44 protein-coding genes are annotated in these 49,596 nt (G+C 46.0%); 27 read left to right on the forward strand and 17 right to left on the reverse strand.

What is annotated here, in order from left to right; translation table 11 throughout:
• The first annotated feature begins 72 nt into the window (after positions 1-72).
• From hemB to polA, 3 genes are all read left to right on the forward strand, one after another.
• Positions 73-1,134: a porphobilinogen synthase gene (gene hemB / locus R8269_RS13565; RefSeq protein WP_031777176.1), complete on the forward strand. Its 1,062-nt coding sequence runs from the start codon at positions 73-75 to the stop codon at positions 1,132-1,134.
• A gap of 127 nt (positions 1,135-1,261) precedes the next feature.
• Entirely contained in the window at positions 1,262-1,696 is a 435-nt protein-coding gene (locus tag R8269_RS13570; RefSeq protein ID WP_005379245.1) for a GNAT family N-acetyltransferase, read from the forward strand.
• 619 nt (positions 1,697-2,315) lie between these two features.
• Entirely contained in the window at positions 2,316-5,102 is a 2,787-nt protein-coding gene (gene polA / locus R8269_RS13575) for a DNA polymerase I (RefSeq protein WP_213880014.1), read from the forward strand.
• Positions 5,103-5,849: 747 nt separating this feature from the next.
• On the opposite strand, the gene yihA is transcribed toward polA, so the two are convergent.
• Positions 5,850-6,509, reverse strand: a complete 660-nt coding sequence (gene yihA / locus R8269_RS13580; RefSeq protein ID WP_017635019.1) for a ribosome biogenesis GTP-binding protein YihA/YsxC — start codon at positions 6,507-6,509, stop codon at positions 5,850-5,852.
• A gap of 159 nt (positions 6,510-6,668) precedes the next feature.
• Between yihA and R8269_RS13585 the strand changes: the two genes are divergently transcribed.
• The 5 genes from R8269_RS13585 to hemN all read left to right on the forward strand — a co-directional run bounded on the left by R8269_RS13585 (position 6,669) and on the right by hemN (position 11,377).
• A complete protein-coding gene (locus tag R8269_RS13585; RefSeq protein WP_005379248.1) occupies positions 6,669-7,286 on the forward strand; it encodes a c-type cytochrome in 618 nt (205 codons plus the stop codon).
• Positions 7,287-8,124: 838 nt separating this feature from the next.
• A complete protein-coding gene (locus tag R8269_RS13590) occupies positions 8,125-8,763 on the forward strand; it encodes a class I SAM-dependent methyltransferase (protein ID WP_005379250.1) in 639 nt (212 codons plus the stop codon).
• Positions 8,763-9,305 carry a Der GTPase-activating protein YihI gene (gene yihI, locus R8269_RS13595; RefSeq protein ID WP_005379252.1) on the forward strand — a complete coding sequence of 181 codons (543 nt, stop codon included), beginning with the start codon at positions 8,763-8,765 and terminating at the stop codon, positions 9,303-9,305. The genes R8269_RS13590 and yihI overlap by 1 nt, the downstream gene beginning before the upstream one ends.
• 7 nt (positions 9,306-9,312) lie before the next feature.
• Positions 9,313-9,801, forward strand: a complete 489-nt coding sequence (locus tag R8269_RS13600; RefSeq protein ID WP_005379254.1) for a DUF2489 domain-containing protein — start codon at positions 9,313-9,315, stop codon at positions 9,799-9,801.
• Between the two features lie 184 nt (positions 9,802-9,985).
• Positions 9,986-11,377 (forward strand): oxygen-independent coproporphyrinogen III oxidase, encoded by a 1,392-nt coding sequence (gene hemN, locus R8269_RS13605; RefSeq protein ID WP_025768296.1) that lies wholly within the window; start codon positions 9,986-9,988, stop codon positions 11,375-11,377.
• Between the two features lie 69 nt (positions 11,378-11,446).
• Here hemN and add read toward each other — a convergent pair whose 3' ends face one another.
• From add to glnA, 6 genes are all read right to left on the reverse strand, one after another.
• Positions 11,447-12,451 carry an adenosine deaminase gene (gene add / locus R8269_RS13610; protein WP_258476746.1) on the reverse strand — a complete coding sequence of 335 codons (1,005 nt, stop codon included), beginning with the start codon at positions 12,449-12,451 and terminating at the stop codon, positions 11,447-11,449.
• 147 nt (positions 12,452-12,598) lie between these two features.
• Positions 12,599-15,145, reverse strand: coding sequence for an EAL domain-containing protein (locus tag R8269_RS13615; protein WP_053303413.1), 2,547 nt, complete (start codon positions 15,143-15,145; stop codon positions 12,599-12,601).
• 102 nt (positions 15,146-15,247) lie between these two features.
• Entirely contained in the window at positions 15,248-16,651 is a 1,404-nt protein-coding gene (glnG, locus tag R8269_RS13620; protein ID WP_005379267.1) for a nitrogen regulation protein NR(I), read from the reverse strand.
• A gap of 57 nt (positions 16,652-16,708) precedes the next feature.
• The gene (gene glnL / locus R8269_RS13625; protein ID WP_017821940.1) at positions 16,709-17,755 is read right to left on the reverse strand and encodes a nitrogen regulation protein NR(II); all 1,047 of its coding nucleotides are present in this window, start codon (positions 17,753-17,755) and stop codon (positions 16,709-16,711) included.
• Between the two features lie 132 nt (positions 17,756-17,887).
• The gene (locus tag R8269_RS13630; protein WP_213869980.1) at positions 17,888-18,469 is read right to left on the reverse strand and encodes a DUF4124 domain-containing protein; all 582 of its coding nucleotides are present in this window, start codon (positions 18,467-18,469) and stop codon (positions 17,888-17,890) included.
• Positions 18,470-18,664: 195 nt separating this feature from the next.
• Complete coding sequence (gene glnA, locus R8269_RS13635; RefSeq protein ID WP_005379275.1) at positions 18,665-20,074, reverse strand: glutamate--ammonia ligase; 1,410 nt, start codon at positions 20,072-20,074, stop codon at positions 18,665-18,667.
• 530 nt (positions 20,075-20,604) lie between these two features.
• Between glnA and typA the strand changes: the two genes are divergently transcribed.
• Entirely contained in the window at positions 20,605-22,434 is a 1,830-nt protein-coding gene (gene typA, locus R8269_RS13640) for a translational GTPase TypA (protein ID WP_005379276.1), read from the forward strand.
• A 72-nt stretch (positions 22,435-22,506) separates the two neighbouring features.
• A complete protein-coding gene (locus R8269_RS13645; RefSeq protein WP_065275007.1) occupies positions 22,507-23,049 on the forward strand; it encodes an AAA family ATPase in 543 nt (180 codons plus the stop codon).
• Positions 23,050-23,080: 31 nt separating this feature from the next.
• Here R8269_RS13645 and R8269_RS13650 read toward each other — a convergent pair whose 3' ends face one another.
• Positions 23,081-23,722, reverse strand: a complete 642-nt coding sequence (locus tag R8269_RS13650) for a DUF2959 domain-containing protein (RefSeq protein ID WP_005382972.1) — start codon at positions 23,720-23,722, stop codon at positions 23,081-23,083.
• A gap of 34 nt (positions 23,723-23,756) precedes the next feature.
• Here R8269_RS13650 and R8269_RS13655 point away from each other — a divergent pair, with 34 nt between their 5' ends.
• The 3 genes from R8269_RS13655 to R8269_RS13665 all read left to right on the forward strand — a co-directional run bounded on the left by R8269_RS13655 (position 23,757) and on the right by R8269_RS13665 (position 26,131).
• Entirely contained in the window at positions 23,757-24,701 is a 945-nt protein-coding gene (locus tag R8269_RS13655; RefSeq protein ID WP_005379281.1) for a virulence factor BrkB family protein, read from the forward strand.
• On the forward strand, positions 24,673-25,107 hold the full coding sequence (gene dtd, locus R8269_RS13660) for a D-aminoacyl-tRNA deacylase (RefSeq protein ID WP_005379282.1): 435 nt from the start codon (positions 24,673-24,675) through the stop codon (positions 25,105-25,107). The genes R8269_RS13655 and dtd overlap by 29 nt, the downstream gene beginning before the upstream one ends.
• Before the next feature lie 106 nt (positions 25,108-25,213).
• Complete coding sequence (locus tag R8269_RS13665) at positions 25,214-26,131, forward strand: bifunctional GNAT family N-acetyltransferase/hotdog fold thioesterase (RefSeq protein ID WP_005379283.1); 918 nt, start codon at positions 25,214-25,216, stop codon at positions 26,129-26,131.
• On the opposite strand, the gene R8269_RS13670 is transcribed toward R8269_RS13665, so the two are convergent.
• The 4 genes from R8269_RS13670 to hslR form a co-directional block, all read right to left on the reverse strand.
• The gene (locus tag R8269_RS13670; protein WP_258476745.1) at positions 26,117-28,237 is read right to left on the reverse strand and encodes an AsmA family protein; all 2,121 of its coding nucleotides are present in this window, start codon (positions 28,235-28,237) and stop codon (positions 26,117-26,119) included. The genes R8269_RS13665 and R8269_RS13670 overlap by 15 nt on opposite strands.
• A gap of 190 nt (positions 28,238-28,427) precedes the next feature.
• Positions 28,428-30,056, reverse strand: a complete 1,629-nt coding sequence (gene pckA / locus R8269_RS13675) for a phosphoenolpyruvate carboxykinase (ATP) (RefSeq protein ID WP_005379288.1) — start codon at positions 30,054-30,056, stop codon at positions 28,428-28,430.
• Between the two features lie 336 nt (positions 30,057-30,392).
• Positions 30,393-31,268 (reverse strand): Hsp33 family molecular chaperone HslO, encoded by an 876-nt coding sequence (hslO, locus tag R8269_RS13680; RefSeq protein WP_005379290.1) that lies wholly within the window; start codon positions 31,266-31,268, stop codon positions 30,393-30,395.
• 31 nt (positions 31,269-31,299) lie between these two features.
• Positions 31,300-31,686 (reverse strand): ribosome-associated heat shock protein Hsp15, encoded by a 387-nt coding sequence (hslR, locus tag R8269_RS13685; RefSeq protein WP_005379292.1) that lies wholly within the window; start codon positions 31,684-31,686, stop codon positions 31,300-31,302.
• A 253-nt stretch (positions 31,687-31,939) separates the two neighbouring features.
• Here hslR and gspC point away from each other — a divergent pair, with 253 nt between their 5' ends.
• Genes gspC through R8269_RS13745 form a run of 12 tightly spaced genes read left to right on the forward strand, consistent with a single transcriptional unit; the run spans position 31,940 to position 43,248 of the window.
• Entirely contained in the window at positions 31,940-32,866 is a 927-nt protein-coding gene (gspC, locus tag R8269_RS13690) for a type II secretion system protein GspC (RefSeq protein WP_005379294.1), read from the forward strand.
• A gap of 36 nt (positions 32,867-32,902) precedes the next feature.
• Positions 32,903-34,921: a type II secretion system secretin GspD gene (gspD, locus tag R8269_RS13695; RefSeq protein WP_005379295.1), complete on the forward strand. Its 2,019-nt coding sequence runs from the start codon at positions 32,903-32,905 to the stop codon at positions 34,919-34,921.
• Positions 34,921-36,423 carry a type II secretion system ATPase GspE gene (gene gspE / locus R8269_RS13700; protein WP_005379296.1) on the forward strand — a complete coding sequence of 501 codons (1,503 nt, stop codon included), beginning with the start codon at positions 34,921-34,923 and terminating at the stop codon, positions 36,421-36,423. Before gspD ends, gspE begins: the two co-directional genes overlap by 1 nt.
• A complete protein-coding gene (gspF, locus tag R8269_RS13705; RefSeq protein WP_005379297.1) occupies positions 36,423-37,640 on the forward strand; it encodes a type II secretion system inner membrane protein GspF in 1,218 nt (405 codons plus the stop codon). The genes gspE and gspF overlap by 1 nt, the downstream gene beginning before the upstream one ends.
• 59 nt (positions 37,641-37,699) lie before the next feature.
• Positions 37,700-38,143 (forward strand): type II secretion system major pseudopilin GspG, encoded by a 444-nt coding sequence (gene gspG / locus R8269_RS13710; protein WP_005379298.1) that lies wholly within the window; start codon positions 37,700-37,702, stop codon positions 38,141-38,143.
• Between the two features lie 29 nt (positions 38,144-38,172).
• A complete protein-coding gene (locus tag R8269_RS13715; RefSeq protein ID WP_031779019.1) occupies positions 38,173-38,772 on the forward strand; it encodes a prepilin-type N-terminal cleavage/methylation domain-containing protein in 600 nt (199 codons plus the stop codon).
• The gene (gspI, locus tag R8269_RS13720; RefSeq protein ID WP_017635009.1) at positions 38,759-39,148 is read left to right on the forward strand and encodes a type II secretion system minor pseudopilin GspI; all 390 of its coding nucleotides are present in this window, start codon (positions 38,759-38,761) and stop codon (positions 39,146-39,148) included. Before R8269_RS13715 ends, gspI begins: the two co-directional genes overlap by 14 nt.
• Positions 39,135-39,812: a type II secretion system minor pseudopilin GspJ gene (gene gspJ, locus R8269_RS13725; protein WP_132936677.1), complete on the forward strand. Its 678-nt coding sequence runs from the start codon at positions 39,135-39,137 to the stop codon at positions 39,810-39,812. Before gspI ends, gspJ begins: the two co-directional genes overlap by 14 nt.
• Positions 39,805-40,815: a type II secretion system minor pseudopilin GspK gene (gene gspK / locus R8269_RS13730; protein WP_005382999.1), complete on the forward strand. Its 1,011-nt coding sequence runs from the start codon at positions 39,805-39,807 to the stop codon at positions 40,813-40,815. Before gspJ ends, gspK begins: the two co-directional genes overlap by 8 nt.
• Positions 40,784-41,986 (forward strand): type II secretion system protein GspL, encoded by a 1,203-nt coding sequence (gene gspL / locus R8269_RS13735; protein WP_005379304.1) that lies wholly within the window; start codon positions 40,784-40,786, stop codon positions 41,984-41,986. The genes gspK and gspL overlap by 32 nt, the downstream gene beginning before the upstream one ends.
• A 7-nt stretch (positions 41,987-41,993) precedes the next feature.
• The gene (locus R8269_RS13740) at positions 41,994-42,485 is read left to right on the forward strand and encodes a type II secretion system protein M (RefSeq protein ID WP_005383002.1); all 492 of its coding nucleotides are present in this window, start codon (positions 41,994-41,996) and stop codon (positions 42,483-42,485) included.
• A 1-nt stretch (position 42,486) separates the two neighbouring features.
• On the forward strand, positions 42,487-43,248 hold the full coding sequence (locus R8269_RS13745; RefSeq protein ID WP_017635007.1) for a type II secretion system protein N: 762 nt from the start codon (positions 42,487-42,489) through the stop codon (positions 43,246-43,248).
• 292 nt (positions 43,249-43,540) lie between these two features.
• Here the strand turns inward: R8269_RS13745 and cysQ are convergent, their stop codons facing one another.
• From cysQ to R8269_RS13765, 4 genes are all read right to left on the reverse strand, one after another.
• Positions 43,541-44,368 carry a 3'(2'),5'-bisphosphate nucleotidase CysQ gene (cysQ, locus tag R8269_RS13750; protein ID WP_005379308.1) on the reverse strand — a complete coding sequence of 276 codons (828 nt, stop codon included), beginning with the start codon at positions 44,366-44,368 and terminating at the stop codon, positions 43,541-43,543.
• Between the two features lie 44 nt (positions 44,369-44,412).
• Complete coding sequence (nudE, locus tag R8269_RS13755; protein WP_005379309.1) at positions 44,413-44,982, reverse strand: ADP compounds hydrolase NudE; 570 nt, start codon at positions 44,980-44,982, stop codon at positions 44,413-44,415.
• A 176-nt stretch (positions 44,983-45,158) separates the two neighbouring features.
• A complete protein-coding gene (gene nfuA / locus R8269_RS13760; protein WP_005379313.1) occupies positions 45,159-45,743 on the reverse strand; it encodes a Fe-S biogenesis protein NfuA in 585 nt (194 codons plus the stop codon).
• A gap of 97 nt (positions 45,744-45,840) precedes the next feature.
• Positions 45,841-46,566: a ComF family protein gene (locus tag R8269_RS13765; protein WP_213896266.1), complete on the reverse strand. Its 726-nt coding sequence runs from the start codon at positions 46,564-46,566 to the stop codon at positions 45,841-45,843.
• Between the two features lie 84 nt (positions 46,567-46,650).
• Between R8269_RS13765 and bioH the strand changes: the two genes are divergently transcribed.
• Together bioH and R8269_RS13775 are read left to right on the forward strand one after the other, a co-directional pair.
• On the forward strand, positions 46,651-47,418 hold the full coding sequence (gene bioH / locus R8269_RS13770) for a pimeloyl-ACP methyl ester esterase BioH (protein ID WP_021707605.1): 768 nt from the start codon (positions 46,651-46,653) through the stop codon (positions 47,416-47,418).
• 124 nt (positions 47,419-47,542) lie between these two features.
• A complete protein-coding gene (locus R8269_RS13775) occupies positions 47,543-48,007 on the forward strand; it encodes a hypothetical protein (RefSeq protein WP_005379316.1) in 465 nt (154 codons plus the stop codon).
• 104 nt (positions 48,008-48,111) lie between these two features.
• On the opposite strand, the gene R8269_RS13780 is transcribed toward R8269_RS13775, so the two are convergent.
• The coding region (locus tag R8269_RS13780) for a Tex family protein (RefSeq protein WP_318222562.1) at positions 48,112-49,596 on the reverse strand (1,485 nt) is incomplete at its 5' end.

The following is a 49,596-nucleotide window of genomic DNA, read 5'->3' on the forward strand; positions in this document are numbered from 1 at the left end:
TGCATCAAGAGTGATATGATTTTGTTCACCAGATGATTTGATCATCATAACCGTCCAGACAAGGAGAAAATGGTGTCTGTATCAATTCAAGGTCCATTCCCTGCACGCCGTATGCGTCGTTTACGTAAGCACGATTTTAGTCGTCGTTTGATGGCTGAGAACCAACTTTCTGTTAATGATCTGATTTACCCAATGTTCATTCTTATGGGTAAAGATCGTCGTGAGAGCGTGGAGTCCATGCCGGGTGTAGAGCGTTTGTCGATTGATTTAATGCTAGAAGAAGCACAATACCTTGCAAATCTAGGCGTTCCAGCAATCGCGCTTTTCCCTGTCGTAAATCAAGACGCTAAAAGCTTATGTGCTACTGAAGCCTACAACCCAGAAGGTTTGGTTCAGCGAGCAGTACGAGCGCTTAAAGAACACATTCCTCAAATTGGTGTAATCACAGACGTGGCACTCGACCCATTCACGACACATGGCCAAGACGGCATCATCGATGAAGATGGCTACGTAATGAATGATGAAACCACAGAAGTATTGGTTAAGCAGGCTTTGTCTCATGCAGAAGCGGGTGCTGACGTAGTCGCGCCTTCAGACATGATGGATGGCCGAATTGGTAAGATCCGCGAAGCATTAGAAAACGCGGGCTACATTCATACTCAAATCATGGCTTACTCGGCTAAGTACGCATCGAACTACTACGGACCATTCCGTGATGCGGTTGGCTCTTCTTCAAATCTAAAAGGCGGCAACAAGAAAAACTACCAAATGGACCCTGCAAACATTGACGAAGCGATCCATGAAGTGGCGCTAGACATCAATGAAGGTGCGGACATGGTGATGGTTAAACCTGGTATGCCATACTTAGATGTAGTTCGCCGAGTTAAAACCGAACTTCAGGTACCGACGTTTGCTTATCAGGTGTCTGGTGAGTACGCGATGCATAAAGCGGCGATCATGAATGGCTGGCTCAAAGAGCGTGAAATTGTGATGGAATCACTATTGTGCTTCAAACGTGCAGGTGCAGATGGCATCTTAACGTACTTTGCGAAAGACGTTGCTGAGTGGTTGGCAGAAGAGAATGCACAAACTGCTCAACACCTAAATCGTACTCCGGAAGCGACAGAAGAGTAATTATCGCTCAGTGAGAAATACCAGACCAACAAGAGTTGTTCGTCTGTATATACCCAAGTAACCTCAGGCGGATTACAACAGTAACAATCCAAGGTGCTTGGGTATTTTTATTTTGGAGAAGAGAACAATGACAATGCTGATTCGTGAAGGCACATTGGAAGAAGCACTTCAAGTTGTGGCGCGTGTTACCGAGTTTTCGAAAGGAGAAACGGTAGACTCCATGACTCAACGTTTAGAAGAGAAAAACAGTTTAATCCTCGTTGCAGAAAAAAATGGCACGATTGTCGGCTTCAAAATAGGTTACGAATTAGAGGATGGTGTTTTCTATAGCTGGTTAGGTGGTGTTGTCCCTGAAGCTCGAAATGAAGGCGTGGCACAGCTGCTTTTGGAAGCTCAAGAGGATTGGGTGGCAGAACAAGGCTACAACACATTAAAAGTGAAATCTCGAAACCAGTTTCCGGCTATGCTTCGCTTGTTATTGAGAAATGGCTATATCATTGAAAAGTTTGAAGAAAAAGTAAATCTTCGAGAGTCTCGAGTGCATTTCATTAAAGCAATGTGAAAATAAATGAGATTTTTTCTCATTTAACTGTTGACTACGAAATGAGAATCATTATTATTAAACCTGTCTTAGGGAATGAGGAAAGTTCACAAGGACGTTGAGTGACTTATTAACAGAAGTTAATTAACTGAAAGTTGAGAAGTGATGAAACATTTTTCCGAGAACTTGCACGAATTCTTTTTGACACGACATTGCTCACATTGCTTCCAGTGTAATTTATAGCTTCTTGGTTAAGCTGCTCTATTTACAGAATTTGCTTTACCACTTCTGCTAGGCGACCCCATTCGGGTCGCTTTTTTCTTTTCTACGATTTCTATTTGACGTCACTATTAATATCTTTTCCACATGCGATGATCATTTTAGGATCGTTGATCTTCTCGCCGTTATGCGAATTTGTTGTTATTAATCAATGGTTTGGGTTGGTGCTTTCTTGTGTTTTTTGTTATTGGATAACCAGTGGATAATTTCTATAAACAGAGTTATCCACAGGAGGTGGTGTTTTCGTGAATAAAGTCGGAAAAATTTACGCGACCTAGATCGAGCGAACAAGATAGATTCAGATCAGCAGTCATGGCATCCTAGGCAGATCTCTCAAGTACTGAATTGGATACAGACAATTATGGCAAGTATTCCTGAAAATCCGTTGATCCTTATCGACGGCTCTTCTTACCTATATCGCGCTTTTCACGCCTACCCGGGCACCATGAGCAATGGTGAAATTCCAACTAATGCCGTTTACGGCGTCGTGAACATGTTACGCAGCATGATGCGTCAGTTTGCGTCTGAGCGCATCGCGGTGGTTTTCGATGCAAAGGGAAAAACCTTTCGTGATGATATGTATGCAGAATACAAAGCGAATCGTCCGCCAATGCCGGATGACCTGCGTTGTCAAATTGAACCATTACACAATGTTATTCGTGCAATGGGTTTGCCGCTGATCTGTGTTCCTGGCGTCGAGGCGGATGACGTCATCGGTACGTTAGCATACCAAGCATCACAAAAGGGCATGCCTGTATTGATCAGTACTGGTGATAAAGACATGGCGCAGCTAGTGGATGATAACATTACCTTGATCAACACCATGACGAACGTCGTAATGGATCGTGAAGGTGTGGTTGAAAAGTTTGGCATTCCACCTGAATTGATCATCGACTACTTAGCACTGATGGGCGATAAAGTAGATAACATTCCTGGTGTACCGGGTGTCGGTGATAAAACAGCGACCGCACTACTGCAAGGTATTGGTGGTCTGACGAAGTTGTATGAAAACCTCGATGATATTGCAGGGCTTGGTTTCCGTGGTTCTAAAACCATGGCGAAAAAGCTCATCGACAACAAAGAAAATGCCATGCTTTCGTATGAGCTCGCGACCATCAAATTGGATGTTGAGCTTGAGGAAACGCCAGAATCATTGCTGAAAGCGGAACCAAATAAAGACGAATTAGTGAAGCTGTATGGCCAACTGACGTTTAAATCTTGGTTGAATGAACTACTTGAAGGCGGTTCTGGATCTGTGGAGGCCGTAGAGCTTGCAGGATCTTCACAAGCTTCTTCTTCTCAAGCCGAGATGGAAACTTCTGCGGTAACAATCGATCGCAGCCAATATGAAACAATTCTGGATAAAGAAACCTTCAATGCTTGGCTAGATAAACTTCAAACGGCTGAGCTGTTTGCATTTGATACGGAGACCGATAACCTAGATTACATGCTAGCGAATCTAGTTGGTTTGTCATTCGCTGTCGATGAAGGTATTGCGGCTTATGTGCCAGTTGCACATGACTATTTAGATGCGCCTGAACAGCTTGATCGTGATTGGGTACTAGAACAGCTGAAGCCAATTCTTGAAGATGCAGCGAAAGCAAAAGTCGGTCAAAACTTAAAGTATGATGCGTCTGTACTCGCTCGTTACGACATTGAGCTAAAAGGTATCAAGCACGACACGATGTTGGAATCGTATATCTACAACAGTGTCGGCGGTAAACACGATATGGACAGCTTGGCGCTTCGCTTCCTACAGCACAGCTGCATTTCTTTTGAGCAAATTGCAGGTAAAGGCAAAAATCAGCTTACGTTTAACCAAATCGAACTGGAACAAGCATCGCCATACGCGGCAGAAGATGCGGATGTGACCCTTCGTCTGCACAATCGCTTGTTTGCTAATATCGAGCAGGATGAAAGCCTAAAGACAGTTTACGAAGAGATTGAAATGCCGTTGGTGCCAGTTCTTTCGCGCATTGAACGCACTGGGGTCTTTATCGATGAAATGAAGCTGAGTGCGCAGTCGGTCGAGATTACCGCTCGCCTTGATGAGCTTGAAAAGAAAGCGTACGAAATTGCTGAGCAAGAGTTTAATATGAACTCTCCAAAGCAATTACAAGCCATCCTATTTGAAAAAATGGGTTTACCGGTTGTGAAGAAAACGCCATCAGGCACACCATCGACGAATGAAGAAGTTCTGCAAGAACTCGCGCTAGACTACCCACTACCAAAACTGATTTTGGAATACCGTGGTCTGGCGAAGCTAAAATCAACTTACACCGACAAACTGCCGAAGATGATCAACCCATCAACGGGTCGCGTGCATACTTCTTACCACCAAGCAGTGACCGCAACGGGTCGTCTATCTTCTACTGATCCGAACTTACAGAATATTCCAATTCGTAACGAAGCCGGCCGTCGTATTCGTCAAGCGTTTGTCGCGCCATCAGGGCATAAAATCTTAGCGGTCGACTACTCGCAAATCGAACTTCGCATCATGGCGCACCTTTCTCGCGACCAAGCTTTATTGGATGCATTCCGTGATGGCAAAGATATCCACGCGGCAACCGCAGCAGAAATCATGGGTGTTTCTATTGAGGACGTTTCAAGTGAGCAACGTCGTCGTGCGAAAGCGGTTAATTTCGGTCTTATTTACGGCATGAGTGCGTTTGGTTTGGCGAAGCAATTAGGCATTCCTCGTGGTGAGGCTCAAGCGTACATGGATACATACTTTGAACGTTACCCAGGCGTGATGCAGTACATGGAAGACACACGCAGCACGGCAGCAGATAAAGGGTATGTTGAAACGATTTTTGGTCGACGTTTGCATTTACCAGAAATCAAATCGCGCAACGGGATGCGTCGTAAAGCTGCTGAACGTGCGGCAATCAACGCACCAATGCAAGGTACGGCTGCGGACATCATTAAGAAAGCGATGCTGTTGGTTGATCAGTGGATTCAGGAAGAAGGCAATGGTCGTGTGAAGTTATTAATGCAAGTACACGATGAATTGGTCTTTGAAGTTGAAGAGTCATCATTGTCCGAAATTGAAAGTAAAGTACAGAAATTGATGGAATCTGCAGCAGAGCTAAAAGTACCGTTGGTTGCAGAAGCAGGTCACGGTGATAACTGGGATCAAGCTCATTAGTCACTTTTAGACCAAAATAACCAATTAATTATGAGCCAGCGCACAAACGCTTGCTTTTTTTTGAGATTAAAAAAGCTAGCGCAAAGTTAACTTTGATGTTGCTTAATAAAAGTTTCATGAAAAAAAACTACAAAAATTCTTTGCAATTCTGACCAATTGTTGTACATTAATACTCGTAGGGTACAGAGGTAAGATGTTCTATCTTTCAGACCTTTTGTTTCACGTTATTGGATTAGGCTGATTCAGCCGCCCCAGTTAGTTTTTGACTGGGGCGTTTTTTATTGGGCGAAAGAAAATTATTCTTTTGGATCAGTAGCTTAAAGTAAGCCTTTAAAAACCTTCTTTTTTGACCTTTCTAAGTCACTGCAAAATCTCGATTTTTCCTTCAAATTTATTGCGTTATTCATCCTGTAAATTTACGCCAGTCACACTATTATTTTTTCTTGAAGGAAACTAAGTTACATCTTTTTGAAGCTTTGCTTGGCTTAAATGTCTGAATTGTAAAGCTATTGGGTGTTTTTCGAGTGAATGTTTGGTGATGCACAGGAAACAAGAGCGCTTTTTAACCTATTGAAATCGAATCTCAGTTCAGCAATGCTTCGTCACATAACAATAATTACCAATTTTTCTCTCCCGTTATCCCTGCCAGGAAGGCGGGGATTTTTATTGTCTGTTATTTAGTTCAGATAAACAAAAGCCCCACCAAATGGCAGGGCCGTGTCGAAGAAATTTAACAAATATTGTTAATTATTCTTCATCGCTCGCTGGTATCTCTTGTTCGTCTTCTTCTATCAGGTGCGCTAGTGCTGGTGCAAACCAGGTATCCAGTTTTGCACGTAGCTGATCGACACCTAATCCTTTAAGTGAAGAGAACACATCAACAGAAACGTCACCACCGAAAGTTTCTACTTGCTTACGAACTTTCAGTAGAGTTTGTTTGCGTGCACCACTTTTTAGTTTATCTGCTTTGGTTAGCAAAACCTGCACAGGAATGTGGCTATCGATGGCCCAGAAAATCATTTGTTGGTCGAGATCTTTCATTGGATGACGAATGTCCATTAGAACCACTAAGCCTTTTAGGCACTCGCGTTTCTGTAGGTATTCACCCAAAGATTTCTGCCATTTGTTTTTCATCTCTACCGGTACTTGAGCAAAACCGTATCCAGGTAGATCGACAATGTGACAACCTTCTTCTACTTTGAAAAGGTTGATTAATTGCGTACGACCAGGTGTCTTTGATGTCTTGGCTAAGCTTTTTTGATTAGTTAGACGGTTAAGTGCACTCGATTTACCAGCGTTTGAGCGTCCTGCAAACGCAATTTCGACACCTTCGTCTTCCGGCAGGTGACGAATATCGGGTGCGCTGGTGATGAAATGCGTATTTTGGTAATGAATTTTTACGCTCACTGTTAACTCCATCTCGACTTTGTGTAGTCGATTGATTACTTTTTTGTGAAAATGTGTAAAATAACCGTGCTCGGCATAAGGTCGCCTATTGTACCATGAGTGTACGCGGTATGTTCACATTCCGTGGTACTGGAAGCTTGATAATTATAATGGAATGTCATGAAGAAATTAGCGCTAATTTTGAGTCTTTTAGCCAGTTGCTCAGTATGGGCCCAAGGTAATATTGAGGCTGGTAAAGCAAAATCACAAACCTGTGTCGCCTGTCACGGAGCAGATGGCAACAGTGCAATAACAACGTACCCGAAACTCGCAGGCCAACACGCTAAGTATCTTGAGAAGCAGTTAAAAGAACTTAAGCTAGGCATGACAAGTGGTGGTAAACAAGGTCGTTACGATCCTGTAATGAGTGGTATGGCAATGCCACTGAGCGATGAAGATATCGCAGACCTATCTGCTTACTACGCTTCGCTACCAGTTTCAGAAAACTCAACACCTGAAGATGTAGTAGCAAAAGGCAAAACGCTTTATACCGCTGGTGATGCCGAGCGTGGCCTAACCGCATGTATTGCATGTCATGGTCCTCGTGGCAATGGTACTGAGCTTTCAGGTTTCCCGAAAATTTCTGGTCAGCATGCTGACTACATCAAAGCTCAGCTAGAAAAATTCCGTGATGGCGACCGTGGCAATGATATGAATGCCATGATGCGCGACATCGCGAAGAAAATGACAGACGAAGATATCGAAGTGCTGTCTAAATACGTTGGCGGTCTGCACTAATATACCTAAATCGCTCAAGATCCTGCATCTTGAGCTGGTTGGGTAGATGTCCCTACATCGTTCGAGCAACTTGTACAAAAATGCCCTAGTGAATCCACTAGGGCATTTTTGTTCGTGACAGATATCACAGTCGAGTTTGGATGCGAAAGCGATAGTTGGCTCGGCAGTTTGTGAGACATTTGCCATACTTGATGTTGGCTTTTTCTTGTTAGTGTTTTTAAGCTTTTGATTAAATGATAATTTTGATTTTTTAGAAAAATAGGCGGATTATTTTTTCAACCCATTACTTGTGAGCATAACGGGATGGCGTAAAGTAGAAGTCGTTCACAGGGAGTGAATGTAAGGATTTAAGACCACGGTTTAGGTCTCCAAGGATGTAGCTCGGATGCTTGGTGATTTAGAAAGGGATTTAGATAGGTAGGGAGCCTATCAGATAAGGATGGTCATCTCGTCTGACGGTTAAGACAGTGAAACGGATCAGGCACAGGAAGTTGCTCAGTAGACAGGAAGTAAACGGATAGCCAAAACTCATCAGGAAGATGAAAAACAACTCTTTTTGGCAGGGAAAGCTCTAAAAACAAAGGGATCATTGGTGCACCAAATGTGTGCAACACAGTTTCGCCAATTGATGGCACTTAGAAAGCGACAGTCTGACTGTCGCTTTTTTTATATCCGTTGACTTGCTCAGTCGTAACTTGAATTGAGATTACTGCACTTATTTAGCTTTATAGGTTGTAAACAAAGTTTTTTAATAAAAATTGCTGAAAAAATACTCAACAACACTCCAATCCGAGTTCACTTTCTGGTATGTTTCGCATCCCTGTTTGAGGAAGTCAGCATGCATACCTGTCCTTTATGCCAAAATCAGCGCACTCACCATTATTTTGAAGATAAGCGTCGTGAATATCTTCAATGTGAGCAGTGCAGCTTGGTATTCGTAAATCCAGACCAACGTTTGGATGCGGAAAGCGAAAAAGCTCACTATGATTTGCATGAGAACAACCCCGATGATTTGGGTTACCGACGCTTTTTGTCGCGTATTGCTGACCCGATCACAGAGCGAATTTCTCCACAATCAAATGGTATCGATTTTGGTTGTGGTCCTGGCCCAACGCTCTCCTTGATGCTGGAAGAGGCGGGGCACAACATGGCGTTGTACGATCTCTACTACCACCCTGATACGTCGGTTTTAGAAAAAACGTACGACTTCATGACAGCAACAGAGGTGATAGAGCACCTCTACCACCCAGATTTGGTGTGGAAGCAATGGTTGAATTTAGTTAAGCCAGGGGGCTGGATAGGCCTGATGACGAAAATGGTCATCGACGTGGAGGCTTTCAAATCATGGCATTATAAGAACGATCTCACTCACGTAGTGTTCTTTAGTCGTGACACGTTCCAGTTCCTAGCAGAGCGGGATAAGCTCGAACTCGAATTTATTGGTAATGATGTAATTTTACTGAGGAAACCCCAGTAATGAGCCGTAGTAAAAAATCTAGAAAACCGGGTGCCGCTGGTGCACCTGAGTTTGTTGTAACTCGTAACCGTACAGAATCTGATGTGGAAGGCCGCTTACGCAAGCGTGCTAAAAAGCGTAAAGGTCTGAAAACGGGTAACCGTAACTCAGAAGTTAACGAGCAGAAAAAGCAAGCTGCTGCACAAAATCGCGACCCGCGCTTAGGCAGCAAAAAGAAAATACCTCTGATTGTTGAACCTGCGAAGAAAATGACGAAGCAAGAGCGTCGTTTGTCGGCAGAGCAAGAACTAGAGATGCTAGAAAATGACGCGCAATTGAACGTGTTGCTAGACCGTATTGAAGCGGGTGAAAACCTGGGCACAGGTCTACAGAAATTCGTCGATGAGAAACTCGATCGCATTGAGAAGCTAATGGACCAACTAGGTTTGTTGGAACCTGAAGAAGAGGAAGACTTCACTGCACCTGCTGAGAAAAGCACGCGCAACGATGATGACTTGCTGGCAGATTTCGACGACATTAATTTCGACGACTATAAAGGATAATTAAGCTATGAATGTAACCTTATTAGCTATTGCTGGTGTTGTGATTATCATCGCACTCGCTTCTTATGCAGGTTACCTTCTGCTTCAATTGAAAAAGCAAAAGGAATTGCAGCTGAAGCATCAAAAATTGGCGATAGACAAACGTAACGCCAACATTTTTGAGAATGTGCATACCTTGTGTCAGGCGGGCATTCAAGGGCAGTGCGATTTATCTGAAATCAGTATCCGTGTGTATAACATCATGGATTATGTACAAGGTGAAGACCGCGTTGATTTCGATAAAACGTACCCTGCGATTTCTGAGCTTTACCACATAGTGAAAGATATGGCGCGTGGCGAAGAACGCCAACAACTTGCCAAGAAAGAGCGTATGCAACAGAACTTGACGCGTCATAAAGCGGAAAGCCGCCTCACTGATGCGATTATTGAGGAGCTCAAAGTGTTGCAGAAAAACGTCCAGCCACTGAATAATCAAATCAATATTCAGATGATTTAAGCGCGACCTCCAATAGTCTCCTTATGGCTAATGGGGGTATCGTGATCACGCTAGCACTTCTTTAGTTTTATACTTAAAAAGCCAGTCGGCGTTGCCACGCTTGTCATCGTCGTATGGCAAAATAGCGGCTCTGAATATCGGGTGACGGCTTTCGTTGCCCTAGCATTTAACGGAAAGTACCACCATGTCGAATCAACACACTGAATCGAAACAGCAAATCGTCTGGGATCAAGCGGTATTGGATAAGTACAACTATTCCGGGCCTCGTTATACGTCGTACCCAACGGCGCTGGAGTTTCATGAAGCGTTCACCATTTCTGATTATGATATGGCATGCACTCAATACCCAGAACGCCCATTATCGCTGTACGTACACATTCCGTTCTGTCACAAGCTTTGTTACTACTGTGGATGTAATAAAGTCATTACGCGCCACTCGCACAAAGCGGATGAATACCTCGACGTGCTTGAACACGAAATTCGTCAACGTGCTGCATTACTTGTTGGTCGCACCGTGACGCAATTGCATTTTGGTGGTGGTACACCGACGTTTCTCTCTGAAAAGCAAATCACGCGTGTAATGAGCCTGCTACGCCAAGAGTTTACTTTTAGTAGCGATGCTGAAATCAGTATCGAGGTTGACCCGCGTGAAATCGAGCTGACCATGCTGGATCATCTGCGTAGTGAAGGCTTCAATCGCTTGAGCATCGGTGTTCAGGACTTCAACAAAGAAGTGCAAAAACTGGTGAATCGAGAGCAAGATGAAGAGTTCATCGTTGCGATGGTTGCGCGCGCAAAAGAGTTAGGCTTTCGTTCGACGAACCTAGATTTGATTTACGGTTTACCGAAGCAGACCAAAGAATCTTTTGCCAAGACTCTAGAACAAGTGCTAGAGATGCAGCCGGGCCGTCTATCCGTGTTTAACTACGCGCACATGCCACAGCTATTTGCAGCGCAGCGTAAGATTAAAGACGAAGACCTGCCAAAGGCAGAAGAGAAGATGGCGATTCTGCAAGACACCATCGCGACACTGACCGGTGCTGGCTACCAATTTATCGGTATGGACCACTTTGCTTTGCCGGACGATGAACTTGCTGTTGCCCAGCGCGAAGGTATTTTGCATCGCAATTTCCAAGGCTACACCACACAAGGTGAATGTGACTTGGTTGGCTTTGGTGTTTCTGCAATCTCGATGATCGGCGATGCGTACGCGCAAAACCAGAAAGAGCTGAAGAAATACTACGCTCAAGTCAACGAACTTCGTCACGCTCTATGGAAAGGGGTCTCTCTGGACTCCGATGATTTGCTCCGTCGCGAAGTGATTAAGCAGCTGATTTGTAACTTCAAGTTAGACAAGAAAGCCATTGAGTCTGAGTTTAAAGTGAGGTTTGAACAGTACTTTAAAGAAGATTTGCAGCTACTTCAGACCTTTATTAACGATGAGCTGGTGGAAGTGGATGATAATGAAATTCGTGTGACGCTGCGAGGTCGTTTGTTGATCCGTAATATTTGTATGAGCTTCGATAAATACCTACGAGCAAAGGCACGTCAGCAACAGTTCTCTCGTGTTATTTAATCAGAGATACAGATTCAAGATATAAAAAATGCCAGCAGATGCTGGCATTTTTTTATGTTTTCGCTGGATTTAAGCGCGATCTTTTACTTTTTCTCTCAGTTCCGATTTTTCTGCTTCTGAAAGGAACGCAATCTCAAGGCCATTGATTTGCGCTTGGCGAATCTGGTCTTGGCTCAGGCCAGCGGCTGGTGCCGCTACTTCGTATTCGTATGGCAGTTCGATGCCTTCAACCGCTGGATCGTCAGTGTTCAAACACGCAAGAACGCCATGCTCTAGGAACTGCTTGAGAGGGTGGTTTTCTAGCGTTTCTACCGTACTTGTTTGGTAGTTTGACGTCAGGCAAGATTCAATACCAATGCGGTTTTCTGCTAGGTAATCCATCAGTTTTGGATCGTGAATCGCTTTTACGCCGTGACCGATACGAGTTGCGCCCAGCTCATTGATTGCTTGCCACATGCTCTCTGTACCTGCTGCTTCACCAGCATGGACCGTTACCCCAAGGCCAGCATCGCGCACTTGCTTGAAGTGAGACACAAAGCGATCACCCGGTTGGCCTAGCTCGTCACCCGCAAGGTCAACGGCAACGATGTGATCTTTCTGGCTCAGAATGCCGTCCAGTTCTTGTTGACATGCGTCAGTACCAAATGTACGACTCATGATACCGATCAGGTTGGCTTTCACGCCAAAATCGCGCATACCCGCTTGCACACCGTCCACGACGGCTTCAACAACCCCCGCTACTGGTAGTTTGTGTTTCATCGCCATGTAGTAAGGAGAGAAACGCAGCTCTGCGTAATCGATTTGTGCGTTTAGCGCGTCTTCTACGTTTTCGTACGCGACACGACGACACGCATCTAGATCGCCCAGTACAGCAACACCCCAGTCGAGCTTAGAAAGGAAAGCAACAAGAGAGGGTTCCGCTTCGACAATTTGAACGTGAGGAGTGAGAGACTCAATATCGTACGCTGGTAGGGCAATGCCAAACTTTTGGCCTAGCTCAAGAATCGTTTTAGTACGAATGTTACCGTCGAGGTGACGGTGCAAATCAGTAAGAGGAAGGTTCTTCGTTATCATTTTGTCGATCCGGATAGTTATGAACTGGAACAGGGCCCAAACATCATCTGTGACAATACATGGGTAAGATTTGCAGTTAAGTATAAATAACAGTTGGGTAGATTGTCAGTAGAGGATGACTAGGAAATCAACGATTCTCGCTCTTTTCTACTTCATGTTCACCAAATGTGTTGGCCATTCTTCTAGTGGCATAGGGCGGCTGTAGTAGAAGCCTTGCACCTGATTACAGCCTAAAGAGCGCAGTAATTGTGCTTGATTGCTATCCTCGACACCTTCCGCGACGACATTAGTTTTGAGACCTGCTGTGATATTGATGACGGCAGCGACGACTGAACTGTTTAAGTTTTCTTGTGTGAGTTGATTGATGAAGGTGCGATCAATCTTCAAGCAGGTAAACGGCAGAGAGTGGAGGTAACCCAGTGATGAGTAGCCGGTGCCAAAGTCATCTATCGCGATACCAATACCCATTTCACGCAGTTTAGTCATATTTTCTAGTGTGGTCGGTGCGCTATCAATGATACGTGATTCTGTGATCTCTAGTGTGAGGTTACTTGCTGGTAATTTCGTGATATCCAATACGCTTGTCACCGTATCAACAAAACTTGGGCAGGATAGTTGATTAACGGAGATATTCACATGCAGTTGGAAGTCCGACGGCCACTGTTTGCTTTCGATCGCTTGGTAAGTGTCGCGACAAGCTTGTAACAGAATCTGTTGGCCGATGGCTTTGATCATGCCGCTTTCTTCCGCGATTGGGATAAAATCTAATGGTGACACCATACCTGAGTCGCTATGCCAACGCGCAAGTGCTTCGGCGCCACACACTGTGCCACTGACGAGATCCACAATCGGTTGGTAATGAGGAATAAACTCTCGGTTTTCAATGCCAGTTTGGATCTTGGTCAGCATTTGCGTACGAAACTTTGAAGCGCTCGCCAGTTCTGGGCTGTAGTGACAAACACCAGTCAGTGAGTCTTGTTTAGCGTAACTTAATGCGATGCTGGCGTTGCGTAACCATAAAGGCATGGTTTCGTTTGGCTGGGTTTGTACAATACCAAGTGAAATCTTCATCACTACATTCTCGCCTTCCACCATAAATGGGGTGGAAAAGAGTTGCTGTAATCGACGCTCGGTTTGTTTAATTTTGGTTTCAGTGTCGACATTTGAGAGAAACACCGCGAATTCGTCACCACCAATCCGAGCCAATAATGCGTTGTCACGAAACTGCTGTTTTAACCTTTTAGCGATGCTGACCAACAACTGGTCGCCGTTGTGATGACCCACACTGTCGTTGATATCTCTAAATTTGTTGATGCCAAGTAAAAATAAACTGCCGTGACAAAGATGAGACTGATTTTCACAGATTTCGACCAAACCCTGACGGCTATATAAGCGTGTTAGAGAGTCATAAACCAACTGTTCACGCAATGCTTTGAATGAAGCTCTTAGATTGTTCGCCATTTCATTAAAAGCATGAACCAGTACGGTTGTCTCATACACATAACCAGGCTTTGGCATGCCGCTATCCCAATCCCCATTTGCCAGGTGCTGAGCGGCGGCGGCCGTCGCGTTAATTGGTCTGGTAACTCGGTTGAAAATGATCCAACTGATGGCGATCCCAAATAGGCTTACAATAATGCCAACGAGCCAGCTCTCTTGCTGGCTTTTCGGTAACAGGCCGAGAAGCTCGGACTCCGAAATGGAGGTGCCAATAAACCATGTTAAGCCATCTTGGTCTCGATACGGGGTTAGCCGACTGAAAATACGTTGGCCATCATGTTCAAATGAAAAAGTATAAGGTTGCTTGGTGTTGTTGAGATCGAAAGACCGGACGCGGCTCGCACTGATTTTGATGATCGGGTCTGCGTTTTCAGCGGCAAGCAAACGCTGCCCTTTATCCGAAAATTTTGTGCCCCATGAGATGACGCTTCCCGGGCCTGAGTGAGCGATTAAACGATGATCTGGGTCCATGATGTAGACCGACGCTTTAGTGTTGTATTTTAACTCGCGCAGGAATTCGTTGAATGTATTGATACGAATGTCTGTCACCAAAACACCAGCAAATTGGTCGTGTTTGTACACCGGCGTCATGGCTGATAGCGTAATATCCTGGCGTTCATCAGCATTGGTATAAATTTCAGACCAAGTGGCGTTTTGGCTCTCTGCAACGGGCTTATACCATGGGCGAGTGCGAGGATCGTATTGGGAGATAACCGTTCGAATGTTGTTACTCACATGGTTGGTTCCATAAATAACCAGATCACCATCGGTGTGGCGATCTTGCACCATTAAGGTGTAATCGTCGGAAAGTTCGCGGCGAAAGCCTGCAAAGTCGCCGTTTTCTGAACCAAATGCGATTACATCCAACTGCGGTATCGATTGGTAAAGATTTTTGAATGCACTTAGCAGGTAGTTTTGAATGTCTGAGGTATCGTGAGGGCGATAAAGGTTGTGATAGCTGACGTTGTGCGCGAGAGCCATAACCGCAGTAAAAGGCTTACGTAGATAGCTATTGAGGTGGTCGTGGACACTTTCGGTTAACACGGAAAGTTGCTTGTCACTGATATCCGTGACCACTTCTTCGTAACTTTGTTTTTGGACGTAGACAATGACACCGATCGCCAGTAAGAAGATCATGACAAATGGAATCAAAACAGCAGTACGCAGTGTAATTTGAGTCGTAGCAGTAGACATCGCCTAATCACATAGATGGTGGTGCGCCACAATTGTACTGATGTTTTTATTAATATCGAGTGACAAACGACGCTCGTTGTTAATGCACCACGTAAGTGATTGTCAGTACAATTCTTTTAATTTTCTGGTGAGTGTATTTCGCCCCCAGCCTAATACTTTAGCGGCATCTTGCTTATGACCTTTAGTGTGCTCTAAGGCTGCTTCTAATAAAATGCGTTCAAATTCTGGTAAAGCGTAAGAAAGCAGTTCTTTATCTCCTGCTGCGAGTGAATGCCGTGCCCAATCCGCCAATTGTTCTTGCCAACTACCATGTGCAGAGTCTGAAATGGATTTTTTCTCTTCGAGTAGTTCGCTTGGCAAGTCATTTGGTAACACCTCGCTACCACTGGCCATAACGGTTAACCAACGGCAAATATTCTCTAATTGACGCACGTTGCCAGGCCAATCAAGGCGGTTAAGAATCTCTACAGTCGACGGGTGGAGAGTTTTTGTTTCCACACCAAGCTCATCAGCCGCACGGATAAGAAAATGCTGTGTAAGCTTTTCAATGTCTTGCTTACGCTCACGCAGTGCCGGGATCTGAACGCGAATCACGTTTAAGCGATGAAAGAGGTCCTCACGGAAGTCACCTTCGTGCACCAGCTTTTCTAAGTTCTGGTGTGTTGCCGCGACAATTCGTACATCGACACTAATCGGAGAGTGACCGCCCACTCGATAAAACTGCCCGTCAGCTAGAACGCGTAGTAAACGAGTTTGAATGTCCAATGGCATGTCGCCGATTTCGTCTAAAAATAGAGTGCCGCCATTGGCTTGTTCGAATCGTCCTTGACGAACATTGTTTGCCCCCGTAAACGCGCCTTTTTCGTGGCCAAATAGTTCTGATTCAATCAAGTCTTTGGGAATCGCCGCCATATTGAGCGCAATGAAAGGTTTGTTAGCACGTGGACTGTGACGGTGCAGTGCATGAGCAACGAGTTCTTTACCCGTGCCCGATTCACCGTTAATCAAGACTGAAATAGAGGAGCGAGAAAGACGACCAATGGCGCGAAACACCTCTTGCATCGCTGGTGCTTCACCGATAATTTCAGGCGTTTCTGCTGGAATGTCTTCTGGAGAGAGCTGCTCGCGTTTGTTTTCGTGGCTGTGTGCAATGGCTCGCTCAACCAGAGTTAAGGTTTCATCAATATCAAAAGGTTTTGGTAAATATTCAAAAGCACCTTTTTGGTACGCATTCACTGCCGCATCTAAATCTGAGTGTGCGGTCATGATAATCACGGGAAGGTCTGGGTAATCGCGCTGTACTTGTTTTAGTAGCTCCAACCCATCAATACCTGGCATGCGAATGTCTGATACTAGAACATCCGGCACTTCGCGTTCGAGCGCCATTAACACGCTTTCTCCATCGGCATAGGTTTCACATTTGATGTTGGCAGAGGAGAGCGTTTTCTCCATTACCCAGCGAATTGAACTGTCGTCATCAACGACCCAAACATATCCTTTACTCATGTAGTAATCCTTGCAGCAAACCGAAAAACTGACGCGACTTGAAGTCCATTAGCGCAATCAGATCGGCAGATAAATAGTAAATGTTGTGTGACCAGGCCAGCTTTCTACGTCTATTTTTCCATTGTGCTGGTCGATCAAATTTTGCGAAATAGATAGCCCTAATCCAGTTCCTCCCTCGCGGCCACTGACCATGGGATAGAACAGCGTGTCTTGTAGTTCCGGTGGAATACCTGGGCCGTTGTCTGTGATTTCGACACGAGCAGCGAGTTTACAGCGTTTGCCGTGAATATTGGCTTGGTGCACCGTTCTGGTGCGAATGGTTATTTTCCCGTGTTCTTGATGGCTAAGAATTTGTGCGGCGTTGCTGACGATATTAAGCATTGCCTGTTCGATTTGGTCTGTATCCATCAAAATCTCTGGCAAGCTTGGGTCATAATCTCGTTCAATGATGATTGAGCGTTGTGACTCTAATTCAACCAGTTGGCGAACCTTTTCAAGAATTTGGTGCAGATTCTCTTGTGTCTTCTTACCTGGCTTTTGCGGTCCTAGTAATCGATCCACGAGCGCCCTTAAACGGTCTGCTTGCTCAATGATGATGTGTGTATATTCGGTGAGAGAGGGCTCTGGCAGCATTTTTTCTAACAATTGCGCCGCACCGCGTAAGCCGCCAAGCGGATTTTTGATCTCATGTGCAAGCCCTCGGACTAACAGCTTCGCCGCTTGTTGTTGGGCGTGTTGGTTCAGTTCTTGAGAGAGTCGGCGCTGCTGATCAATTTTGCGCATCTCGACCAGAAGCATCAACTGTTTTTGCCAAGTGATAGGGCTAACCGTCACCTCTAGCATTAAAGGGCGGCCATCAACAACGAAAGTGACGTCACTGTCGGTGATGCTTTGGCCACTTTGCAACGGTTGAGTGAGCAGCGCGAGATCCAGCGACGCATGCTGAATCAATTGAGAAAGTGATTGTTCAATAATTCGTTTGGCGCTTTGAGAAAACAGCAATTCGGCAGCCGGATTGGCATAACGGATGGCCAATCCATCATCAAGAATCAGCGTTGCTGTCACCATATTGTTGAGAATGGCACTAGGAAGACTGGTATCCACATTACGTCCTTGTTTTGCTTTAAGATTGTGCGATGCACAATAATGGTGCAATTGAACGTTAAGTATGGCGAATAAATCTTAGAAGAAAAAGTGAAAAGCACCGCTGTGATGTGATTTTTTTCACCAGATATTCTATTTTGCCCCTTTTACGGTCGGCTTAACACTTGCTCTATGTAAATGCACCGTTATAGGGCTAGTAGATGCAATAAGCTTGCCGCTTCTTTTCGCGTGCACAGCAAGTGTGTGAGTGCCTCGGTCAATATTGTTTAACTGCCACACTATATGGTTTTGTGGTGCACCATAAGGTTTTCCATCGAGTAACAATTGCAATTGCTCACCGATACCAAGCTTGCGATTGGTTTCTAATTGAATATTGATGATGCCTCGATTACTGCGGATGGTCTCGTTGTGCTTGGGAGTCAGCATCGAGAGTTGTAATGGAAGAGGCTTCTCGGTTGTTTTCTCTGGCTTGTTTTGTGATGCAGTAGATGGCGTAGTCTGAGGTGCGAGCGATTCAGTATTTTCTACCTCAGGAGCTGGTGCGCTGGCTTCAAGGTTTGGCAGTGCGATCGCTTTTGCTCCTTTGTTTGGTGTATCACTAAAGTGAACCACGCCATTTTCATCTACCCACGTATACGCGACCTGCGCGAAGGCGATAGAGGCGATTAACAATCCGCTGAGTGCACACAGTGATGGAATAAGCTGAACTTTCATTGCTCACCTTCTCTTGTTCGATGATTTCACGTTTCAATGGCTTAGCTCTTTGACCTGTAAGGAAAAATTCTAAGTGTATTTTTATTATCCTCTCATGTTAAACGTCGAAGCTTGACTGGCGAATACAAAAAAGGCCCGCCTGCGAGGCGAGCCTAATATTTTATTGCTGTGTTTACATTTTACACAGTGTCGACCTTACACAGAGTAGTAAAGTTCGAACTCAACAGGGTGAGTTGTCATGTTCACACGCTCTACGTCCTGAGACTTAAGGTCGATGTATGAATCGATGAAGTCGTCAGAGAATACGCCGCCCGCTGTTAAGAACTCACGATCAGCATCTAGCTCTGCTAGCGCGTCTTTTAGTGAGTATGCAACAGTTGGGATTTCTGCTGCTTCTTCAGCTGGAAGATCGTAAAGGTCTTTATCCATCGCTTCGCCTGGGTGGATCTTATTCTTGATACCGTCAAGACCAGCCATAAGCATTGCTGCGAAACATAGGTATGGGTTCGCCGCTGGGTCACCGAAACGAACTTCGATACGACGTGCTTTCGGGCTTGGTACCACTGGGATACGGATTGAAGCAGAGCGGTTACGCGCTGAGTAAGCTAGCATTACTGGTGCTTCGAAGCCTGGTACAAGACGTTTGTACGAGTTTGTTGATGGGTTAGCGAATGCGTTGATTGCACGAGCGTGTTTGATGATACCACCGATGTAGTAAAGCGCCATTTCAGATAGACCGCCGTACTTGTCACCAGCAAATAGGTTTACGCCATCTTTTGCTAGAGACTGGTGAACGTGCATACCGCTGCCGTTGTCGCCAACAAGTGGTTTAGGCATAAACGTCGCTGTTTTACCAAACGCGTGAGCAACGTTGTGTACAACATACTTGTAGATTTGGATTTCGTCAGCTTTGGTTGTTAGCGTGTTGAAACGAGTTGCGATTTCGTTTTGACCCGCCGTTGCCACTTCGTGGTGGTGCGCTTCAACAACAAGACCCATTTCTTCCATTACTAGACACATAGCAGAACGGATGTCTTGAGATGAATCTACTGGAGCTACTGGGAAGTAACCACCTTTAACGCCTGGACGGTGACCTTTGTTACCTTCTTCGTAGTCAGAACCTGTGTTCCATGCCGCTTCTACGTCGTCGATTTTGAAGAAAGAGCCTGACATGTCTGTCGAGAACTTCACGTCATCAAATAGGAAGAATTCTGGCTCAGGACCGATAAGTACAGTATCTGCAACACCAGTAGAACGCATGAAGTCTTCAGCGCGTTTTGCGATAGAGCGTGGGTCACGGTCGTAGCCTTGCATTGTTGCAGGCTCTAAGATGTCACAACGGATATTTAGTGTTGCGTCTTCCGTGAATGGGTCAAGCACAGCAGAAGATGCGTCAGGCATCATTACCATGTCTGATTCGTTGATACCTTTCCAGCCAGCAACTGATGAACCATCGAACATTTTACCTTCTTCGAAGAAGTCTGCGTCGATTTGGTGAGCAGGGATCGAAATGTGCTGCTCTTTACCTTTTGTATCAGTGAAGCGTAGGTCAACAAACTTAACTTCGTTTTCTTGGATCAGCGATAGAACGTTTTCTACTGACATCTTGGATAACCTCCAGTGTTAATAAGCGGTAAAAGCTCGATTTATGAATTATTCATGAAACCTGGCATTGATTAATCAATTTGACTTTTCATTAATCGATGCTGTTTTAACTAAAGCCAAAACCGTGCCAAAAAAAATATTCCATTAATTTCAAGCAATTGTGTTTTTGAATGCTAGTTTGGTGCACTTGCTTGCACCAAAATGATCTTTGCTTGCACTATTATGGTGCCAAAAATCATTGTTGCACCATAATGTGACAGGGACATTGCGTATTCAGCCCAGTTTTTGAACAAGAGTCAATTTGAATTATGCATCGATTAGAATAAAGTTGCGTTTAATCAATTCGTTCTGAGGAAGAAAATGGGCATTAAGCGTAAAAATCGCAGAAATGCTCGGGAGTAGATCACATATTTCTAGGCTTTTTGCTAAAATCTGGTACATTATGGCCGTTTTTTTAATCAGCAAATGTCGCCAGAGAGCACCCGTTCTCAGCGTGGGGGCATTTCATCTATCTAAGTGAATCAATATCCATGGCTACTCCACAGATTGATAAATTAAGAAATATCGCGATCATCGCGCACGTTGACCACGGTAAAACCACGTTGGTTGACAAGCTGCTACAACAATCGGGCACGCTTGAGTCTCGCGGTGAAGCTGAAGAGCGAGTCATGGACTCGAACGACATCGAGAAAGAGCGCGGTATTACCATTCTTGCTAAAAACACAGCAATCGACTGGAACGATTACCGTATCAACATCGTAGATACTCCGGGACACGCGGACTTCGGTGGTGAAGTTGAGCGTATCATGTCGATGGTAGACTCTGTACTACTTATCGTTGACGCTGTTGATGGTCCAATGCCTCAAACGCGTTTCGTAACACAAAAAGCGTTTGCTCACGGTTTAAAACCAATCGTTGTAATCAACAAGATTGACCGCCCTGGTGCACGTCCTGATTGGGTTATGGACCAAGTGTTCGATCTATTCGACAACTTAGGTGCAACTGATGACCAGCTAGACTTTAAAGTAGTTTACGCATCTGCACTTAACGGTTGGGCTTCTCTAGAAGAAGGCGAAACTGGCGAGAACATGGAACCACTATTCCAAACTATCGTTGATGTTGTTGACGCGCCAAATGTTGACCTTGATGGTCCACTACAGATGCAAGTTTCTCAGCTAGACTACAGCTCTTACGTTGGTGTTATCGGCGTGGCTCGCGTAACTCGTGGTAGCGTTAAACCAAACCAGCAGGTAACCATTATTGGTGCTGATGGTAAAACTCGCAACGGTAAAGTGGGTACAGTAATGGGCTACCTTGGCCTAGAGCGTCACGAAGTTGAACAAGCTAACGCGGGTGATATCATCGCAATCACTGGTCTTGGCGAGCTGAAAATTTCTGACACTATCTGTGCACAAAACGCAGTAGAAGCATTACCACCATTGTCTGTTGATGAACCAACAGTAACAATGACGTTCCAAGTAAACACGTCTCCATTCGCGGGTAAAGAAGGTAAGTTCGTAACGTCACGTAACATCCTTGAGCGTCTTGAGAAGGAACTGGTACACAACGTTGCACTACGCGTTGAGCAAACAGACGATCCAGATAAATTCCGCGTATCAGGTCGTGGTGAACTTCACCTTTCTATCCTGATCGAAAACATGCGTCGTGAAGGCTTCGAGCTAGCAGTATCTCGTCCAGAAGTAATCATCAAAGAAGAAGATGGTCAGTTGATGGAACCGTTCGAAACGGTAACTATCGACGTAATGGAAGAGCACCAAGGCGGCATCATGGAGAACATCGGCCTACGTAAAGGTGAGCTGAAAGACATGTCTCCAGACGGTAAAGGTCGTGTGCGTATGGACTTCGTTATGCCATCACGTGGTCTGATCGGTTTCCAAACGGAATTCATGACACTGACTTCAGGTTCAGGTCTTCTTTACCATACGTTTGATCACTACGGCCCTCACAAAGGCGGTAACATCGGTCAACGTGTAAACGGTGTACTAATCGCGAACGCGATGGGTAAAGCGCTAACTAACGCACTGTTCAACCTTCAAGAGCGTGGTCGTCTATTTATCGGTCACGGTGTTGAAGTTTACGAAGGTATGGTTATCGGTATTCACAGCCGTGACAACGACCTAACGGTAAACGCACTGAAAGGTAAGCAGCTAACCAACGTTCGTGCATCAGGTACCGATGACGCACAGGTTCTTACTCCGCCAATCAAGATGACTCTTGAGCAAGCACTAGAATTCATCGATGACGACGAGCTAGTAGAAGTAACGCCTGAAAGCATCCGTATCCGTAAGAAGTTCCTAACGGAAAGCGACCGTAAGCGTGCTTCTCGTGGCGCGAAATAATTTTCGTTAAGCGATTCAATTAAGAAGAAGCCTCGAGTTATGCTCGGGGCTTTTTGTTTTCTGGAGTTGAATATGAACCCGATTATTATCACCGGTGGGCCTGGTGCGGGAAAAACAACACTGCTGAATGCGCTAGACGCGTGTGGTTACGCCACGTTTCCTGAAGGGTCTCGCGACTTGATTGAGCAGCAAAGCCAGTTAGAAAATGGTATTTTGCCGTGGACGAATTTACCTGAGTTTGCCAAGTTATGCCTTGGGTTGATGGACAAACAAAAGAGTGATGCGCGTTGTCATGATGTTGCGTTTGTTGATCGCGCCATCCCCGACATCATTGCATACCTACAAGTGGGCGGCTGTAAGGTTGACCAAGCTTTCTTAACCGAAAGCGCTGGGTACCATAGTCAGGTGTTTACTTGTCGACCTGAAGCATCCATTTACGTACAAGATGAAGTGCGTCCGCACAGCTTTGAAGAAGCATTGGAGATTCATCAGTCGTTAGTGAGTGTCTATACTGAGTTGGGTTATGAAGTGGTAGAAGTGCCATGGGGAACTGTGCCAGAGAGGGTAGGCTTTGTTCGAAGAGTCATCGGTTTACTCGGTAAGGTCGCCGACTAAAACCTCCTCACTAGGAGGAGGTCTAAATCATTTACTTTTGATTGAGCTTTTGTAGGAATTTATCGGACTCTGCAATCGCTTCGTTCATTTGTTTGATCGCAAACTGAATGTCTTTCTCTAAGCTAGAGAACTCACCTTGCAAAGAACCAATCGCACTGGCGTTAAGGTTGTGTTTTAAGTACAACGTGTTGTCACGCAGCGTATCCAGTACCGGTGTCATCTTTTTCTCTGCACGCTTCATAGCGCTAAGCATGGTTTTGTACGAGGCTTTGGTTTCACGTAGCTTTTGCTCGCTTGAACGACGCAGTTTCGCACTCGAGTACAGCTCTAGCTCATCTTGCCACTCATCAAACAGTGCGCCGGATACGTCTTCAATCGCAGCAATACGGTCACGTACGTCTTGAGCCGCTTTTTCGCTATCTTCATATTTGTCATTGATGTTGTTGTAGACATTTTCTAGCTCACCACCATCAAAGTTGGTGATCGCAGACAAGGCTTCAAGTGCACTGGTGAATTCTTCTTGTGCATCTTGTTGAGATTCTTTGGCATCTTCGACGCGGTCGACCATAATATCTCGTTTATGATACCCAACCTGCTCCATTGCTGAGTAATAAGCAGATTGACACCCTGTTAAAGTGAAAATTGATAGTACAATTGCTAATAAATAAGGCATTCTTATGTCCTCGGCGCTAATTATGGGATGAACTATGAACCAGTTATCAGAGAGTTACAAGGCGAGATTAATCAATCTACTGCCAAGTTGCGTCGCGTTTTTTAAGTATCTTCTTAAGCGATTAACGCATGACCGTGTGAATGTGAACGCGGGCTATCTTGCCTACATTACCTTGTTATCCATCGTGCCAATGCTGACGGTATTGTTATCAATATTGTCGAAATTTCCCGTTTTTGCGAACGTTGGTGAGGTGCTGCAAGGCTACATTATTGAGAATTTTGTGCCAGCTTCTGGAGAAGCTGTACATACGGCATTACAGGAATTTGTGGCGAATACGGGCAAAATGAGCGCGGTTGGCGGTGGGTTTTTATTCATCGCAGCGGTCATGCTGATTTCCAACATTGATAAGAACTTAAACTACATTTGGCGAGTTAAAGACAAGCGCCGTTTAGTCTTTTCATTCTCTATGTATTGGATGGTACTCACGTTAGGGCCGATCATGGTCGGTGCGAGTATTGCGGCGACGTCGTACGTGACTTCGCTGCAAATTTTAGAGAACGAGACATTATCTGGTGCGTTTAATTTATTTCTGCGTTGGCTACCGTTGTTGCTGTCCTTTTTTGCTTTTCTTGGCTTGTATATTCTAGTGCCGAATAAAAAAGTACACCTCGCTCATGGTGCCATGGGGGCAGCAGTCGCCGCGATACTGTTCGAGTTGAGTAAAAAAGGCTTTGCACTCTACATCACTCAGTTTCCGTCTTATCAGCTCATCTACGGCGCGTTAGCGGCGATTCCTATCTTATTTGTTTGGGTGTATTTATGCTGGATGATCGTGTTATTGGGGGCGGAAGTTACGGCTGCGCTTGGTGAGCGAGAGCACTGGAGTGAAGATTTAGACATGATACACTCGACCGCTGAATCTCAGTTAACAGATGAAGGAAGCGAGAGTAGTGATAGCGCTAATTCAACGAGTCAGTGAAGCAGCCGTCCGTGTGGATGGTGAAGTCGTAGGAGAAATTGATCGTGGTCTGCTGGTCTTATTGGGCGTAGAGAAGGACGACGATGAAGCTAAAGCAAAGCGTTTAATGGAGCGTGTTACAACCTACCGTGTGTTCGAAGATGACGAAGGCAAGATGAACCTGAACGTTAAACAGGTGGAAGGTAAAGTGCTGGTGGTTTCTCAATTTACGCTGCCTGCGGATACAAAAAAAGGCACGCGAGCTGGTTTTTCTCGCGGTGCGCATCCTGTGGATGCAGAGCGCTTGTATGATTACTTTTCTGACTTGTGTGAAGAAGTTTTACCCACACAGCGTGGCCGCTTCGCTGCCGATATGAAAGTGTCCTTGGTGAATGACGGTCCAGTGACGTTTTGGTTGCAGGTCTAATCTGGTAACACAGGCGCCATAGTCTAAGCTTTAACTCCAAGCTCATGGAATTGGCTTGGAGTAATTTTTCCGACACTGATTAGTGTTGTGCTTTCAAAGGATTGATATGTTCAAACTCATTACTCCCAAAACCGATAATCAGATAAACAAGTATTATCAGTTTCGCTGGCAACTGCTTCGTGAGCCATGGCGTATGCCGATCGGCTCTGAGCGCGATGAATACGACGAAATGAGCCATCACCGTATGATTGTTGATGGTCGAGGTCGTCCTATGGCGATTGGCCGTTTATACATTACGCCGGATAATGATGGCCAGATCCGCTACATGGCGGTTAAAAATAATCGCCGTAGCAAAGGGATGGGTTCGCTGGTTTTGGTTGCACTAGAGTCGTTAGCGCGCCAAGAAGGAGCGAAACGCTTGGTGTGTAATGCCCGTGAAGATGCCATCGCCTTTTATGAAAAAAATGGCTTTGAGCGTCGAGGCGAGCTGACCGATGAGCGTGGCCCTGTGCGCCATCAGCAAATGGTGAAGCAACTGGATCCGATGGCCAATGTGTTACGTCGCCCTGAATGGTGTACTGAGCTTCAACAGCGCTGGGAGCAACAAATCCCAATTAGCGACAAAATGGGGATCAAAATTAACCAGTACACGGGTTACCAGTTTGAATGCTGTGCGCAGCTTAATCCTAACCTTAATCCGCATAACACCATGTTCGCCGGGTCAGCTTTTACCTTAGCAACCCTGACAGGGTGGGGGATGACGTGGCTGCTGCTTAAAGAGCGTGGGTTGCACGGTGATATTGTGTTGGCCGACAGCTCTATTCGTTATCGTCAACCAGTCGAACAAAACCCCGTGGCGAGTACTTCGTTGGATGGGATCAGTGGTGACCTAGACCGATTGGAGTCGGGACGCAAAGCACGCATCGTTATTCACGTAGTGATTTATAGTGGTGACACGCCAGCTGTGGATTTTGTCGGTACCTATATGTTGATACCGAACTACTCGCAGTTACTCAGTTGCTGATGGGTTAAGCGCCGACTGACCTGCTGGGCGCTTATCTGTTTCACCTTCTTGCTCTGTCGGTGAGAGGATTTGTTCTTCTGCTGCGGAATGCGTGTTGGGTACTTCATCTTCTTCGATAACTTCTTCGTAAAGCTCTTCCTCTTGAATCTCCAAGTTGATGTTATCAATCACGATAGGTTGCTCGATGGAAGGCTCATTTTTCTGTGGAGTCTCAATATCAGTAGGCTCGGCCAGTTTTGATGCGTTCACGCACTCATTACGGTGGGTTTCACCACTTAGTAGATCGCCTTCAATGTTTCCGCACGACTCTTCCAATTGATAAGTAATGCCACTTAGCGGGTTGTTGGCCATATCAAATGTTCCCCAAACCTTACCACTTATGGCTTTTCCTGAGATGGTGACCGGCTTTATGGCAACTTCCCCTCGTTGCGCGCTTAAACGCAGTGGACTTAAGGTAATGGCTTTGAGCGAATGATCCGCTTGGGACTTCAAGCGGGTATCTCGGAGATTGGCTTCCACTTCACCCGATAAGCTGTAGGCCAGCATGTTGCGATCACCTGATAACCCTTGTAGATCGAGGCTGAGATCGGAAAAACCATCAATAGCCAGTGTGTCGGGTAAAAAATAATCGTGGAAGAGCGATAAGGGAATACCATCAGCATTGACGTTGAGCGCCCAAGGTTGGCTTGGGGTACTCAAATCTATTTGTCCGATGCCTTCTACGTAGCCTTGCTCGAGTGGCGCAAAAAGGCGAGTCAATTGCCAAAAGCCATCTTTGCTTTGCATGGCAAGTGCTGCGTGAGACGTGAGTATTTGGTCATAGCTGGCGTTGACAACGCTGACTTCCAATTCGCCTTGCCAAAGGCCCCAACGTTGAGCCGACTGTTTAATATCAAGCTGTTGCCCTTCGATATTTAAACCGGAAAGTTGCCAATAAGGTTCGTGAGATAGCTGGATAATTTGGCTGCGCTCAATGTCGAGTCGTTCGATTGCAACATGCTCTAACTCGCTGGTGGCGGCGTGCCACCAATTTAGGTTGTCTTCTGGCTGTGTTGCCCACTTGAGGCCTTGAATAGAGGCTTCTTTGAGCTTCCATTGTGTTGGCGTGAACAATCCAGAAACTTGCACTCGACCTTGCTGCCAATCTAAGCTGAGCTCGTTGAGCTGGATTACTCCTGGCTCGATAGCGGCACTCAAACGTGGCTCTATTGCGGTTTGCTGCTGGAATCGAACGCTATCCGCCTGCAATGACACTTGAGCTTTTGTCTTCCAGAGAGACAGTGGCAGTGTGGCGTTTTCCACAGAAAGATCCAAGTTCTGCCAGTGCCAGTCGCCCCATTCAATATCGGCGTTAAGCAAATCTAAGCTATTAATATGATTAATGTTAAATGGTAGATCGTGCCAAGGTTTTGCAAGCAGTGATTGGCGCTGCGTATTACTCAGTTTCAGCTTGTTGATGGTCACATTTACTAAAGACCAGCCTTGAGGATACTGCTCCCCTTGCCCAGATATTTGACTGTTACGCCAGTTAAAAGAGGTGCCATAAAGCGTACTGTCTTGCGGTTTGTAGTCTATATCGACTAAGACTTGATTAAAGGCTTCGCCATTCCAATAGAGTTGGTCAGCTGCAAGTTGAACTTCGCCATATGGTATTAATTGACCATTCCATTGTGGTGATTGAATTTGAAGATCAATGCCATTGGCAGAGAACTGCTCGTCGGCGTAATCAATATTTTTGAGCGCGATTTGATGGAATAAAACGTTGTCTAAAGGTGGGAGCTTTGGTGCGCCATACTGCAAGCTCATACCATCAATCAATAAACTATCAACGATCCATTTACCATCGCGATAAACATCGGGATTCATCCATAAATCGACTTGCTCGATGTAAGACGCATCGTCTCCGCTGGTGTTCACGCGTTGTAAAGTTAGGTGATAGGGAAAGCCATAACGCACGCTTCCGGCCCGGAAGGGAAGAGAAAAGGTGTTTGACAGCAAGCGCCAGGTTGCGTCCGCGTAAGATGTTGTTAGCAGCGCAATCGTAGCGGCTGGAATGGCAACTAAGATAACCAGTAACAGAAGTAGAACTCGACGCGCTGTTTTCATCTTTGCTAGAACCTACGTGTGTTATGAAATAAAACTAGATAGGCTTTAGCTTGTATCAATATTCTGTGGTATTCAATAAAAAGCCCCTCAAAAGAGGGGCTTGAAGCAATTTTTGTAACTTGGCCTACGTAAAGGTGATAAGTTAATGCCAACTTTTCACTGCGTTTACGCGAAGTCGCTGTTACTCGATTTAATCAATCTGAGGACCAGCCGCAACCAGGGATTTACCTTCAGCGTTGTCTGTGTACTTATCAAAGTTATTGATAAAGCGCGCTGCTAAATCTTTCGCTTTGCTTTCCCACTGAAGTGGGTCAACGTACGTGTCGCGAGGGTCTAGAATGCTAGGATCCACACCTGGTAGTGACGTTGGTACTTCAAGGTTGAAGATTGGAATGTGCTTAGTTGGTGCTTCTTCAATCGAACCATCAAGAATGGCATCAATAATTCCGCGTGTATCTTGAATAGAGATACGTTTGCCAGTGCCGTTCCAACCAGTATTCACTAGGTAAGCCTCAGCGCCTGCTGCTTCCATGCGTTTAACCAGTACTTCTGCGTATTTAGTTGGGTGAAGCGTTAGGAACGCCGCGCCGAAACAAGCAGAGAAAGTTGGTGTTGGCTCAGTAATACCGCGCTCTGTTCCCGCTAGTTTGGCGGTAAAGCCAGACAGGAAGTGGTACTTAGTTTGCTCGGGTGTCAATTTAGATACTGGAGGCAGTACGCCAAATGCATCGGCTGATAGGAAGATCACTTTATTCGCGTGACCGCCTTTTGATACTGGCTTAACGATATTATCGATATGGTAGATAGGGTAAGAAACACGTGTGTTTTCTGTTTTCGAACCATCATCAAAGTCGATAGAGCCATCGCCACGTACTGTTACGTTTTCTAGCAGTGCATCACGACGAATTGCGTTGTAGATGTCCGGCTCCGCTTCTTTAGAAAGTTTGATGGTTTTTGCGTAACAACCACCTTCGAAGTTGAAGACACCGTCATCATCCCAGCCGTGCTCATCATCACCAATTAGCGCACGTTTAGGATCAGTCGACAGGGTCGTTTTACCCGTACCAGATAGACCGAAGAATACCGCTACATCGCCATCTTTGCCCATGTTAGCGCTACAGTGCATTGATGCGATGTCTTTTAGTGGAAGGAAGTAGTTCATCATCGCGAACATACCTTTCTTCATTTCACCACCGTACCAAGTACCACCGATAAGTTGCATGCGCTCAGTTAGGTTAAATACGGTGAAGTTTTCTGAGTTCAGGCCTTGCTCTTCCCATTTTGGATTAGTGCATTTTGCGCCATTCATTACTACGAAGTCTGGTTCAAATGTCGCTAACTCTTCTTCCGTCGGGCGAATAAACATGTTTTTAACGAAGTGCGCTTGCCATGCGACTTCTGTGATAACACGAATGCTCAAACGTGTATCTGGGTTTGCACCACAGTAACCGTCAACAACAAACAAGCGTTTGTTAGAAAGCTGGTTTGTGACCAGTTCTTTTAGCTCGTCCCACACTTCAGGAGTGATTGGCTTGTTATCATTTTTCACTTGATCAGACGTCCACCACATATGTTCTTCTGTCGTAGCGTCTTTGACGATGTATTTATCTTTTGGTGAGCGACCAGTAAAGATGCCAGTGTCAACGGCAACCGCACCTAGTTCAGTAACCACGCCGCGCTCATAACCGGTTAGGTCTTCACGCGTTTCTTCCTCAAACAACATTTCGTAGCTTGGGTTGCGAATAACCTCTTTTACGTTATGCAGTCCGTGCTTGGTTAGATCAAGTGTTGCAGCCTTAGTATGTTCCATAACGGTCATAGGTGCTCCTTATAAGGATTTTGTAGGGATTTTGTAAGAATGTTTTAATTTTAATCTGCTCACCATGCTAGCAACGGGGCGGGGAGAAAACAGGGAGATAGCTCAAAATTTACCCATGATTTCAATAAGGTTTTAGGTAACCCGTCACATATTGGTGGGAATAGTCTATCGTGCACGCAATCCTTTGCGCTAGGGCAAAATCATTATTAATTGTTTAAAATTAAGCAGTTGTTTTATTACGCTTGAGGCTAGTTATTACGAGGGGTTGATCACAAAAAGGCCAGCATTAAGCTGGCCTTTTGTAGGGTAAATTACGTGCTTGATAAGCTATGTAAATTAATGCAGGGTTTTCTTGTCTGTAGAAGCTTGTGCATACAGTTCAGTGACTTCAGATTCGTCGAACGTATAAGTTGTGCCACAGTAATCACAATGTAAAGAAACTGATCCAACTTCTGCCAAAATGTCATAAATTTCAGCTTTCTCAACGGTGATGATTGCGGCACCGCTACGCTCACGAGAACAGCCACAATGGAACTCGACAGGTTGCGGCTCGTACAGACGTACTTTGTCTTGGTTATATAGTCGATACAATAACTCGTTCGCTTCTAAACCAAACAATTCTTCATCTTTTACTGTGTCAGTGAGCTGCTCTAGATGTTCGAAATCATCTGGAGAGCCAGTGCCGTCAGGGATCACTTGAATCAACATACCTGCTGCGTGTGCTTTGCCTTCATGCTCACCAGTGCGGATCCATAGGCGCGTTTTTAACTGCTCTGAGTTTGCAAAGTAGCCTTCTAGCACTTCTGCTAAAGTGTCACCTTCTAGTCCAACGACGCCTTGGTAACGCTCGCCGTTTTTCGGTTCGATGGTGATCACAAGGTAGCCCTTACCCATTAGATCGTGAATGTTTGCGTCATCGGCAACATCGCCTTCCCAGCGAGCTACGCCACGAACACGTTGGTTATGGTCACCGTTGATAACGGCAAGAGACACAGGACCGTCGCCTTGTAGCTGGATGGTGATCGAACCTTCGAACTTAAGAGTGGCAGTTAAAAGAGTAGTTGAAACGAGTAGCTCACCCAGCAGTTTCTCTATTGCTGCCGGATATTCCTTGCTGGAGATAACACGTTGGTACGCTTCATCCAATTGTACCAACTCGCCACGTACTGAAAGATCTTCGAATAGGTAGCGGTTTAAAACATTATTTGCCATGGAGTGCTTTCCTCGTTGGTAATTCCGGCTTTTATTGGTGTTTGAACTTAATGATGTCTCGGCGCTGCTTTTTATCTGGGCGGCGTTCCGGACTTGGGTTGTGGGCATTAAGCTTACGTTGAGTCGCGTGTTCCTCACGTTTCGCGATACTCTCATTGGTTTCGCGATATAAGGTTTGTGCGATGGGAGCGCCTCGGCGTTGATCTGAGATTTGTTCGATGATCACGATTTTTTCTTCGTTGCCTTGACGAAGTCTGACTTCAGCGCCCACTTCAACGATTTTACTCGGCTTGCTTCGTTGGCCATTATAGTGGACTTTACCGCCATCGACCATGTTACGCGCGATGGAGCGGGTTTTGTAAAATCTTGCGGCCCATAGCCATTTATCTAGCCTAACGGCTTCATTTAGGGAACTCATAGAACACTACGCTATCTAATCACTGCCCGAATACGGCAATGAGTGATGGATTATTCACCTACAGATGGAGTCAAGGCGTATTTTTTTCAAGGGAGTTGGCAAAAACTGCATAAGAAAAAGGTATGAAAGACAACTTGTGATATAGTTCACTGCTCTTTGTTGAGTAATAATTTTATTGCAAATTTAGCAATTTAAAGTCGATAGCTATCGTTATAGCTTAAATGACGGACGTTAGAATAAAGGAATCCATTCAGTGAAACGTTTAGAGCTAAGTGCAGGATTATCAAGCAGACCGCTACTGGCTCAGATCAAGTCCAATCATTATACCATTCAAGCCAAACTTAGCTTGTTGCTTACCTGTCTGTTTATTGCGATAACCGGATGGATACTTGGCAAAATTGTGTGGTTAGCCATACCTCAATCGTCGGAAGTGCCGCAATGGCGTCCATCGGCGAGTAGCGTTGCTGCGAGCAATAAAGGCGACGCGATAGATTTTAATGCCCTTCAGAATGCCAACCTATTCGGTAAATACACTGAGCAAAAAGCGGCGGTTGTAGAACAGCCTATTGTTAAAGACGCCCCTAAGACGCGCCTTAACCTTACGCTGGTCGGTGCGGTTGCAAGTAGTGATGCCAACACCAGCCTTGCTGTTATTGCTAACCGAGGTAAGCAAGCTACGTACGGTTTGGGTGAAGAAATCGAAGGGACACGTGCGACACTAAAAGCGGTATTGGTGGATCGCGTCATCATTGATAACCAAGGTCGAGACGAGACCTTAATGATGGAAGGTATAGAATATAAGAAGCTATCTGAATCGCCGCAGGTAGCCAGGGCGCAAGCTCAGCGAGCAGAAGCAGCGACGTCTGACGTTGGAGAGAAATTAGAGCAAATCCGCGAGGAAATTGCGAAAGATCCACAAAGCGTTTTTAAATACATCACTATTTCACCCGTCAAAAAAGACGGAGACATTGTTGGTTATCGAGTATCACCTGGTCGTGATGCCGCATTATTTAATGATGTAGGGCTACAACCTGGCGATATTGCGGTTCAACTGAACGGGATCGATTTAAGTGACCCGTCTTCTTCAGTACAACTGATGCAAGTGATGAGCGATCCGCAAGAATTAAATTTAACTGTTGAGCGAGACGGCCAACAGTACGATATCTATATCCAATTGTAAGACTTAGGCAACCGGCGTAAGTTCAGGGAGACATACGTGAAACATTGGTTCAGCAAAAGTGCTTGGCTACTAGCAGGAAGTTTACTCTGCGTACCAGGTGCAATGGCAAACGAATTTAGTGCGAGCTTTAAAGGCACTGATATTCAAGAATTCATCAACATAGTGGGTCGTAACCTCGAAAAGACCATCATTGTTGATCCTTCAGTACGCGGTAAAATCGATGTCCGCAGCTATGACGTTCTTAACGAAGAGCAATACTACAGCTTTTTCCTTAATGTCCTTGAAGTATACGGTTACGCAGTCGTAGAAATGGACAATGGGGTACTTAAGGTTATCAAAGCAAAAGACTCAAAAACCTCAGCAATCCCTGTGTTAGGTGATGGCAGCGCGCAAGGCGATAGTGTTATCACTCGAGTTGTCGCGGTGCGTAATGTGTCGGTTCGAGAGTTGTCTCCTCTACTTCGTCAGCTGATTGATAACGCCGGTGCCGGTAACGTGGTTCATTATGATCCAGCGAATATTATCTTGATTACTGGTCGTGCGGCAGTAGTGAATCGCTTAGCAGAGATCATCAAGCGTGTTGACCAAGCCGGTGATAAAGAAATTGAATTGGTGGAGCTGCGTAATGCATCTGCTGCTGAAATGGTACGCATTGTCGAAGCACTGAATAAAAGTGCGAATCAGAAAAGCACGCCAGAGTTCCTTGAACCTAAAATTGTGGCCGATGAACGTACTAACGCGATTTTAATTTCTGGTGATCCAAAAGTAAGAGCCCGCTTGAAACGTTTGATTCGTCAACTTGATGTTGAAATGGCGACAAAAGGTAACAACCGAGTTGTGTACCTGAAAAATGCGAAAGCTGAAGACTTGGTGGATGTATTGAAAGGTGTTTCCGATAACCTGCAAGCTGAAAAGCAAGCCGGTCAGAAAACATCAGGTGCATCGCGTGGTGAGGTCGTCATTGCTGCTCACGCTGCAACTAACTCGTTAGTTTTAACAGCGCCACCAGATATTATGATGGCATTACAAGACGTCATTTCTCAACTCGATATTCGTCGTGCTCAGGTTCTTATTGAAGCGTTAATTGTCGAAATGTCTGAAGGTGATGGTATTAACCTAGGTGTTCAGTGGGGTTCATTAGAAACGGGTGCTGTAATTCAGTACGGTAACTCAGGAGCCCCGATTGGTCAGGTGATGGTTGGTCTAGAAGAAGCAAAAGATCAAACCCGAACTGAATACTATACCAACTCTAATGGCGAACGAACGCCATATGATGTTACTGAATCAGGTGACTACTCTACGCTAGCGTCAGCACTTAGCGGAGTAAATGGTGCGGCAATGAGTATTGTCATGGGTGACTGGACAGCGCTAATTAGTGCTGTTGCTTCTGACTCCAACTCAAACATTCTATCTTCTCCGAGTATTACCGTAATGGATAATGGCGAAGCATCATTTATTGTGGGTGAAGAGGTTCCGGTTATTACGGGCTCTACGGCTGGCTCAAACAACGACAACCCATTCCAAACGGTTGACCGTAAAGAAGTCGGTATCAAACTCAAAGTAGTGCCACAAATTAACGAAGGTGACTCTGTACAGTTAAACATTGAACAAGAAGTTTCCAACGTATTAGGCGCAAACGGTGCGGTTGACGTTCGCTTTGCTAAACGACAGTTAAACACCTCTGTCATGATCCAAGATGGTCAGATGTTGGTTCTTGGTGGTTTGGTCGATGAACGCGCACTTGAAAGTGAGTCTAAAGTGCCGCTATTGGGTGACATTCCGGTACTTGGCCATCTGTTCAAGTCAACTAGCACGCAAACAGAAAAACGTAACTTGATGGTGTTCATCAAGCCGACGATTATTCGCGATGGTGTGACGGCCGACGGTATTACGCAGCGTAAATACAACTTTATTCGCGCAGAACAGCTTTACAAAGCGGATCAAGGTTTGAAGTTGATGGCTGACGAGAAGATCCCGGTTATGCCAGCCTTTGGCCAGGAGCGTCAGCACCCAACAGAGATCCAAGCGTTTATTGATCAAATGGAAAACAACTAATGGTTGATATGTTAGACACAGCGCCAAGTATGCGTCGTCTGCCATTCAGTTTTGCCAACCGCTTTAAACTGGTGCTGGAGACAGAGCATCCTGAGCGTCCACCTATTCTTTACTATGTCGAGCCGCTTAACCCTGCGGCTCTGGTTGAAGTCCGTCGTGTATTAAAGAAAAGCTTCGTACCGCAACCTATCGATAAAGAAGCCTTTGATAAAAAGCTGACTGAAGCATATCAACGCGACTCGTCTGAAGCGCGTCAGTTGATGGAAGATATTGGTGCTGATAGCGATGATTTCTTCTCTTTGGCTGAAGAACTGCCGCATGATGAAGACTTATTAGAATCGGAAGACGATGCGCCAATCATCAAATTGATCAACGCCATGTTGGGCGAAGCGATCAAAGAAGGTGCGTCGGATATTCATATTGAGACGTTCGAGAAAACCCTTTCGATTCGTTTCCGTGTCGATGGCGTATTGCGTGAAGTTCTGACCCCAAGTCGTAAGCTAGCGCCTTTGCTGGTTTCTCGTGTGAAGGTTATGGCTAAACTAGATATCGCAGAAAAGCGTGTGCCTCAAGATGGCCGTATTTCGTTGCGTATCGGTGGTCGTGCGGTGGACGTGCGTGTATCGACGATGCCGTCCTCTCATGGGGAGCGCGTGGTAATGCGTCTGTTGGATAAAAACGCGACTCGTCTTGATTTACATAGTTTGGGCATGACCCCTTCAGTGCATGACAACTTCCGTCACTTGATTGGCCGCCCTCACGGTATCATCTTGGTGACGGGCCCGACAGGTTCTGGTAAATCCACCACCTTGTACGCTGGCTTGCAAGAGATCAATAGCAACGAACGCAACATTCTAACGGTTGAAGACCCGATCGAATTTGATATTGATGGCATCGGTCAAACTCAGGTGAACCCAAAGGTCGACATGACGTTTGCGCGCGGCTTGCGTGCCATTCTGCGTCAGGACCCGGATGTGGTGATGGTCGGTGAGATCCGTGACTTAGAAACCGCACAAATTGCAGTGCAAGCGTCCTTAACGGGTCACTTGGTAATGTCGACTCTCCACACCAACACCGCAGTGGGTGCGATTACGCGTCTACGTGATATGGGTATTGAGCCATTCCTTATTTCTTCTTCGTTATTAGGGGTGCTAGCGCAGCGCTTAGTTCGAACGCTTTGTCCAAGCTGTAAAGAGCCGTATGAAGCCGATGCGGAACAGAAAAAACTGTTTGGTATGGAAGCGCATGAACCGTTAGAACTGCACCGAGCAAAAGGCTGTGAAGCGTGTAACCAAAAAGGCTACCGAGGTCGAACAGGTATCCACGAGCTCATTATGGTTGATGAGCAAGTACAAGAGTTGATTCACCGAGAGTCTGGTGAGCAAGAAATTGAGAGAGCCGTTCGCGCCCATACGCCAAGTATTCGCAGCGATGGTTTAAGCAAAGTGCGTCGTGGCATTACGTCACTTGAAGAAGTGATGCGAGTGACGAAGGAAACCTAATGGCGGCATTTGAGTACAAAGCGCTAGATGCAAAAGGCAAGCATAAAAAAGGCACGATAGAAGGGGACAACGCCCGACAAGTGCGCCAGCGACTCAAAGAGCAAGGGATGATCCCGATTGAAGTGGTTGAGACGAAAGCTAAATCGGCTAAGTCTTCAGGTTCAGTCAGCTTTAAGCGCGGCGTCTCAACATCTGAGCTGGCACTCATCACACGGCAATTGTCTACGCTAGTCCAATCAGGTATGCCTTTGGAAGAGTGTTTGCGTGCGGTCTCTGAGCAGGCTGAAAAGCCGAGGATTCGTTCTATGTTGGCTGCGGTTCGCTCGAAAGTAACAGAGGGTTATCCGCTTGCCGACAGTTTTGCCGATTACCCACATGTGTTTGATGAACTGTACCGCTCCATGGTTGCGGCGGGCGAAAAATCAGGTCACCTCGATACCGTATTAGAGCGTTTGGCAGACTACGTCGAAAACCGCCAAAAGATGCGATCTAAATTGCTTCAAGCCATGATTTATCCTGTAGTTTTGGTGGTATTCGCGGTTGTCATCGTTTCGTTCTTATTGGCGACAGTTGTTCCTAAAATCATTGAACCCATCATTCAGATGGGCCAAGAGTTACCTCAATCGACGCAATTTTTACTGGCAGCCAGTGAGTTTGTGCAAGATTGGGGGCTGATTATTTTCGTTGTGCTGGTGGCGCTTTTCTATGGCCTCAAACTGGCGTTGCAAAAGCCAGACTTTCGCTTAGCTTGGGACAGAAAAATCTTGAGCTTACCGCTAATAGGTAAGATCTCTCGAGGTTTGAATACCGCACGATTCGCACGAACGCTTTCGATCTGTACTTCCAGTGCGATTCCAATTCTAGAGGGTATGCGCGTTGCGGTAGATGTTATGTCTAACCGTTATGTGAAGCAGCAAGTCTTGCTTGCAGCGGATAACGTTCGAGAGGGGGCTAGTCTGCGTAAGGCGTTGGATCAAACTCGCTTGTTTCCACCAATGATGCTACACATGATCGCCAGTGGTGAGCAAAGTGGTGAATTAGAGAGCATGTTGACGCGGGCTGCCGATAACCAAGATCAAAACTTTGAATCAACAGTCAATATTGCTCTGGGTGTGTTTACTCCTGCGCTGATTGCATTAATGGCTGGATTAGTGTTGTTCATTGTGATGGCGACCTTGATGCCAATGCTAGAAATGAATAACTTGATGAGTGGATAATTTCGAATTAAGACGTGTCTACTAACGGCATGGCTTTAATCTAACTTTCGGAGAAAAAAATGAAGTTTAAGCGTAGTAAACAACAGGGTTTTACACTTTTAGAAGTGATGGTTGTTGTGGTTATCCTAGGTATTTTGGCAAGTTTTGTTGTTCCAAACCTATTGGGTAACAAAGAGAAGGCTGACCAACAAAAAGCGATTACGGACATTGTCGCGTTGGAAAATGCCTTAGATATGTACAAGTTGGATAACAGCGTTTACCCAACAACGGACCAAGGTCTAGAAGCATTGGTTAGTAAGCCATCTAACCCAGAGCCACGCAACTACCGTGATGGTGGTTACATCAAACGTCTTCCTAATGACCCTTGGGGCAACCAGTACCAATACTTAAGCCCAGGTGATAACGGTACAATCGATATCTTCACTCTAGGCGCAGATGGCCAAGAGGGTGGAGAAGGTCCAGCTGCAGATATTGGCAACTGGAACATGCAAGACTTCCAATAATTGAGCCTAAGCCAGCACTAATGAAACAAATGCGAAAACATAACGGTTTTACATTGATAGAAATTCTATTGGTGCTGGTTTTGCTATCTCTTACGGCTGTGGCCGTGATCTCGACGTTACCGACTAGCCAAAAAGATCTTTCCAAACAGTATGCTCAAAGCTTTTTTCAGCGTTTACAGCTGCTCAATGAAGAAGCGGTGCTGAGCGGTAAAGATTTTGGCGTTCGAGTGGATGATACCAAATCGACCTACGCTCTACTGAGTTTAACCTCAGAAGGTTGGCAGCCTCTGAAATTAAAGCAGATTCCGAGCAAAACCAAGCTAGAAGAAGATATTACGCTACAACTCGAGCTCGGAGGTGGTGCTTGGGATAATGATGAGCGCTTATTCAAACCAGGTTCTCTTTTTGATGAAGACATGTTCGCAGAAGAAGAGGACGAAAAGAAAATTCAGCCACCGCAAGTGTTTATCTTTTCCAGCGCCGAAGTCACGCCATTTACCCTGTCTTTTTTTCCGCAAAATGGTGATGCCTTTAATGACGGTTGGCGAGTCATTGGCAAAGAAAGTGGACAAATTTTGTTATTAGCTCCGGGCGAAGAAGTGAAAGAGGATGAGAATGCGCAATTTTAAGCAAGCTCGCCCAAATTTGAGTCATCGCCGGACGAGAGGCATGACCTTACTGGAAGTATTGGTCGCACTGGCAATTTTCGCTACCGCTGCCATCAGTGTCATTCGCTCTGTGAGCCAGCATATTAATACAATCAGTTATCTAGAAGAAAAAATGTTTGCAGCCATGGTTGTGGATAATCAGATGGCAAATGTGATGTTGAATACCGGAGAACTCAAAGCGAAAAACGGCACAGAAGAGCTGGCAGGACGCACTTGGTTCTGGAAAGTCACGCCAGTCGCCACGACGCAGCCATTGCTGAAAGCATTTGATGTGAGCGTCTCGGTAGAGAAAAGCGCGAGCCCTGTAGTAACGGTACGAAGCTATGTGGCGCAATAATCATCTCCGCGCAAACACGCGCCAAAGGGTAAAAGGTTTTACACTTATTGAAGTGTTGGTATCGATTGCCATCTTTGCCAGTTTAAGTGTCGCAGCGTACCAAGTGGTATCGCAAGTACAGCGTAGCAATGCGCTATCACAAGAACGAACCCAACGCTTAAACGAAATTCAGCGTGCCATGGTTATGATGGATAACGATTTTCGTCAAATGGCGATGCGTCAAACACGTACTAATGGTGAAGAGCCTGCTAGCCGGCTAATTTTTTGGTCCGATTACCTGTTGGACTCCGATACTAAAGGGCTGATGTTTGCCCGTTTAGGTTGGCACAATCCTCAGCAGCAGTTCCCTCGTGGAGAAGTAACCAAGGTTGGCTATCGCTTAAAAGAAGAAACACTGCAGCGAGTATGGTGGCGCTATCCTGATACGCCGGTTGGGCAACAAGGTACTGTTACTCCATTGCTAACGCAGGTCGAGTCATTTGATATGCGTTTCTATGATGGTAAGCAATGGAAAAAAGAGTGGGCTGAAGAAAAAGCGCTGCCGAAAGCGGTTTCTGTTGTTCTCACTCTCAAAGACTATGGAGAAATTGCCCGCACTTATCTCACTCCTGATGGCACATTGAGTCAGAAAGAGGAAAGTTCAGGAGACAGCAATAATGGTTAACCGTCAGCGCGGTGTTGCTTTGATTATAGTGTTGATGTTGCTGGCGATTATGGCGACGGTTGCCGCCAGCATGTCGGAACGTTTGTTCTTACAGTTTCAGCGAGGCGCTAATCAAATCAATTACCAGCAAGCGTACTGGTACAGCCTTGGCGTCGAGGCGCTAGCAAAAGTGGGTATCGAACAAAGTTATAAAGACACCGACACGATTAATATGAGTCAACCGTGGGCGATAAAAGAGCAAGTCTATCCGTTAGATTATGGTCAAGCGGCGGGACGAATTAGAGACAAGCAAGCGTGCTTTAATCTAAATGTATTGAGTCGTGTGCAACCAACGGGTCAGCAAATTACAAGACCATATTTAGTGAATGTATTGCAGCGCCTATTAGAAGAGTTGGATGTCGAGCCATATCAAGCAGAAATCATTGCAGACTCTACTTGGGAATACATTGATGCTGATGACTCTGTCCGTTCGACTACTGGGGTTGAAGACAGCACATATGAAGCGATGAAACCTTCCTATTTGGCATCAAATGGTTGGATGGCAGATGCTTCCGAGTTACGGGCTGTCTATCAGGTGAGTGGTGAAATTTTCCAAAAATTGGAGCCGTTGGTCTGTGCATTGCCAAGTGATGACTGGCGTTTAAACGTGAATACGATTGATGTTGAGCAAACTCCGATTTTGGTGGCAATGTTCTCACCAAACTTAAGCAGTAGTGATGCGATTCAGCTAATTGAAAAACGCCCATTTGATGGGTGGGATAGCATTGATGAATTTTTAGCAGAGTCAGAAATGGCTGGCTTAAGTGAAGATGTAAAGAAAAACGCCAAAGGCTATTTGGGTGTGGATAGCGCCTTTTTTGAATTGGATGCACAAGTGTTGGTGGATGAATCACGTGTACGTATCCGAAGCCTTTTGCAAAGTACAAATAGAGAAACGGTGACCGTAGTTCGCCGTCGTTTTGGAGGGATCAGTGAGCGAGTTTCTGACCGTTCGGCTGAGTAGCGAACAACAAAGTACCATTCCTTGGGTGGTGTGGTCGACAGATCAACAGGAAGTGATTGCTAGCGGTGAAATCGCCGGGTGGGAACACTTAGATGAGTTGGTCTCATATGCTGGTCAGCGCCAAGTTGTGGCGCTGTTGGCGAGTAATGATGTGGTCCTGACGCAAGTGGATATACCACCTGGTGCAACACGCCAATTCGAGGCGATGTTACCGTACTTAGTGGAAGACGAAGTTGCTCAGGACGTTGATGGCCTGCACTTTAGCGTGTTGGGTAAACAAGCGGATAAAGCGCAGATTTGCGCAGTTGAACGTGCTTGGATTCAGACTGTACTGCAACGTTTCTCAAGCCAAGGTATCGCTATTAAACGCATTTTACCCGATGTGCTTGCGTTACCGGTTCGTGGAGAGCACAGCTGTGCTGCAATGATTGGCGAGCAATGGCTAATTCGTCACTCTGCGACAGAGGGCGCGGTTGTCGACGCTTCTTGGTTAGACCTTTACCTCTCTTCTTATCTACAAAATCATGAAGGTTGGAAGCTCGATTGCTATAGCTCGGTCCCGGAATCTGCGTTACCTGAAATATGGGAGCCGCAACCAGAAGAAATGACGATGGCTTTACTGGCGAAGGGGGTGACAGAAAGCAAAGTCAATTTGCTGACTGGGATCTTCAAGCCGAAATCTTCTTGGGGTAAATACTGGAAGCTCTGGCAAAAAGCCACCATTGCTGCGGGGGTGCTTATCGTCGTCATGGTTGCGCAGCAGTTGCTCGTGGTCCACAAGTACGAAGCACAAGCTCAAGCGTATCGTGAGGAGAGTGAGCGTATTTTCCGCCAGGTGTTCCCAAATAAACGACGCATTCCTACCGTTAGTTACCTCAAACGACAAATGGATGATGAAGAGCGCCGCTTATCTGGTGGAAGTGGTCAGCAGGCAATGTTGTCATGGTTGGCGGCATTACCCGCGACGCTTGGTCAGGTCAGCGACTTGGAGATCACTAGCTTTAAATACGACGGACAACGTGGCGAAGTACGTATTCAGGCTCGTAGTTCAGACTTCCAACCTTTTGAGCAGGCTCGTGTGAAATTGGCAGAGAAGTTTAATGTTGAGCAAGGTCAGTTGAACCGTAGCGATAACGTTGTGGTTGGCAGCTTTGTTTTGAAGCGTTTGTGAGGTGATGATGAAAAACTTAATTTCTCAAGCTCAGGTTTGGTGGAGTAGCATCTCGCAGCGTGAGCAGCGTTTGGTCATGGGATGTGGCGCTATTGCCGTTATCGGTATTATTTATTGGGGTTTATTACAGCCAATGAGCCAACGTGCGGAGCTAGCTCAGTCACGTATTCAAAGCGAAAAACAGTTGCTAGCTTGGGTACAAGATAAAGCGGATGGCATCACTGCACTGCGAAAAAGCAGCGGTGTGAGCTACTCTAGTCAACCGTTGAATCAGTTGGTTTCTTCTTCAGCTCGTCGTTATAAAGTTGAGTTGATTCGCGTACAACCTCGTAATGAGAGCGTTCAAGTGTGGATCAAACCACTCGCGTTTAATCAACTAGTGGATTGGTTACGTTACTTGAAAGAGCAACAGGGTATTGAAGTCGAATTTTTAGATATCGACCGAACAGAGCAAGCGGGCATGATCGATGTAAACCGCCTTCAGTTTAAGCGAGGTTAAGGTGAAGCGAGCAGTACTTTACGTTGTTATCTTTATCGTCTTTTTTTCAGTCAGTCTTTTAATGGGATTACCAGTCTCTTGGGTGTTACAACAAGCACCAACAGTGAGAGGCCTGGACATTCAAGGAGCCAACGGTTCGGTATGGCAAGGTCAAGCTGCTAGTATTCGTTGGCAGCGCCAGAACCTTGGAGAAGTTAATTGGGATTTCCAATGGTCGAGTCTACTGACAGGTAAAGCTGAGTTTGCTGTGCGCTTTGGTCGTGGTAGTGAAATGGACGTTCGTGGGCGCGGTTTTGTCGGCTATAGCTTAAGTGATGGCCCTTATGCCAAAAACTTAGTTGCCTCAATTCCGGCGGTAAAAGTTGTTGAGCAAGCGCGCCTCCCTGTGCCTGTTGGTGTTGATGGGCAGCTTGAGCTGAATATTCGTCATGCGACTTATGCTGCGCCTTGGTGTAAGAACGGTGAAGGCACTTTAGTATGGAATGCCAGTGGTATTCAAAGCCCCGTTGGCAGCTTAGATCTCGGTCCTGTGATTGCCGATATAAACTGTCAGGATAGTGTATTGACGGCAACTGGTGAGCAGAGCAGCAAACAAGTCTCTGCGGCGTTTTCCGCTGAACTGATGCCTAATCAACGGTACTCAACCAAAGCGTGGTTCAAGCCTGGTGCAGAGTTCCCATCCAGCATGGGGGAGCAACTGAAATGGTTGGGTAAGCCGAATGCTCAAGGTCAATATGAGTTTAACTACCAAGGGCGCTTCTAACCTATCGTGACAAAATCCAATATCTTAAAAGAGCTGCTATTGTGCAGCTCTTTTTGCTTTTGGATCATTGTAAGCTAAAACCTCTATTCGCTGTACATTGGGAATGAATGGAAATTTAAAACCATGATTTTTAATTGATTTGTTTTCTTTCGTTCAGCTTTACAGGCAATTGGAACATAGTAGGCCAAATACTCCAAGTGCTGTACAGAAGGTCAAAAAGAAAAGGCCACGAAGATATTCGTGGCCTTTCTATTGCTAGAATTTTGTGCTCTAAATTTTACCGATAGGGCGCTTAATCTTTGCGTTGTAAAATCTCATTCCAAGGTAAATCCGCATCACCAAGAACAATAAAATTCGGGTTTTCTAGTGTTTCCCGCTCGTTATATGACAGCGGTTCTAATTGCGTGCTGAGAATACGTCCGCCAGCTTCTTCAACAATGCATTGTGTCGCAGCGGTGTCCCACTCACCTGTTGGACCTAGTCGGAGATAGCAATCTACCGCCCCTTCCGCGACGAGGCATGCTTTCAATGCCGCAGAACCGAGCGGTATTAAGTCGTAATTCCAGGCGCTGCTCATACGGTTAGTAATACGATTGATGTCTTGGCGACGACTAATAGCAATTGCGATGCTTTGCTCTGGCTGTTCGTGTTTGTGTGTATGGATTTTGACGCTGTCCGACATGTCGGGAATTTTCCAGGCGCCTTTGCCATTATAAGCGTAGTAAGTCACGCCAGATACAGGACCGTAAACGACGCCCATGGTTGGTCGATTGTTGTCGACCAACGCGATAATAGTGGCAAAGTCACCACTGCGAGCGATGAATTCTTGAGTACCATCAAGAGGGTCGACTAACCAATAACGTTCCCACTGAGCGCGTTGCTCTAAGCTTATGTCTGCGTCTTCTTCTGACAACACGGGAATGTCAGGCGTCAGATCACTCAAGCGTTCAGTGATGAACTTGTGAGCAGCAATATCCGCACTTGTTACGGGAGTTTCGTCACTTTTGGTGTAGGCCTCGTATTGCTTCTTTTCATATATTTCGAGGATCATTTGCCCAGCACTGCGGGCAATCTCGATGACTTGAGGAAGTAGGTGAGATAGATCTTTTGTCATTGGCATAAGTGATAGTCCTTACTCACAGTGTTATTCGGTTCTAATGACCGTTATTGGTTATGCTTGTGAGTGGTGTTTGGTAAGTGTTTCAGTGCCAACATTAGCGCTGTGATGCTTCGTGCTTCACAGAAATCCATGTGAGTTAATAACTCTTCGGCTTGCGCAAGTGGCCAACGCACAATTTCCAGTGGTTCAGGCTCATCGCCTTCTTGCTTCTCTGGATAAAGCGCCTGTCCTAAAAATAGAGTCATTTTGCTCGAAAAGTAAGATGGCGCGAGGATAACTTGTTTCAACGGGGTTAACTGATTACAGCCAAAGCCGATTTCTTCTTTTAACTCACGATCCGCAGCTTGGTGTGGTGTTTCTCCTGGGTCAATCAGCCCTTTTGGGAAACCTAGCTCGTAACGTTCAGTTCCAGCGGCGTATTCACGCACCAGTAATAAATCGCCTTGTTCTGTTACAGGAACCACCATTACAGCATCTCGTCCACTTGGCTTCATACGCTCATAAGTACGATGCTCACCATTGGAAAAACGAAGGTCGAGCGCTTCCACAGCAAACAGTTTGGATTTTGCAACCGTCTGGCATGAGAGTATCTCTGGTGGGGTTCGTTTCGGCATGACGCTGGCTCCTTGGTGTCGTTGGCGTTTACGAGATGCGTAAGATTCTTAATATATGAGAACTCCGCCTGAGTTTCTAGCGGATTTTACGAGTCGAGCTAAGCATCTCAGCATCACCTCAGTATCGATACAAAAATGGGAGACCGAAGCCTCCCATTTTCTGACAGTGTTTACTCTTAGTAGTAAGAGTGATCACCACGGTCATGTTCTGTAGCATCACGAACTGCGGTTAGTTCACCAATGAACTGGTTTAGCAGTTCTTTCTCGATGCCTTCTTTTAGTGTTACGTCAACCATAGAACAGCCATTACAACCGCCACCAAATGCAACAATCGCAACACCGTCTTCAGTGATCTCAACCAAGTTTACGTGACCACCGTGGCCAGCAAGCTGTGGGTTGACTTGAGTTTGGATAACGTACTCAACGCGCTCAACCAGTGGTGCGTCGTCCGCAACTTTACGCATTTTAGCGTTAGGTGCTTTTAGCGTTAGCTGAGAGCCCATTTTATCGGTAACAAAATCGATTTCAGCGTCTTCAAGGAACGGCAGGCTCAGCTCATCCACGTAAGCTGAAAAACCGCTGTAAGAGAGTTCAGTGTCGGTCGATTCTACTGCTTCTGGTGGGCAGTAAGACACGCCACACTCAGCGTTTTGTGTACCTGGGTTCACAACAAAAATACGAATGTTAGTGCCTTCAGGTTGTTGACCTAAAAGGTTAGCGAAATGCGTTTGCGCAGTTTCTGTAATAGTAATATTTGACACGACGAATACCCGAGTAAATTTGTAGGTTACTGCTGCTATTCTACTCTTGTTGACGTATGGATCTAGTCTTTTTGATGCTAAGGCATGGCGAAGCGATCTAGAGAGAACGAGGAGCAGGTGTTCTGCAGATGCAGTAAATATCGATGCTTTCTACGCCAACTTCAAGTAGTAAATGACATAATTGTCGGACGGTACTGCCCGTGGTGACTACATCATCGACGATGGCAACATGGGAAGAGTGAGGGCGCTTATTGAGAATAAACGCGCCTTTTAAGTTTTGTTCACGGCTTGTTTTGGTATTACCACGCTGTGATTGGGCGAGCCTTACTCGACGAAAGACCTTCGCATCAAAATTAGTCTGCAATTGCTTGGCGAGGTGTCGGGCTAAAACGTCACTTTGATTAAAACCCCGGCGCAGGTAACGCTGCCAGTGCAATGGCACACTGGTAATGATTGGAGCTGGCGTGGTGATGCGCTGTGCCAGTTGCTCGGTTAATGCTTTTACATGCCAAGACTCTCCGTGATCTTTAAAGCGTTGTACTTCCCGTGAAAGGGGAAAGTCGTAATCGCCTAACGTGTATAGCCTTTGCCATGGCGGTGGCTTTGAAAGACATTCACCACAAATACTATCCGTACTCATTTCTTCTTTCTGTAATGATAAACCGCAGCGTTGACATCGTTTTACCGGAGTTAGGTATTTTAAACAGTGCTCGCACCAGCGCAGAGTATTTGTGTGGCTTGGTGTTTGAATAGGGAACCGACACAGGCCGCATTGACTGCTCAATACGTGATGCATGATGTTTTGCCAGTGATGAGATAACATAGCGTTTATTCATGGTGATATTTTACTCAGCCTAACGCTTGGCTGAAGCCGTAGGGAATAAAATAAGTGGGAGAGATTGAGAGCATGAGCACGAAATTACACTGGCAGTCATTTGGTCAAGGACCAGATTTGGTGTTGCTTCATGGATGGGGCATGAATGGTGCGGTATGGCAGCAGACAGTCGAGTCTCTTCAACCTTATTTCCGAGTTCATGTGGTTGACCTTCCGGGGTACGGGCATAGCGCCGAATCTCATGCCGAAGATTTAGACCATATTGCTAACTTGGTGGTGCAAGGTGCGCCAGAGAAAGCGATTTGGCTTGGTTGGTCCCTCGGAGGTTTAGTGGCGACGCATGTGGCATTAAATATGCCCGAGCGCGTGGCTAAGTTGATTACGGTTGCCAGCTCACCAAAATTTGCCGCAGAAAAACCGTGGCGCGGCATTCAACCGAATGTACTGAGTGCGTTCACCTCTCAGTTGCTAGAAGATTTCTCACTGACCATTGAGCGCTTTATGGCGTTGCAAGCGATGGGCAGCCCATCAGCGCGTAAAGACGTTAAACAGCTCAAGCAAGCGATACTATCGCGCCCTCAGCCAAACCCTGAATCGCTGTTGGTTGGGCTAAACATCCTTGCTGATGTGGATCTGCGCGATGCGTTGACGTCTCTTTCTGTTCCAATGTTGCGTCTTTATGGCCGTTTAGATGGGTTGGTGCCAATTAAAGTAGCTAACGATTTAAGTGAACAGTTGCCTCATACCCAGCAGTTTGTTTTTAATCAGTCCTCTCATGCGCCTTTTATCACCGAACATGACGAATTTTGTGTTCAAATCCGAGAGTTTGCTCACGATTGAGCAAGTGCGAGCGGAAACACCTCAAGTTGTTTAAAAAGTGGTCGATATAAAGGCTGGTGAGGTTTTATTAGCCAATAAAGCTAAGCCATATTGACGAGTTGGGCGACTCTGAGGAGGGTTCGCAATGATTGTGTCACCGACCAACGTAAGTGTGCCACTGATCGCCCCATCCGTGAATGTGCAGACGGAACAAGCAGCTCGCGACAATAAAGTCCGAGAGCCTGTAACGCCAACGGTCGCATTGGCCAAAACCAATGCAGAGCGAAAAGTAAAAGGTGATGACAAGCGCCGACGTCAGTCTTCTTGGGATCCTTCAGAGCATCCTGATTATGATATGGAAACGGAAGTCGACACGCGTTATCAAGAAGAGCCGGAAGATACACTAGAACGGCTTTTTAGTTTGCTTGCGCTCAAATCGTATAGTGAAGACCAGGGGAAAGGCTACGCGATCCGCTTTCGCTTACCAAAGCGCATTTTGGATGCTGCGATCAATGAAGGATTAATGGAAAAGCGCAGGAAGGTGATCAAGTTTCATTATGGTCATGCAGTCGCTCCCCATACCCCGTCAGAAGTGATAGCAGTATTATGACGACTCAATATCCTACTCAAACAAAAACGCTCCAAGCAGGTTGACTGATTGGAGCGTTTTCTTTTTAGTTATGAAAGCTCGTTAGCGGTGAAGCCTAGGTAAGGTTACTTTTTCGCTTTAGCAAACGCAGCAGCAAACGCACCGCCCATCGCGCTGTTCGATGACGAATCATCACGGCGAGGCTGACGACGCTGCGGTTGGTCATTACGACGCGGCGCTGCTGATGAGCGTTGGCTACGGTTGTCTTGACCCGGTTCGTCGTTCATACGCATCGATAGACCAATACGCTTACGCTGCACGTCAACTTCCATCACTTTCACTTTGACGATGTCGCCCGCTTTCACCACTTCACGTGGGTCAGACACATAACGATCTGTCAGTGCAGAAATATGCACAAGACCATCTTGGTGAACGCCGATATCAACGAAGGCACCGAAGTTGGCTACGTTAGACACCACGCCTTCTAGAATCATGCCCGGTTCCAAGTCAGATACCGAGTTTACACCTTCTGCAAACGTCGCCGTTTTGAATTCTGGACGTGGGTCACGACCCGGCTTATCCAGCTCTTTGATGATGTCTGTAATGGTTGGAACGCCGAAGTTATCGTCGGTGTAATCGACCGCATGCAGACCTTTAAGGAAGCTTGAATCACCAATCAGTGCTTTGATATCTTTGTTGTTCTTCTCAGAAATCGCTTTGACCACTGGGTACGCTTCTGGGTGAACCGCAGACGCATCAAGTGGGTTCTTACCATCCATAATACGCAGGAAGCCCGCACACTGCTCGAACGCCTTAGGACCTAAACGAGGTACTTTCTTCAAGGTTGTACGTGCTTCGAAGCGGCCGTTCTCATCGCGGAAGTCGACAATGTTCTGCGCGATGGTGCTTGATAAGCCTGCTACGCGCGTCAGTAGCGCCGCAGAAGCAGTGTTCACATCAACACCAACCGCGTTTACACAGTCTTCCACAATCGCATCTAGGCGTTTTGCCAACATAGATTGGCTTACATCGTGCTGGTATTGACCCACACCAATAGATTTCGGATCAATTTTCACGAGTTCAGCCAATGGATCTTGCAAACGACGAGCAATCGACACTGCACCACGCAGAGACACGTCCATATTCGGGAACTCTTTTGCTGCAAGCTCAGACGCTGAGTAAACCGATGCACCCGCTTCACTTACGATGATCTTCTGAACTTTCAGGTTGCCACGTTTGATGACGTCTGCGACAAAGCTGTCGGTTTCACGTGAAGCCGTACCGTTACCAATCGCAATCAAATCCACGTTGTACTTACGCACCAACTGATCAACGATTTGTGCTGACTTGTCGTATTGTTTTTGTGGTGGGTGAGGGTAGATGGTTTCGGTTGCAAGCACTTTACCTGTTGAGTCGACAACCGCGATTTTTGAACCTGTACGCAGACCCGGATCTAGACCAAGTGTTGCACGAGGGCCAGCCGGTGCTGCCATCAACAAGTCTTTTAGGTTAGTGGCGAATACTTCAATCGCTTCGATTTCAGCGCGCTCTTTCATTGCGCCCATTAGCTCGGTTTCCATGTGCATCGATACTTTGATGCGCCATGCCCA

It is taken from the genome of Vibrio sp. Vb0667 (assembly GCF_033391095.1).

Coding starts and splice junctions, on each gene's coding strand:
- gspI (WP_017635009.1), top strand. CDS start 38,759: ATGCGCAATTTTAAGCAAGCTCGCCCAAATTTGAGTCATCGCCGGACG.
- R8269_RS13670 (WP_258476745.1), bottom strand. CDS start 28,237: ATGAAAACAGCGCGTCGAGTTCTACTTCTGTTACTGGTTATCTTAGTT.
- R8269_RS13775 (WP_005379316.1), top strand. CDS start 47,543: ATGATTGTGTCACCGACCAACGTAAGTGTGCCACTGATCGCCCCATCC.
- glnA (WP_005379275.1), bottom strand. CDS start 20,074: ATGTCAGTAGAAAACGTTCTATCGCTGATCCAAGAAAACGAAGTTAAG.
- bioH (WP_021707605.1), top strand. CDS start 46,651: ATGAGCACGAAATTACACTGGCAGTCATTTGGTCAAGGACCAGATTTG.
- R8269_RS13665 (WP_005379283.1), top strand. CDS start 25,214: ATGTTCAAACTCATTACTCCCAAAACCGATAATCAGATAAACAAGTAT.
- R8269_RS13655 (WP_005379281.1), top strand. CDS start 23,757: ATGAACCAGTTATCAGAGAGTTACAAGGCGAGATTAATCAATCTACTG.
- typA (WP_005379276.1), top strand. CDS start 20,605: ATGGCTACTCCACAGATTGATAAATTAAGAAATATCGCGATCATCGCG.
- R8269_RS13645 (WP_065275007.1), top strand. CDS start 22,507: ATGAACCCGATTATTATCACCGGTGGGCCTGGTGCGGGAAAAACAACA.
- R8269_RS13765 (WP_213896266.1), bottom strand. CDS start 46,566: ATGTTATCTCATCACTGGCAAAACATCATGCATCACGTATTGAGCAGT.
- R8269_RS13585 (WP_005379248.1), top strand. CDS start 6,669: ATGAAGAAATTAGCGCTAATTTTGAGTCTTTTAGCCAGTTGCTCAGTA.
- glnG (WP_005379267.1), bottom strand. CDS start 16,651: ATGAGTAAAGGATATGTTTGGGTCGTTGATGACGACAGTTCAATTCGC.
- polA (WP_213880014.1), top strand. CDS start 2,316: ATGGCAAGTATTCCTGAAAATCCGTTGATCCTTATCGACGGCTCTTCT.
- R8269_RS13590 (WP_005379250.1), top strand. CDS start 8,125: ATGCATACCTGTCCTTTATGCCAAAATCAGCGCACTCACCATTATTTT.
- add (WP_258476746.1), bottom strand. CDS start 12,451: ATGATAACGAAGAACCTTCCTCTTACTGATTTGCACCGTCACCTCGAC.
- R8269_RS13715 (WP_031779019.1), top strand. CDS start 38,173: ATGCGAAAACATAACGGTTTTACATTGATAGAAATTCTATTGGTGCTG.
- R8269_RS13630 (WP_213869980.1), bottom strand. CDS start 18,469: ATGAAAGTTCAGCTTATTCCATCACTGTGTGCACTCAGCGGATTGTTA.
- hslO (WP_005379290.1), bottom strand. CDS start 31,268: ATGGCAAATAATGTTTTAAACCGCTACCTATTCGAAGATCTTTCAGTA.
- gspE (WP_005379296.1), top strand. CDS start 34,921: ATGGTTGATATGTTAGACACAGCGCCAAGTATGCGTCGTCTGCCATTC.
- R8269_RS13570 (WP_005379245.1), top strand. CDS start 1,262: ATGACAATGCTGATTCGTGAAGGCACATTGGAAGAAGCACTTCAAGTT.
- hemN (WP_025768296.1), top strand. CDS start 9,986: ATGTCGAATCAACACACTGAATCGAAACAGCAAATCGTCTGGGATCAA.
- R8269_RS13740 (WP_005383002.1), top strand. CDS start 41,994: ATGAAAAACTTAATTTCTCAAGCTCAGGTTTGGTGGAGTAGCATCTCG.
- R8269_RS13600 (WP_005379254.1), top strand. CDS start 9,313: ATGAATGTAACCTTATTAGCTATTGCTGGTGTTGTGATTATCATCGCA.
- pckA (WP_005379288.1), bottom strand. CDS start 30,056: ATGACCGTTATGGAACATACTAAGGCTGCAACACTTGATCTAACCAAG.
- nudE (WP_005379309.1), bottom strand. CDS start 44,982: ATGCCGAAACGAACCCCACCAGAGATACTCTCATGCCAGACGGTTGCA.
- R8269_RS13615 (WP_053303413.1), bottom strand. CDS start 15,145: ATGTCTACTGCTACGACTCAAATTACACTGCGTACTGCTGTTTTGATT.
- R8269_RS13650 (WP_005382972.1), bottom strand. CDS start 23,722: ATGCCTTATTTATTAGCAATTGTACTATCAATTTTCACTTTAACAGGG.
- gspG (WP_005379298.1), top strand. CDS start 37,700: ATGAAGTTTAAGCGTAGTAAACAACAGGGTTTTACACTTTTAGAAGTG.
- gspJ (WP_132936677.1), top strand. CDS start 39,135: ATGTGGCGCAATAATCATCTCCGCGCAAACACGCGCCAAAGGGTAAAA.
- gspF (WP_005379297.1), top strand. CDS start 36,423: ATGGCGGCATTTGAGTACAAAGCGCTAGATGCAAAAGGCAAGCATAAA.
- gspK (WP_005382999.1), top strand. CDS start 39,805: ATGGTTAACCGTCAGCGCGGTGTTGCTTTGATTATAGTGTTGATGTTG.
- hslR (WP_005379292.1), bottom strand. CDS start 31,686: ATGAGTTCCCTAAATGAAGCCGTTAGGCTAGATAAATGGCTATGGGCC.
- cysQ (WP_005379308.1), bottom strand. CDS start 44,368: ATGCCAATGACAAAAGATCTATCTCACCTACTTCCTCAAGTCATCGAG.
- yihI (WP_005379252.1), top strand. CDS start 8,763: ATGAGCCGTAGTAAAAAATCTAGAAAACCGGGTGCCGCTGGTGCACCT.